Origin of the sequence: Shewanella marina JCM 15074 (genome assembly GCF_000614975.1) — a bacterium.
Taxonomy (GTDB): domain Bacteria; phylum Pseudomonadota; class Gammaproteobacteria; order Enterobacterales; family Shewanellaceae; genus Shewanella; species Shewanella marina.
On sequence record NZ_BALM01000030.1, the window covers coordinates 1 to 52,268 of the forward strand.

The following is a 52,268-nucleotide window of genomic DNA, read 5'->3' on the forward strand; positions in this document are numbered from 1 at the left end:
TTTCTCTGAGTACACTGTACTACCAGAAATTTCTTTAGCTAAAGTTAGCAAAGAAGCACCTTTAGAAGAAGTTTGTCTATTAGGTTGTGGTGTTACCACAGGTATGGGCGCAGTACTTAACACAGCTAAAGTTAAAAAAGGCGACACAGTTGCTGTCTTTGGTCTAGGTGGTATTGGTCTATCAGCGATTATTGGTGCACAAATGGCTGGTGCAAGCCGCATTATCGGTATCGATATCAATGAAAGCAAATACGAACTAGCAACTAAATTAGGTGCAACAGATTGCATCAACCCAACTAAGTTCGACAAGCCAATTCAAGAAGTGATTGTTGAAATGACTGACGGCGGTGTTGACTTCTCATTCGAGTGTATCGGTAACGTTAACGTAATGCGTAGCGCACTTGAGTGCTGCCATAAAGGTTGGGGCGAATCAGTCATTATTGGTGTAGCTGGTGCAGGACAAGAAATTTCAACTCGTCCATTCCAATTAGTAACTGGTCGTGTATGGCGTGGTAGCGCATTCGGTGGCGTTCGTGGTCGCAGTGAATTACCAGGTATCGTTGATCGTTATATGGCTGGTGAGTTTAAGTTAGATGACTTTATTACTCATACAATGAGCCTAGAAAACATTAACGAAGCATTTGATTTAATGCACGAAGGTAAGAGTATCCGTACCGTAATTCATTACGATATGAAGTAATAATTACTTTCAACGCGAATAAAAGGCCCATTTATTGGGCCTTTTATTTAAATGAATATATTTAGGAAACCAAAATGGACTTAAATAATATTAGTGCGAATAAAGTATTCGGTGGTTGGCACAAGCAATATACCCATCGTTCTAGTAGCTTAAATTGCGATATGCGTTTTGCTATTTTTCTACCACCACAAGCAGCTAATGAGCCAGTACCCGTTCTTTACTGGTTATCAGGACTCACTTGTACTGATGAAAACTTTATGCAAAAAGCAGGTGCTATGCGCCTTGCAGCCGAATTAGGCATGGCTATTGTCGCGCCAGATACCAGCCCTCGTGGTGAAGATGTACCTGATGATGCTGAAGGCGCTTATGACTTTGGTTTAGGTGCAGGATTCTATGTTAATGCCACTCAAGCACCATGGAATCGCCATTACCATATGTATGATTATGTGGTTAATGAGCTGCCAGCATTGATTGAAGCAAACTTCCCTGTAACGGATGTTCGCAGTATCAGCGGTCACTCTATGGGTGGGCACGGTGCATTTGTAGTCGCACTTAATAACCCACAACGTTACCGCAGTATTTCAGCTTTCAGCCCAATAGCTAATCCTATCGATTGCCCTTGGGGACAAAAAGCACTATCGAACTATCTTGGTAAAGATGTTAATCACTGGAAACAGTATGATGCTAGTGAATTAATGCGAAATACTAAAGCTAAAATTCCAGCATTAGTTGACCAAGGTACCAATGATAATTTCTTAGTTGAACAACTAAAGCCTGAAGCATTAGTAAAAGCCGCTGAAGCAAGTAATTATCCTTTAGAGTTAAGAATGCAAGATGGCTATGATCATAGTTATTTCTATATTTCTAGCTTTATTGAAGATCACTTAAACTTCCATGCTAAACACATGAAGTAATCATTAGATAAACTAAAAGCCTGATATATTAACTTATATATCAGGCTTTTTTGTTTATAAAACAATAAGATTACTTAATATCTATAACTCTACTGGCTTTTTGATACTGAATCCGCCATCCTTGCCAGCTTGGTAATTCCCAACGCTTAGGATCATTTTTTCGAGCACCTGAATGATAACTTAACATCACTTTTTTATTGCTCAATTGATAACCAACCTGTAAATGTAAATCAGGTAAAATTAATTGATTAGGGTAAAGTTCCATAAAAGGCAGCCATAACCAATCCGCTAATGGTTGAAACAATAAATCTTGTTCATCAATCAATTCAAGATCTTGATAATTCTCAATACCTAATTGCTCAAGCTTAGTAACCAAATAATCTTGGGTATTAACAGGACAAGCAACCCGTTCAATATCATGTAAAAAAAGAGGATCGATCCCCTTAGCATTATTAGGCAATGCCAACCATAATTGGTAGCTTTTAATGGTGTCAGTTATTTTATTTGCACAACCTTTAAATAACTGATTTTGAATAATACTGGTTGCAATCGCGATAATAGTATCAGCACCTTGAGCTGCAGTAATTTCACAAGCGATCACTCGCCCAGCATAATGACGCTCGATCATCATTTGTGGCAAACCATTATCATCCATCACTAATTGTGGCGGTTGTAACTCCCCAATATGACAATCAATTAATAGAGATAACGGAATATCAGCCATACAAGTAGCAAGTGTTATTGCTTGTTTAGTCCCTTTAGCAGCAAGTGCAAAGGTATCGAATACTACGGCAGCTTGTGCATTGGCCAATAAATAACTTTGACGTCCTTGCTGCACCTCAATCATGCCATTAGTAAAAGTTTGAGTACGCTTTAAACGCCTTATAAAAACCAACTCAGGTAAAGTGGCTATGACTTGTTGCAACCAATCTAATCGATATTGTTTAATAAATTCAGCATCAATGAACTCACTCTCAGCTAATACAGGTAACGCCAGAGCTTGTCTAATTTGCTCAGATATTTGCCTTATTTCATCCAATAAAATGGTATCACATACTATTAAATCAGACATTTGAGCACGAACTAACTTAATCATCGTTAGTGCATCACAACGAATAGGTAACCATTGTGATAATTCAGCCAATTGTTCTGGCTCATGCGGTACAGTAAACCAATGCGTGCCAATGGTTAATGCCGCAGCTAAATCAACCATTAATTGTTGTTGCAGAGGTGTTTTCATTGCACTGATTAAATGAGCAAATTGACTATCTATCGGTAATGGGAATAACTGCTTACCATGAGCGGTTATTCGATGATTTTCATCAATAGCAGCCATTTTAATTAATTGATTTTTAGCAATAGTTAATGATTTTTCAGGTAAAGGCTCCATAAAATCTAATCGCGTTAAATCATAACCAGCACTTGCTGCAGCAAGCATCGCTTCAGTTAATTCTTCTCGTTGCATTTCTGGTGGAGTACAAGTTTCCATTACCGCATATTCACCCCATAAGCGAATACAGATCCCTGTTTGCGTGCGTCCTGCACGCCCTAGGCGCTGCGCAGCACTCGCGCGTGATATTCGGCTTAAAGACAGTGCTGTACGGCCATTTCGCTGCGCAGTTCGTCTTTCTAATCCACTATCAATGACAGCAATAACATCAGCAATCGTCACCGAAGTTTCGGCAACATTGGTCGCTAAAATAATACGTATATAGTCAACTGGAGTTAATACCGCTTGCTGCACATCAACACTCGAGCCACCATGTAACTGTAACAGTTCGATCCCTAGAGCAGATAATATTGCTTGGCAGCTATTAAGTTCTGATTTACCCGCTAAAAAAACTAATATTGCGCCCTGATGTATCTGTTGTAATTTTATATATTCAATCACTTGCAGTACGGCCAGTTTTACTTTTTGATCGACTTTAAAATTGTCTGCAAGTTGATGATTACTGTTTGCTAGATAATGTACAGCTACTGAGAATTGTTTACCGATCGCTTTTAATCTACGACTATTAAGACCTAAATAAGTCTGAATAAGATCACTATTAATCGTCGCAGAAGTCACGATCAAACGATGTTGATTATGTTGTTTTAAAATGCCCAATAATAGATCGGTATCCCAGCGGCGCTCATGGAATTCATCAATCATAATCACATCGAAATCTATTAATTGATTTTCAGTAAACCAGCGCAATGCAACACCTGGAGTCACAAATGCAATTTGTGTTTGTGGCTCAATATCGGAATAAAAACGGATAGCATGGCCTATTTTAATCTCTTGATGCTGCTCCTTTAAATACTGAGCTAACGCAATACAAGCCAATCGTCTTGGTTCAATCACTAAAATTCGTTTACCTAATTGCGCCGCCCATATAGGTAAATGAGTCGACTTACCTGAGCCTGTGTCAGATTCAATGATTAGATGATGATCTTCTAAAGACTGCTCAAATTGTGACTGGATTTGAAAAATAGCAAAATGAGGATCGGCCATAAATATAAAGTAGCAGCAATAAGTGAGTAGAACATACTATTTTAAATATCAGATAAACTCATTAATATTAATAATAAATATCTCAGCATGGATGCATAAAGATGAATAAAATCAAAAAAGAAAAAGGTTTCACCCTCATTGAATTAGTCGTGGTAATCATTATTTTAGGCGTACTAGCCATCACCGCGGCCAGTAAATTAATCGATGTAGAACAAGATGCTAAATTGGCTGTAATCAAACAAATTGAAGCCGATCTTCACAGCACGATTGAACAATTACATATGCTGGCTGAAATCCAGAATAAGCTAACTGGGAATGCTGTTGTTCAAACCGATTATGGACCCCATCAATTTTGGAACGGTTATCCCGAAAACTACAGTGAAGCCACCCCACAAATGGGATTTTTAACTCGATTTTATGATTTTGGCCCATTACAAAAACAAGAAGAACGTTATAAGTACTACGCAAATGATATTGTAACTTATGAGAGTAATAATTTATCCGCTATTGGTATCAGTCAAACAGCGTTATTCGAAGACAAATGTTATGTTGAATATCGTCATACCGGCACAGGTCAAAGCATAAAAAGCATTACAGAAGGCTGTTAATTCATATCAATAAACCTCAATATAGTGGCAATTAACGCGAATAAAGTTAGCGTATTTACTCTTATATAAAGGTACAAAAATGGCAAAAATAGACATCATTGTTGGCACCACATTAGGTGGAACCGAATATGTAGCAGATGAATTAGCCGCAAAAATGACCGAATTAGGTCACCAAAATCATATCCATTTAGCCCCGCAATTAGCAGATTTAGATCCTAAATCTATCTGGTTAGTGGTGTCATCTACCATGGCGCAGGCGATCTTCCTGATAATTTACAGCCTCTTTTAACCGAAATTAACCAACAAAAACCCGATCTACAGGATCTAAAGTACATTTTATGTGCGGTTGGTGATTCAAGTTACGATACTTTTTGCCAAGGCCCTGAACACTTGATCCAAGCTTTTGCACAATGTGGAGCTACCCCGCTTGTGAATAAGATCCAAATTGATATTCAATATCAGCATGTGCCTGAAGATGCTGCTGTTCAATGGTTTACAACTTGGCAGGATCAACTTTAATTCGCTTTTATCTTTAATAAAATCCGATTTACTCACATCTAAGATCTATCTTATCCACACTTTAGTACCAAAAGGTATAAATATGTGGATAAGATATTATTTAGATCTGATCAACTACTGTATTATTAACAGACCTCATAGCTCAAATATCACCCTTGTGGATAACTAGCCGATCTACCCACAGCTTTAATGGAGTTTGATCAGCATTAGATCACAGTTTAGATCTGATGTAACTACATATAAACAAACAGTTTTTAGCGTTATCCACCGAAAAACACGATCCTAATAATAAACATAATAAAAGATCTATTTAAAAGATCTTAAGATCTATTAAGCAGATCCCTTTCTGATCTTAAGCTAAAATTGATCATTCACCTTCTGCTTATCAAGTGCTAAAATGATCGGCTCTAATCTAATCCCTTTTTACCAACCAAGGTTAACTCATGCTTTTTCATGAACGGTTTGATGTAATTGTTGTCGGTGGTGGTCATGCCGGAACTGAAGCCGCATTGGCAGCTGCCAGAATGGGTTCTAAAACCCTACTGTTAACTCATAATATTGATACTTTAGGACAGATGTCTTGTAACCCGGCTATTGGTGGCATTGGTAAAGGGCATTTAGTTAAAGAGATCGATGCTCTGGGTGGCGCAATGGCAACAGCCACAGATTTTGCCGGTATTCAATTCCGTACCCTAAATTCAAGTAAAGGCCCAGCTGTACGTGCAACACGCGCTCAAGCAGACCGCGCTTTATATCGTCAAACGATTCAAAATATTTTACAAAACCAACCAAACTTACGTTTATTCCAACAAGCTGTTGAAGACTTAGTTGTTGAAAATAATAAAGTTATTGGTGTTGTTACACAGATGGGTTTAGCTTTTGAAGCACCTGCTGTCGTATTGACTGCTGGCACTTTCTTAGCCGGTAAAATCCATATCGGTCTAGAGAACTACAGTGGTGGACGTGCTGGTGATCCCCCTGCAATCGCATTAGCACAACGTTTACGTGAACTACCAATTCGAGTGGGTCGTTTAAAGACGGGTACACCACCTCGTATCGATGCAAACACGATTGATTTCAACCAAATGACAGAACAAAAAGGCGATACGCCATTACCTGTAATGTCATTCATTGGTGATGTAAGTCAGCATCCTGAGCAGGTTTCTTGTTATATCACTCATACCAACGAGCAAACACATGAAATTATTCGTGGTGGTTTAGATCGTAGTCCAATGTATTCAGGTGTTATTGAAGGAATTGGTCCACGTTATTGCCCGTCAATCGAAGATAAGATCCATCGCTTTGCAGATAAATCATCACATCAGATCTTTATTGAGCCAGAAGGTTTAAATACTCGTGAAATTTATCCAAATGGTATTTCTACAAGTTTGCCATTTGATGTTCAGTTAAACTTAGTTCGCTCGATTAAAGGCATGGAAAATGCTGAAATCATGCGCCCAGGTTATGCGATCGAATATGATTATTTTGATCCAAGAGATCTTAAAAACTCATTAGAAACTAAAAATATTCAAGGCTTATTCTTCGCTGGTCAAATCAACGGTACTACGGGTTACGAAGAAGCTGGTGCACAAGGATTATTAGCGGGTTTAAATGCTTCGCTATTAGTTCAAGGAAAAGAATCTTGGTGCCCTCGTCGTGATCAAGCTTACCTAGGTGTTCTGGTTGACGATCTTTCAACATTAGGTACTAAAGAACCGTACCGTATGTTTACTAGCCGTGCTGAATACCGCTTATTGTTACGTGAAGATAATGCCGATCTTCGTTTAACTGAAAAAGGCCGCGAACTAGGCTTAATTGATGATAACCGTTGGGCTAAATTTAGCCAAAAAATGGAATCAATTGAGCTAGAATTACAGCGTTTACGTAGTCAATGGATCCATCCAAAGTCACCTTTGGTTGAAGTATTAAATCCGCATTTAAATACGCCTATTTCACGTGAAGCATCATTTGAAGATTTACTACGTCGTCCTGAGCTTGATTATGATAAGTTGATGAATATTGAAGGATTTGGTCCTGCAATTGAAGATCCTCGTGCTGCAGAACAAGTTCAAATTCAAGTAAAATATTCAGGTTATATTGAACGTCAACAAGGTGAGATTGATAAAGCAATTCGCCATGAAAGCACGTTATTACCACTAACATTGGATTACCAAGAAGTACCTGGTTTATCTAATGAGGTGATTGCTAAGCTGAATACACATAAACCTGAAACTGTAGGTCAAGCATCGCGTATCTCTGGTGTAACACCCGCTGCAATTTCAATTTTATTAGTACATTTAAAGCGTCGCGGTTTATTAAAGAAAAGCGCATAACTTTAAATTAATCTAGTAAAATCAACATTAAAAAGGAGGCTTTAGAGCTTCCTTTTGTTTATTTAATTAACTTATTTTAGCGATCTCATCACACTCGCATCTTAGATTGACTTGAGTATAATGATCATCGTTGAATTTTATTAAGAGTACTGCTTGTGTTGTTAGCTCAACTAGAAACTTATTTAGCTGAAATTGGTTTATCCGCTACTGATTTGCAAAAGCAACAATTGGTGGATTTTGTTCATTTGCTTAATAAATGGAATAAAGCTTATAACCTAACGTCTGTTCGTGATCCTGAGCAGATGCTGATCCGTCATGTGCTAGATAGTTTAGTGGTAAGCCAATATCTACAAGGTGAGACATTCATTGATGTTGGTACGGGCCCTGGTTTGCCTGGTATTCCATTAGCCATTATGAATCCTGATAAGCAGTTTGTATTACTTGATAGTCTCGGCAAACGTATTCGCTTCCAAAAACAAGTTCAATTTGAACTAGGTATTAAAAATTACACATCTGTTGAAAGCCGTGTTGAAGCATATCAACCTGAACAAGGTTTTGATGGCGTATTAAGCCGTGCATTCGCATCAATTAGTGATATGCTCAATTGGTGTCATCACTTACCAGCTGAAGATGGCCAATTTTATGCACTAAAAGGCCAATTGGCAGATGATGAGATGGCACTAATTCCTGCAGGCTTTACTGTTGATGAAGTTATTGAGTTAACAGTGCCACGTTTAGATGAACAGCGTCATTTATTAAAAATTACTAAGCAAAAATAACGATTTAAATTATTTTAAATTGCAATAGTAGCGTCTATAACGCAATTTAATGCACAATATTGTGGGCTAATTTTACAAAAAAGGTGAATTTTGTGGCTAGAGTTATTGCCGTAGCGAACCAAAAAGGTGGCGTAGGGAAAACAACCACTTGTGTGAATTTGGCCGCGTCTTTGGCGGCAACAAAACGCCGAGTATTAGTGATCGATCTTGATCCTCAAGGCAATGCGACAATGGGAAGTGGCGTTGATAAGTACGAGGTCGAAAATACTGCTTATGAATTATTGGTTGAAGAGAAACCTTTTAATGAAGTGGTCGTGCGTAATACTTCCGGCAAATATGATTTAATTGCTGCCAATGGAGATGTCACCGCTGCTGAAGTTAAACTGATCCAATTTTTTGCTCGTGAAATTCGTCTACGTAATGCATTAGCTCCTATCAAAGATGATTACGATTTTATCTTTATTGATTGTCCACCATCGCTGAATATGTTGACTGTTAATGCGATGTCTGCCGCAGATTCTGTATTGGTACCTATGCAGTGCGAATATTATGCGTTAGAAGGGTTAACTGCATTAATGGATACCATTAGCAAACTAGGTGCGATGGTTAATCCTAATTTAGTGATCGAAGGGATCTTGCGGACAATGTACGATCCGCGTAATCGTTTATCGAATGATGTATCAGATCAGTTAAAACAACATTTTGGTGAAAAAGTTTATCGAACCGTTATTCCTCGTAACGTTCGTTTAGCTGAAGCGCCAAGCTTTGGCGCACCGGCGATGTATTACGATAAATCGAGTGCTGGGGCTAAAGCTTACCTTGCATTAGCCGGTGAAATTATTCGCCGCGCAGAACAACACCTAGCAGTAGAGGCATAAGGAAGTACCATGAATTTAAAAAAACGCGGATTGGGCAAGGGATTAGATGCGCTATTAAGTACCAGTCAAGCCGCTAATAATAAAATTGAACAGCCACAAAATGTTCAACCATCTGCTGTTAATGGTGAGATGTTAACTCACTTAGAGATTGATTTACTGCAGTCTGGTAAATACCAGCCGCGTAAAGATATGTCGAGTGAAGCACTTGAAGAGCTATCTGCTTCAATAAAATCACAAGGGATTATTCAACCTATTGTGGTGCGTAGCATTGCTGAAAATCAATATGAAATTATTGCTGGTGAACGTCGTTGGCGTGCTGCCATCTTAGCTGGCTTAGATAAGGTTCCTTGTATTATCAAGCAAGTGGCTGATGAAGCTGCAGTGGCTATTGCACTGATTGAAAATATTCAGCGTGAAGATCTTAATGCGATGGAAGAAGCTATCGCGCTGCAACGTTTGATAGAAGAATTTAGTCTAACTCATCAACAAGTTGCTACTGCGGTGGGTAAATCTCGTGCAACTGTCTCGAATTTATTACGTTTAAATAGCTTAAATGAACCGGTAAAGCGCCTATTAGAGCATGGTGACATTGATATGGGGCATGCTCGTGCATTATTAGCGGTTACTGGTGATGAACAAACTAATATCGCTCGAATCGTTGCGGCAAAAGAATTAACAGTTCGCGAAACTGAACGTTTAGTGCAAAAATCGCAAAATCCTTCTCAAACCCCCGAAATCCCCGCCAAAGATAATGATATCGCGCGGTTAGAGTCTCAACTAATTGAAAGACTTGGTGCTAAAGTTTCGATAAATCATAGTATAAAAGGTAAAGGAAAGATTATTATTAATTACCAAAATATTACTGAATTAGATGGAATTCTTAGTAAAATTAACTAATTTTAACTTTTTAAATTAGTGTTAATTAAATTAGTTTGTGATGTTAATGGCATTTTTTAGATTATTTCACTGATAAATGCGAGCAAACATCCATTTTTCTTTAACTCAAAGTTGCATTGAATGCTTGAAACGGTATACTTTCGCTAGTTTTTTTACTGTTCAGTTGGATTGGTTTTTTTTAAGCCCGTTCATTGAAATGAAAAAACATTAATGCGGAGAAGAAAAATTGAGTAAGAATTTAGCGCGTCGTGGCCGGTTGGCAGCCTATAAATTAGTGTTACTACAGGCGGCGGTCGCTGGGGGTGCTTCAATTATCTTTTTCGCCGTGTGGGGAGCGCAGTATGCCATTTCAGCTCTAGCCGGAATGACAATCGCTGTACTCCCTAATTTTGTGTTCGCAACCCTCGCTTTCTCTCATTCGGGAGCAAGTTCAGCTGGAAAGGTGTTAACATCTTTTTACTGGGGGGAAGCGGTAAAGATGCTATTAACCATTGTTTTATTTTCGCTGGTGTTTATTTATTTAAAGGTGGTATTTATGCCGCTTTTCGTAACCTACACATTGGCTTTAATAGCGCATTGGACTGCACCTTTATACTTCAAGCAAAGTTAAGTGGGATGAATCATGGCTGCAACTGGTGAAGCGTTAACACCGCAGGGCTATATCCAGCACCACCTTACCAACCTTACGGCTGGTGAAGGTTTCTGGACATGGCACATTGATTCGTTGCTCTTTTCGGTTGGCCTTGGCGTTTTGTTCCTGTGGATTTTCCGCAGCGTTGCTAAAAAAGCGACTACCGGTGTTCCTGGCAAACTTCAGTGTTTTGTCGAGATGATCGTAGAATTCGTTGATAACAGCGTGAAAGAAACCTTCCATGGTAAAAACCCGGTTATTGCGCCGTTGGCATTAACTATTTTCGTATGGATATTCATGATGAACTTCATGGATATGGTTCCAGTTGACTGGATCCCATATACAGCTCAATTAGCTGGCGTGCCTTACTTAAAAGTGGTTCCAACAACAGACTTAAACATCACTCTAAGCTTAGCTTTAGGTGTGTTCATACTGATTATTTATTACAGTATTAAAGTCAAAGGCGTAAGTGGTTTTGTTAAAGAACTCACGTTACAGCCGTTTAACCATTGGGCAATGATACCCGTCAACTTACTATTAGAGTCGGTTACTTTAATTGCAAAACCAATTTCATTGGCATTGCGACTATTTGGTAACTTATACGCAGGTGAGTTGATCTTCATCCTTATTGCGCTTATGTATGGTGCCAATTGGGCAATTGCTGGTCTAGGTGTAACATTACACGTAGGTTGGTTAATTTTCCATATTTTGGTTATCACGCTACAAGCATTTATCTTCATGATGTTGACCATTGTTTATTTAAGCATGGCGCATGAAGATCATTAAGGATTGCTGAAGAAATTTTTTAAACTAAATCATCAACAAACATAAAGATTTAGATACTGGAGATACAGATGGAAACAATTCTGGGCTTTACTGCAATCGCCGTTGCTCTACTGATCGGTCTAGGTGCACTAGGTACTGCTATCGGTTTCGGCCTTTTAGGTGGCAAGTTCCTGGAAGGCGCTGCGCGTCAACCAGAAATGGCACCTATGCTACAAGTTAAAATGTTCATCGTAGCGGGTCTTCTTGACGCCGTAACAATGATCGGTGTTGGTATTGCGCTTTACATGCTATTCACTAACCCATTGGGTGCAATGCTGTAAAAAACGCTTCTGTCTTAACTCTAAATAGGAGGCTGTTGTGAATATCAACGCTACCCTAATCGGTCAGACGGTCGCCTTTATTCTCTTCGTGTGGTTCTGCATGAAGTATGTTTGGCCACCTTTGATGAATGCCATCGAAGAACGCCAAAAAAGGATTGCTGACGGGATTGCTGATGCAGACCGTGCGGCTAAAGACCTAGAGTTGGCACAAGCGAAAGCGACTGACCAACTAAAAGACGCCAAAGCAACGGCTAACGAAATTATTGAGCAAGCTAACAAGCGCAAAGCTCAAATTGTTGACGAAGCTAAAGCTGAAGCAGACGCTGAGCGTGCAAAAATTATCGCTCAGGGTAAAGCAGAAATAGAAGCAGAACGTAATCGCGTGAAAGAAGAACTGCGTAAGCAGCTTGCTACTCTTGCCATCACTGGTGCAGAGAAGATCCTTGAGCGTTCGATTGATGAATCAGCCCATAGTGACATTGTTAATAAACTTGTCGCTGAAATTTAATAAGGGAGTAGAGTTATGGCTGAGTTAACCACCATCGCTCGCCCTTACGCTAAAGCAGCTTTTGATTTTGCTGTCGAACATGAAGCCGTGGAAAAGTGGGCAGAAATGCTACATTTTACTGCACTGGTGACTGAAAATGAAACCATGCAACCACTGTTAACTGGCTCTTTAGCCAGTAGCAAACTCGCCGCACTGTTTATCAGTGTATGCGGGGAGCAACTCGACGAGCACGGTCAAAATTTTGTGAAAGTAATGGCTGAAAACGGTCGCTTAGAGGTACTACCTGCTGTATATCAGCTTTATGCTGAGTATAAACATGAGTGGGCAAAAGAAGTTGAAGCAAGTGTTGTTTCAGCTATTGAGCTTACTGATGAACAAAAACAGCAAATTAGTGTTTCTTTAGAGAAACGTCTCGCACGCAAAGTTAAACTGACTTGCAGCATTGATGCCGCGCTAATCGCCGGTGTAATCATCAAAGCAGGAGATCTAGTCATTGATGGCTCGATCCGCGGTAAATTATCGCGCCTGTCTGATAAGCTGCTGTCATAATTGGGAGTTTGAGCATGCAACTGAATTCCACTGAAATCAGCGATCTGATTAAACAGCGGATCGAGCAGTTCGAAGTCGTTAGCGAATCACGTAACGAAGGTACTATCGTTGCGGTAAGTGACGGCATCATCCGCATTCATGCTTAGCCGATGTAATGCAAGGTGAGATGATTGAACTGCCTGGTAACCGTTATGCAATCGCGTTGAACTTAGAACGTGATTCTGTAGGTGCCGTAGTAATGGGTCCTTATGCTAATTTAGCAGAAGGCGATAAAGTAAAGACAACTGGTCGTATTCTGGAAGTTCCAGTTGGCCGTGGTCTGTTAGGTCGTGTAGTTAACACTCTAGGTGAGCCTATTGATGGTAAAGGACCTGTCGAACATGACGGTTTCTCTCCTGTTGAAGTTATTGCTCCTGGTGTTATCGAACGTAAATCAGTTTCTCAACCAGTTCAAACTGGTTATAAAGCGGTTGACTCTATGATCCTGTGGGACGTGGTCAACGTGAACTGATTATTGGTGACCGTCAGACTGGTAAGTCGGCGATGGCTATTGATGCCATCATCAACCAGAGAGATTCTGGTATTAAGTGTGTATACGTAGCTATTGGTCAGAAAGCTTCTACCATCGCTAACGTTGTTCGTAAGCTAGAAGAGCACGGCGCATTGGCTAATACCATTGTTGTTGTTGCGACTGCTTCTGAAGCTGCTGCACTTCAATACTTAGCACCATATTCTGGTTGTTCAATGGGTGAATACTTCCGCGACCGCGGTGAAGATGCACTAATCGTATATGATGATCTATCTAAGCAAGCAGTTGCTTACCGTCAGATCTCATTGCTATTGAAGCGTCCACCAGGACGTGAAGCATACCCAGGTGACGTATTCTATCTACACTCTCGTTTGCTAGAACGTGCTTCTCGCGTTAACGAAGAGTATGTAGAGCGTTTCACTAATGGTGAAGTGAAGGGAAAGACGGGTTCTTTAACTGCACTACCAATTATTGAAACTCAAGCAGGTGACGTATCTGCATTCGTACCAACTAACGTAATTTCTATTACCGATGGTCAGATCTTCCTTGAGACAGATCTATTTAACTCAGGCTTACGTCCTGCTGTTAACCCAGGTATTTCGGTTTCTCGTGTTGGTGGTGCGGCTCAGACTAAGATCATCAAGAAACTGTCAGGTGGTATTCGTACTGCACTTGCACAGTATCGAGAGCTTGCTGCGTTCTCACAGTTTGCATCTGACTTAGACGATGCAACTCGTGCTCAGCTTGAGCATGGTGAGCGTGTTACCGAACTTATGAAGCAAAAGCAATATGCTCCTATGAGTGTTGCTGCTCAAGCTGTGTCTATTTTCTCTGCAGAAAAAGGCTACTTGAAAAGCGTTGAGCTAAATAAGGTTGGTGATTTCGAAGCTGCTCTGCTCTCTTTCATGAACAATGAACATGCTGATTTAATGAAGCTTATTAATGAGACCGGTGATTACAACGGTGATATTGAAGCTGAATTAACTGCAGGTCTTGAAAAGTTCATGGCAACCCAAACCTGGTAATGACGAATGAGGTGTCTTAAGACACCTCTGGTCCAGATTGGAGAGTAGAGATGGCCGGCGCTAAAGAGATTAAAACCAAGATCGCGAGTGTACAAAACACTCAAAAGATCACATCTGCGATGGAAATGGTTGCAGCCAGCAAAATGCGCAGAGCGCAAGAGCGCATGGCTGCAAGCCGTCCATATGCAGAAAATATGCGTAAGGTGATCGGTCACGTAGCGCAAGGTTCTCTCGAATATAAACACCCCTATTTAGAGGTGAGAGAAGCCAAGCGAGTTGGTTACATTGTGGTGTCAACCGACCGTGGTCTTTGTGGTGGTCTGAACGTTAACTTATTTAAAAAAGTTATCGCAGACGTGAAAAACTGGCGTGAACAAGGTGCAGAAGTTCAATTCTGTCCAATTGGTGCACGCAGCGTACAGTTTTTCAAAAGCTTTGGTGGTGACGTAGCTGCTTCTGCTTCAGGTTTAGGTGATGCTCCTGCATTAACTGATCTGATCGGAACTGTACGTGTCATGTTAGAAGCTTACAACGAAGGCAAGCTAGATCGTCTGTATGTGGTATTCAATAAATTTGTGAATACTATGGCGCAGACTCCTGTGATCGAGCAGCTACTACCTTTACCTAAGTCTGATGATGATGAGATTTCTCATCATTGGGATTATATCTACGAGCCAGATCCAAAAGAACTTTTGGATACGTTATTGGTTCGTTATGTAGAATCTCAAGTGTATCAAGGTGTTGTTGAAAATATCGCTTCAGAACAAGCTGCCCGAATGGTAGCGATGAAAGCGGCAACAGACAATGCTGGTGACCTTATCAGTGATCTGCAATTAGTCTATAACAAGGCTCGTCAGGCTGCTATTACGCAGGAACTGTCGGAAATTGTTTCAGGCGCCGCAGCGGTTTAGGTTAGGTAACGAATACAAGTTTTAGAGGATTAATCATGAGCACAGGTACTGTTGTCCAAGTGATTGGCGCGGTTGTGGACGTTGAGTTTCCACAAAATACCGTACCTCAGATATATGACGCTCTAGAGATTATCGGTGAAGGTCCATGTAAAGGCTTGGTGCTGGAAGTTCAGCAACAGCTAGGTGGTGGCGTTGTTCGCGCTATTGCTATGGGTACTTCTGATGGTCTACGTCGTGGTCTTGAGGTTGCAAACTCTGGTTCACCGATTTCTGTTCCGGTAGGGGCTGCGACCCTTGGCCGTATCATGAACGTATTAGGTGAGCCAATCGATGAAGCGGGTCCAATCGGTGAAGAAGAGCGTTATATTATTCACCGTGCAGCTCCTTCATATGAAGAACAGTCAAGCGCAACAGAGCTTTTAGAGACTGGTATCAAGGTTATTGACCTTGTTTGTCCATTCGCTAAGGGTGGTAAAGTTGGTCTGTTTGGTGGTGCTGGTGTTGGTAAGACAGTTAACATGATGGAACTGATTAACAACATCGCTAAAGCCCACTCAGGTCTATCTGTATTCGCTGGTGTAGGTGAGCGTACCCGTGAAGGTAACGACTTCTACTACGAAATGCAGGATTCTGGTGTTCTAGATAAAGTGGCCATGGTATATGGTCAGATGAACGAGCCTCCAGGAAACCGTCTACGCGTAGCGTTGACTGGTCTGACTATGGCTGAACGTTTCCGTGACGAAGGTAAAGACGTACTATTGTTCGTTGATAATATCTATCGTTACACCCTAGCTGGTACAGAAGTATCTGCACTACTAGGTCGTATGCCATCTGCGGTAGGTTATCAGCCAACATTGGCTGAAGAGATGGGTGTACTGCAAGAGCGTATTACTTCAACTAAGACAGGCTCTATTACGTCTGTTCAAGCTGTATACGTACCTGCGGATGACTTAACTGACCCATCGCCAGCAACTACCTTCGCTCACTTAGATGCGACTGTAGTACTTTCACGTCAAATTGCTTCTTTGGGTATTTACCCTGCGGTTGACCCATTGGATTCTACCTCTCGTCAGTTAGATCCTTTGGTTGTTGGTCAAGAGCACTATGACGTTGCTAACGGTGTACAAACTGTATTGCAACGCTACAAAGAGCTGAAAGACATCATCGCGATCCTAGGTATGGACGAATTATCTGATGAAGATAAGACAACTGTATCTCGTGCTCGTAAGATTGAGCGTTTCTTATCTCAGCCTTTCTTCGTAGCAGAAGTCTTTACTGGTTCTCCAGGTAAGTACGTTTCTCTAAAAGACACTATTCGTGGCTTTAAGGGCTTATTGGAAGGTGAGTTTGACCACATTCCTGAGCAAGCGTTCTACATGGTTGGCTCGATCGAAGAAGCTGTCGAGAAAGCTAACAAGAAATAACTGGGAATTTCCTAGTTTATTAAGGAGAACGGTATGGCAGCCATGACAGTACATCTTGATATCGTCAGTGCAGAAAGCAGCATTCATTCTGGCCTTGTAGCACATCTACAAGTGACAGGTGCTGAAGGTGAATTAGGTATTATGCCTGGTCACGCACCGCTACTGACTAATATCAAACCTGGCATGGCGCGCATCGTCAAGCAAGACGGACAAGAAGAAGTGTTTTATCTTTCAGGTGGTATCTTGGAAGTACAACCAAACTCTGTGTCTGTGTTGGCTGATGTAGTATTGCGTGCCGATGATATTGATGAAGCTGCAGCGCTTGAAGCCAAGCGTCGTGCTGAAGCTGAAATGGCTCACGCCAGTGCAGATTTCAATTATGCTGCTGCTGCAGTTGAGTTAGCGCAAGCTATCGCTCAGCTACGCGTAGTTGAAACCATCAAGAAAAATATTGCCAGATAAGGTGATAGTGTTAAAAAAAGCGTCCAATAGGGCGCTTTTTTATTGTCTAAATTTTACGATGCGCTCGATTTTTATTGGAAGGATCCGTTAAGATCAGTGCAATATTTTAAAAAGGAAATTGTCATGTCTCTTAATGTTGTGATCCTTGCCGCGGGCAAAGGCACGCGTATGCGCTCAGATCTACCAAAAGTGTTGCACCCTATTGCACACAAAAGCATGGTTCAGCATGTGATTGATACTGCGCGTTCACTAGGTAGCGAAGCGATTCAGTTAGTTTATGGTTACGGTGCTGACAAGCTACAAGCGAGTTTAGGTGAGCAAACATTAAATTGGGTATTACAAGCTGAGCAGTTGGGTACAGGCCATGCGGTGGCTCAAGCGAATAGTCATATTAGTGATGATGACACGGTTTTAATTTTATATGGTGATGTGCCATTAATTCAGCAACAAACATTACAAGCATTATTAGATGCGCGCCCACAAGATGGTTTAGCTATTTTAACGGTTAATTTAGTTAATCCTACAGGTTATGGCCGTATTATTCGTCAACATGGTCAAGTGGTGGGTATTGTTGAGCAAAAAGATGCTGATGATGAGCAATTGCTGATTAATGAAGTGAATACCGGCATTATGGCGGTACCGGGTAAGCAACTAAAAGCATGGTTAGCTCGACTTTCAAATAATAATGCTCAAGGCGAATACTATTTAACGGATATTATTGCCATGGCACATGCGGATGGCGTAGCAATTAGCACTGCACAGCCACAATCAGCTATTGAAGTTGAAGGGGCCAATAACCGTGTTCAATTAGCGCAATTAGAGCGTGCATACCAAGCACGTGAAGCTGAAAAGTTAATGCTTAATGGCGCTAACTTACGTGATCCTAGCCGTATTGATATCCGCGGTGAAGTTAGCGTAGGCATGGATGTGATGATCGATGTTAACGTGATTTTTGAAGGTCAAGTTAGCATTGGTAATAACGTTAAAATCGGTGCTGGTGCCATTTTAAAGAATTGTCAGATTGCTGATAACGCTGAAATTAAACCATATACCATTGTTGAAGATGCCATTGTTGGTATCGATGCGAGTGCGGGGCCATTTGCCCGTTTACGCCCAGGTGCAGAATTAAAACAAGATGCCCATGTGGGTAACTTTGTTGAGATGAAAAAAGCGGTATTAGGTGTGGGTTCTAAAGCGGGTCATTTAACTTATCTTGGCGACGCGCAGATTGGCGCTGGGGTGAATATTGGTGCCGGTACCATTACCTGTAACTATGATGGCGCTAATAAGCATCTTACCGTGATTGAAGATGATGTGTTTGTTGGTAGTGATAGTCAGCTAGTAGCACCTGTTGTTATTGGCAAGGGCGCAACGGTAGGGGCTGGTGCGACTGTGACTCGTAATGTGGGTGAGCATGAGCTAGTGATTACTCGCGTTAAGCAAAAGCACATTGCAAACTGGGCTCGACCAGTAAAAATCAAAAAATAACAATTATTGAACTGTTATTCATTAACGCTCCGTTATCGGGGCGTTTTTTTTGCTTTATTTTTGAGCTAGTTGTAACTAAGTGTAACGAAAAAGTGACATTGATCACCAAATTGGAATGTAAAGGTAAAAACGAGTTTGAATGAGAGGGATTCTCATTTATATTTGCGTCAATTCAGATTTAATATCTCTTGGGGTTGGCAATGTCTTTCAAATTATCATGTGTTGGTTTCGCAGTTTGTTCTGCATTAGCATCTGTTCCTGCTGTCGCAGTGGCAGAAGATGCAGGAGTTGAAACTGCAAATATTGAACGTATCAGTGTGATGGGTAGTCGTTTTAACGATTATAAAGTCGGCTCTGCTGCGGGCGCGATGCGTGGTGATATTGATTTAATGGACACGCCACAGTCGGTAACCGTTATTCCTGATTTTGTGACCGATGAGCAGCTAGCACGTAACCTTGCTGAAGTACTAAGCAATGACTCTTCTGTTACCGCAGGTAGCGAGAAGTGGAATAGACAACAATTCTCTATTCGTGGTTTTGCACTGGACTCAGGTAATGGTTTCCTTGTGAATGGTCACCAGCACTGGTCACACTATGTGCAACCAGTTGAAACGCTACAGCAAGTTGAAGTATTGAAAGGTCCATCTTCAATGCTATACGGTCAATCAGGCCCTGGTGGTTTGGTTAACATGGTGACTAAAAAGCCAACTTATGATCGTATCTTTGATTTAGGTTTTGATACTGACGAATACGGTTCAACCCGTTTCCAAATGGATGCTGCGGGTTCTGCAAACGAAGAAGGTAGCGTGCGTTACCGTACCATGCTTGTGAAGCAAGATACGACTTATTGGACTGAGTACCAAAATGGTGAGAACAAAGAACGTGATCGTTTACTGACTTTCTTAACTCTAGATTTTGATTTGACTGATGATGTGACTTTATCTGTTAAGTACGATAACACTTCTGATAAAGCTGGTTTAGATTCTGGTGCTTGGTTGTATAGCTCTGGCGATAAGATCGGTCAAGTGATTGGTGAAGAAGGTAAGATTTGGGAATTACCTTGGGCATTTATTGATATCAATGTGGTTAATATGGGCGCTGATTTACAGTGGCATATTAATGATGATTGGCAGATGAAGTTAGGTTATAACCATCAGCAATATGAGCGCCAGCGTTTTGGTTCATCACCAACTTACACTGAAACACCTGAGAACGGTTATAAAGTGAAGCCATTTGATCGTCATGATGACTGGCAGTATAAGACTGCTTACGTTGATTTCATTGGTAATTTCACGACTGGTAGTTTTGAGCATCAGTTCTTAATTGGTGCCAATATGTTGGATTATTACTACCAGCAGCAAGCGCAATATACCAAAGATGCGGTCGTTGTTATGCCTGGTCAATCAATTAATCCTAATGTGAACTATCAGAATGCGACACCAAAGAATCCATCTGAGTACCATCATTATGGTTTCTATATCCAAGATTTAATCACCTTGACTGATAGTTGGAAAGCATTAGCAGGTGTGCGTTATGACGAGCAAAAGAAAGATGGTGCTGGTAATAATGCTTATGCGGTTTCACCTAAGTTTGGTTTAATTTATGAGCCAACAGATTTTGGTAGTATTTACGTTAACTACTCTAAGAGTTTTACGCCAAAGAGTTCAGTTGTTGAGTCAAAAGATAAGCCTGATGTAAATGATGGCTTAAACTTAAAACCTGAATACGGTACTCAATACGAAATTGGTACTAAGTGGGAACTGTTTGATGGTGGTTTATTAATGACCGCCGCAGCGTTTGATATTAACGTTGAAAACCGTGTTATTACTCGTGAATTTGATCAGCCTGATGAAAATGGCCATGTTCAAATTACTAGCCAAGAAGGTGAGCAAAACCATAAAGGTTTCGAGATGGGCGCCCAAGGTCAGTTAGGCGATTCATGGTTTGTAACTAGCTCAATGATGTATTTAAATGCTAAATACAAGAACGATCCTACGTTAGATGGTAAGACGCCAATTGATGCGCCTAAGTGGTCAGCTAACGTTTGGACTCGTTATGAGATGACTGAAGAGTTAGCATTAAACTTTGGTGCGGTATATGTCGGTGAGCGTTTTGCTGATACTGGTAACACAATCGTAAAAGACGCGTTTGTTCGTTTCGATTTAGGTGCAACCTATAATTGGACATACAGTGATACCGAAATGAGTGTGCGTATGAATGTGAAGAACCTATTCGATACTGATTACTTAGATGGCGGTAGCTATAAAGAAGTGACTATCGGTGAAGGCCGTAACATTGGTCTAGCATTTGAAGCTAAGTTCTAAACAGTCGAGTCAATAAAAGAATCATCCCCCAAAGAGCAGCCCCATAAAGGCTGCTCTTTTTTATTGTCTGTATTTTTAAATGACTCATTTTGTGAGCATCGATCTTGGTAAATAAGTTTCGTTTGGTTATAATATTCTTTCGAAACGAAACTTAGCTAAGATTAATGACTAAAAGAAATACTCAACAACGTCGACATACTATTCTTAACCTTTTGAATGAAAAGGGAGAAGTTAGTGTTGATGAACTTGCCATACAACTTGAAACTTCAGAAGTTACGATTCGTAAGGATCTAACTGCATTAGAAAAGAATGGCTTATTGTTCCGTCGTTATGGTGGCGCTATTCCAGTACCGCAAGATATTAGCCAAGCTCCGTATCAAACTATTTCAGCCAATAAACAGGCTATTGCCAAAGCGGCTGCACAGCTTATTGCTGATCATAATCGAGTGATTATCGATAGTGGCAGTACTACTTCAGGCATTATTCAATATTTAAATGATAAACGTGGTTTATTAGTGATGACTAATTCACTACAGCTCGCTAATGCCATTAATGAATTGGAAAATGAACCGACATTATTGATGACCGGTGGAACTTGGGATCCTCATTCTGAGTCATTTCAGGGCCGCGTGGCAGAGCAAGTACTGCGTTCATATAATTTTGACCAGCTGTTTATTGGTGCCGATGGCTTAGATTTAGCACGCGGCACAACAACTTTTAATGAATTAACAGGCTTAAGCCAGGTGATGGCTGAAGTATCGCGTCAGGTGATTGTGATGCTAGAAGCTGACAAATTAGGACGCCGTATCCCCAACCTCGAGTTGCCATGGAGTACGGTTAATATTTTAGTGACGGATGATCGTTTATCGGCAACGGCTGCAAATGAAATTCGTCAACATGGTGTCGAGGTGATCCTTGCACCTTATACCCAAACAGCCTGATGTTGTTTGGCTATACATAAAATTTTTAAATTAGACAGGTATTGTTATGTGCGGAATTGTTGGTGCAGTAGCGCAACGTGATGTTGCAGAAATTTTAGTGGAAGGATTACGTCGTCTTGAATATCGTGGTTATGATTCAGCTGGCGTTGCTGTTATTAATCAGGGTGAATTAAGCCGTACTCGCCGAGTGGGTAAAGTGCAAGAGTTAGCTCAAGCATTAGCAGAGATGCCACTTGCTGGCGGAACGGGTATTGCACATACCCGTTGGGCTACGCATGGTGAGCCAAGTGAGCGTAATGCTCATCCTCATGTATCACATGAAGATATTGCAGTCGTGCATAACGGTATTATTGAAAACCACGTTAAGCTACGCAATATGTTGCAGCAACAAGGTTATGTTTTTAGCTCTGATACAGATACTGAAGTTATTTGTCATCTTGTTCATTTAGAGTTAACTCGTCATGATTCATTACTTGCTGCAGTACAAGCAACAGTTAAGCAACTTGAAGGCGCTTACGGTACGGTTGTGATCGATCGTCGTGATAGCGAACGTATGATTGTTGCTCGTAGCGGCAGCCCATTAGTTATTGGTTATGGTCTTGGTGAAAACTTTGTTGCATCTGACCAATTAGCATTATTACCTGTAACCCGTTCATTTTCATTTTTAGAAGAAGGTGATGTGGCTGAGATTACTCGCCGCAGCGTCACTATTTATGATGTTAATGGTGCGCAAGTTGAGCGTGAAATTAAAGAGTCTGAAGTGACTCACGATGCGGGCGATAAAGGCGAATATCGTCACTATATGCTGAAAGAGATCTATGAGCAGCCATTAGCATTAAGCCGTACTTTAGCTGACCGTACTGCCAATATGCAGGTATTAGATAGTGCCTTTGGTGATAATGCTAGCGAGTTTTTAAAAGACATTAAACATGTACAAATTATTGCTTGTGGTACCAGTTATCATGCCGGTATGGCGGCACGTTATTGGTTAGAGCAGTGGGCTGGCGTATCTTGTAATGTTGAGATTGCTTCAGAGTTTCGCTATCGCAAATCTTACATGTACCCAAATAGCCTATTAGTCACTATTTCTCAGTCTGGTGAAACAGCTGATACTTTGGCAGCACTACGTCTTGCTAAAGAGATGGGTTACAAGGCAACCATGACCATTTGTAATGCGCCTGGTTCTTCATTAGTACGTGAGTCAGATATGGCTTATATGATGAAAGCCGGTGCAGAGATTGGTGTGGCTTCAACTAAAGCTTTCACAGTGCAGCTTGCAGGCTTAATGATGCTAACAGCAGTATTAGGTCGTTATAACGGTATGTCTGATGAGATGCAAACCGCGATGACGCAAAGCTTGTTATCTTTGCCGGCTAAAGTTGAGCAAGCACTAAGTCTAGATGATGCTATTGCTGAACTTGCGGAAGACTTTGCTGATAAGAGTAATGCACTATTCCTTGGTCGTGGTGATCAATATCCGATTGCGATGGAAGGGGCATTAAAGCTAAAAGAGATCTCTTATATTCATGCTGAAGCTTATGCTTCTGGTGAGTTAAAACATGGCCCATTAGCATTAATTGATGCTGATATGCCTGTGATTGTGGTTGCACCTAATAACGAGTTACTAGAGAAGCTTAAGTCTAACGTAGAAGAAGTACGTGCTCGTGGTGGCTTAATGTATGTGTTTGCTGATATCGATGCTGAATTTGAATCAGACGACACCATGAAAGTGATCCCTGTGCCACATTGTGATGAGTTTATGGCGCCATTGATTTACACCATCCCATTACAATTATTGTCATATCATGTGGCATTAATTAAAGGTACCGATGTGGATCAACCGCGTAACTTAGCAAAATCTGTGACTGTTGAATAACGATTAAAGTAAACGATTAAAGCCTGAGTAATTTACTCGGGCTTTTTTGTATCTGCAATATTTTAAAATTAGTACTTTAGTTGTAATAATTCAACATTGAAAGTAAGTGTTACTTAAATTGTTTAATAGCTTGTTCGTTATTTAGAACGATTTTTTATAATATTTAGTGTTGCTTTTAAATATAGAGCGTTGGTTTTTAGTTATTAAGTTTTATTTTTATCATCACTTTTTTTAATAGAGTAATACTGTCACTAAGTATGATTGGTATTAGTCTTTTAATGAATTTTATTGGTTCCCAATATTAGTAGCATGGTAGTTAATTTATAAATGATCATTGTGTTATTACGAATTAAATAGGCCGATGTTTATTCTATTTATAACCGTAGCTTGTCAATAGATCTATTAACAATACGTGTTAAATTGGAGAAGCATGATGAAAAGTCTATATGTTAAAGCGAGTACCATTTCATTGGCAGTTTCGGCCTTATTTTGTAGTAATGCCATGGCTGCAGTGACTTTGTATGAAGATGATACTAAATCAGTATCATCAGATCTGTTAGTTAATGTTTTTTATGTCAATTCTTCAATTGATACCCCTGCTGGAAATCGCGATCAATCACGCGTTAAAGTAGGTTTTTTGCCAAATTATGTTGGTTTTAATTATAAACAAGAGATTGCAGGGTTAAAGCTTGGTGGGCGAGCATCTTTTTGGGTGACATTAAATGATACCGATGTTAATCGTGGTGCTGAAGGCTTAGGTACTCGTTCAGGGATTGATGTTCGACAATTTTATGCCACCGTAGATGGCAATTGGGGGCAATTACTATTAGGTAAAGATTTTGGTTTATTTGGCCGCAGCAATATATTGAATGACGAGTTACTACTGGGTTACGGTAACTCAAGTGACTCTTTTGGTTTAGTCGATGGTGGTAATGTTTCATTCGGCAATATTGGTAGTGGTTATACCTATCCATTTCCAAAGGCACAGATAACTTACCGCTCGCCAGAAGCCTCTGGTTTTCAAGCGGCTATTGGTATTATGGATCCTAATAAAGCAGATGTAACTAGCTCTGAAGAACGTCCAAGACTTGAAGCTGAATTCACTTATAAAATGAAGTTTAGTGGCGAAAAAGGTAATTTTAATGCTTTTATTAGCGGTGTAACGCAAGAGTCTGAAGTGGGGACTACCACTATTGATTCAACTGGGGTATCAGGTGGGATAAGAGTTGGATTTGCTGGTTTATCGATTAATGCATCTGCGTATAAAACTGAAGGATTAGGCACTGTTGCAGGTTTAGATACGATAGTGGTGACTGAAGATAATGAATCTAAGGGCTATCTTTTACAAGGTGCTTATAAATTCTCTGATGAACGTCTGGTTGTCTCTTATGGTCACACCAAAAATGATGGCGCAGTTAATTTAGGCAAAGAATATGATAATCTCGGTTTTGCTTGGTTTCATAGTTTTAATGCTAATTTCACATCGGTGCTCGAATATAATAAAACTGAAGTAAATAATGGTGATCTTGAAGAAAATAATACAATCTCATTAGGTGCTGTTATTACTTTTTAAAAATATATTGATAAAAGAGTGGTTATAGATGCCATTCTTTTATCAATAATCATTAAAATACCAGCGTTGACATTTATTGTGACTCTGTTAATACTGATGTTGTAAGTATTATGAAAATATTCAAATTATAAAGTCGCGAGGCAATTATGGTTAATATTCTTGTTGCGGATGATCATCCGCTATTCAGAGAAGCTGTTTCTGAAGTATTAGTCAAAAGTTTGCAAGGATGCCATATATTTGAGACAGAAAATGTAGATAGCACTTTACTGTTTGCAAAAGAGAATGATGAAATTGATTTGGTTTTATTAGATTTAAATATGCCTGGTAGTGGTGGTTTAAATACTTTACTTGAACTTAGAAATATTATTCCCACTATTCCTATTGTTATTATATCGGCTGAAAATAATCGTCAAATTATTTTACAAACAATTACTTACGGTGCAGTTGGTTTTATTTCTAAATCGTCCTCGCGTCATGAAATAGGTGAAGCATTACTGCAAGTGCTTGATGGAAACGTTTATTTACCCGCAGATATTATTCGGACAACGCAAAACGCAACTGTGCCAGCAAGACGCAGTAAAGAGGCGCAGATCTCTGCTGAGATGTTGTATACCTTAACTAGAAGGCAATTATTGGTATTAAAAGCGATGGCTCAAGGTGCGTCAAATAAGCAAATTGCCTATGATTTAAATATCTCTGAAACCACAGTGAAGTCGCATGTGTCTGCTATTTTGAAAAAACTCGGCGTGCATAATCGTACCCAAGCGGTTGTTGGCCTGACTAATATCGATTTTGATGTTTACCTAAAACGTTAATCTGTTAACTATTTTTGTTCGTTTTCAAGTAATTGAATCATCGCCATTTTTAATCGAATGGGGATGACTGGTTTATGTAATATTGCGTAATCTAATGCTCTTGCTTCGCGTTTTAGTTTATCGCTTCTGTTAGCCGTTAATAGCAAAGTTGGAATATTACGCACTCGGGTTTGATTAATTTTTTGAGCTAAATCAGTGCCTGTTTGGTCATCGTCTAAATGGTAATCCATAATGAGCATTTCTACTTTAGCTTGACTGATATCCCGTTGCATCTGTAAACCTTGTAGATTGGTTGCCGATACCACTTCACAGCCCCATTTCTCTAATAAAATAGTCATGGCATTACAAATATTGAGATCGTTATCAACCACCCAAACTCTTGCGCCATTGAGTTGCTCGCTTTGAATTGGATTAAATTCAGTCGTTTGATTGACTATTCGCAAGTCTCCTTTTGGCACTCTAACGGAAAATTTTGAACCTTTATTGAGCGTTGATTTTACATTGACTTGATGACCCAATACGGTACTTATTTTATCGACAATGGCTAAGCCAAGCCCGAGTCCGGTTCTATGACTTGTTTTTGATTCTATACGTTTAAACTCTTGGAAAATCTCTTGTTGTTTTTCTTCCGCAATGCCAATTCCTGTATCAAGTACTTCAATTAAAATAGCATGTTCAGATTGTCGGCAACCCAATAACACCTTACCTTGGTTGGTATAGCGCAGTGCATTAGACATCAAATTTCTAATAATGCGTGCCAGTAACTGTGAGTCTGAATAGATAATGCTTGAGCAAGGAACATACCTAATTTCAATATTTTTATCATCAGCTGCTAATTGGAACTCTTTGGCAATATTATCCAGTAACTCACTGACTCTAAATGATTGTTTATCGGCTTTAACTATGCCCGCATCTAATTTTGATATATCCACCAGCATCCCAATTAATGACTCTACATCGGCCAATGAATTTGCGACTGAGTGAACTAATTGCCTCGTTGCGGGGGGCATACGTTGCTCTTGTAGTGAGCCAGTATATAGCTGTGCTGCATTAAGTGGTTGCAGTAAATCATGACTAATTGCGGCTAAGAATTTGGTTTTAGAAAGGTTAGCTTGTTCAGCTTCCTCTTTCGCTTCTAATAGCCGAGATTCTATTTGGCGTCGCTCGTTAATCTCTTCACGTAATTGATTATTCACTTGTTGTAATTGTGAAGTTCGTTCTGTCACGCGTTGCTCAAGGGTTTGATAGGCCTGTTCTAATTTGGCTTTGCTCAGTTTAGATTCAGTAATATCCCAATTAAGTACGAATAACCCCTCTACATGATTGTCACTATTAATATTAGGCACGTAGCTTTTCATCATATGGCAAGCTTGCTGAGCTGCATTGGTTTCTGCAAATTCAAACGTAATTGCTTGGCCATTTAAAGCTTGTTGTAAATAGGGCATTAACCCTTGTAACTCTTGCTCTGGCCGCGAATCAATAATGGATGTATTAAGCAGCTGGCCTCGTTGCCAACCATACCATTGGTCATAAGCCTTATTGGTGAATTGATATTTAAGATCGGCACCAACATAAGCAATGAGTGCCGGCACATTATCAGTAATTAAGCGTAGCCATTGCTCATTTTCAGTGACGGTTTTGGCATATAAATAACTTTCAGTGATATCGGTATAGGTATTTACAAAACCGCCGTCAGCTAAACGGTGGCTGCGTATTTCAATGACTTTATTATCTCTTAGTGTTTGTTCTCTAATGGTGGTTGTCATACTTATTTCAGGTGGATGACAACGGAGATCTAAGGCTAATAATGGGTCGAGTTGAGTAATATTCTTACCGATGATCTCAATCGACGATTGGCACTGGTTGAGTTCGATAAAACGATTATTTGCTATCTGAATTTTACCAGTGCAATCCACCATGATGATCCCTTGTGACAGGTTATCAACCATGGTTTGTAATAATTGAGATTTTTCCGCCATTGCGGCTTCAAATTTGGCTTGTTCTGCTCGTTTTACTAGGGTGATATCTTTATAAAGTACCACTAAGCCACCATCGGCTGTTTCCTTTTCAAGTACTTGTAACCAACGTTTATTGGCATCTTGAAATACCCAACTGTTGGCATTGATATCGAGCTGGTTTTCATTAATTATTACGCCATGCTCGGCTGCCATCTGTTTAATATCATATAGCGTATGATTGGCTGAAATCGTTAGATTATATTGCTGCCAATAATTATCAAAATGTTGATTAGCATAGATAAGCTTATGATTGTGATCGAATAATGCAAAGCCATCTGAAATGGATTCAATGGCATCAATAAAACGTTGATGGGCATATTTGGCGTTATTAGTTGCTTCTAGTAACTGCTGGTTTTTTTGTTCTAATGTATTGAGTGCGGTATTGAGTTCATCGGTTTTATCGCGGACTTGGTCAGCTAAAATAACTGAGTGTTGAAAGGAATGGTAAGGATCATGGTTAAATGACCCTTTAAGTTCGATACGGCTGATCAGTGAATCAATAATCTTTTTCTGTTTTTGATTTTCGAGCTTTAGATTATTTAGTTCGCATTGTAATTGCTCTAATTTAGCCAAAAAACACCCCTTATTTAGGTTTGCCTATCATTACCCCTGTCAGCGTTTGGTTCATATGAACCCCATTTAACTGTTCACCATAAGTATTAAACCCGAGTAAACGATACTTTGAAAATAGTTGGTTTATCTTATTTTCTTGCGCAAGTTGCGATATCTCTAAGTGTCTTAAAAAACAATCACAACCAATCACGACTTCAATTTCGCCAATATTGCGTTGGCGAACTTCAAGTTCACGCTCAATGCTGGCAAAGATGTCACCAGGTTTCATTGCTGTGAGCACGATACCTGTGTCGACGGCGCAATAAAAATCGATACTGTAGTCATCATTTACTTTTTGAATTGAGCGTATATAGAACTCTTTACCTATTTGTACCGCGAGAGGGTTAAGTGCATATATTTCTGGACGTAAGTCCTGTAAATCAATGCCAACCTCTCTGGCATAAACTAATGCTGCAGGTTCAGCATTAAGTTCATAAACGCGTCGTTTTTCGCTATCGGCATGGGTGACCACCAGCTTACGATTTAAGCTTTCAATGTGATGACTGGTAAAAACATCAAATGGACAAGTGGTATTAAAGAGGACGATAACTGCGGCTTCACTATGAAATACGCCATCACTATAAACATGAGTGAAGGCCAAGTTAGTATCATCACCAGCACTGCCTCCAAAATGTGGAATACGACCTAAAGCAATATTCAAGGTTGCAAGAAATGATTCTTCTTGTGGCGATAGACCGTCAATTAAGGTGAGCGCAAAGCTGTTTTGAGTAATTGATGCTTTAGGGTGCTTATTACATTGCTTGATGAGCTCGGCAACGCACAGCTGCGCTTCACTAAAACTAAAGTTATTAAGCGAGGTAATACTGGTAGCAATGGAGAAAACCTGATTATTAAAGCCCAAGGCGCTAATACTGTTGCTGGAATAACCTCGGTCAGTTATCTCCCCTGAAGTAGTGCAGCCCACTACTTTGCGATTGGGAAAAGCCTGTTGGATAGCAGGTCCCAAGGTGGCTAAATCGTAAGACGCGGAACAGAAGAAGATAATCACATCAAGTTCAGGCGCTTTAAGCTGCGCGGCTAACTCTTGTGCGGCGCAATAAGCATTAAGTTGATAGGTTGCCGCAGACGCAACATAAGGCGTTGAGGTTTGCAGGGGAGCGATTATTGTTGAATCAAGTTCACTGGCTTTATTCATATATTGTTCCTGCAAATAAATATCATTATAGGACTTATCTATTTTTAGGCTATTCCGACTTAAGTAGGAATAACCCCACCTTTTGGATTAGGTTTAAGTTGTGATTCTTGATACTCAAGCCAATCGTTAAATTCATCGATAGAGATTGATGGCATAATTAATTGCAGTTGTGAGTGGTGTTTTTGTTTATCGCTAAATAGCTTAATTAAACATTGTTTTAAAGCCTCTAAAGTCAACTTAGGGGCTTGGTCTATCATGCTGTACCATGCGAGCTGTTGCTGTAATGGATCATATTGGTAATCCAGTGCATAAACTTGTCCGGTTAAACGTAGTTGTTGTATCGGTGTTTGTAGCATTAATAATTTAGCTAATACTGTCGCAAATATGGTTTGTTGATTGAAGTTATCGGTATCAACGAGTTGCATGCCTAAACAGCTACTATTTGGCTGTTGATTACTCAATATTCGAGAGTGAGGTTGAGCGATAGACGAAATGTTATCAGCAATTAATTTTTGATTTAGCTCGATTTTAATAGACTCTTGTTGCTGTATTAATGCCATTAAATTGATGCTGTGTGTAAATGAATATTGGCAATGTTTATGAGTGAAGGTTTGTTGGATTAATTGCTGTATGGGATGACAAGATGGCATGACGTCTGATGTTAGAGGGAGTGTTTGTGAGAGTTGTTGCAGCCAATAACCATTGAGCGCCTTACTATGCTGATGATGACAGATAAGTATTAAGCTGGTACTGCCACCTTGTTGGGTTAGATGACTACTGCAGGCCAGTTGCTGTTGCTGACAATATAATTGAGTTAGTTGTTGTAGCTGGACGAGGTATAGCCTCATAGCTTGAATCAATTGCGGTTTATTTGAGGTTATAGTTAATTGGATTTGCTGAGGCTCAATCTGCAACCACTGCCATTTTTTCCCAGATACCAATTGCGTCACGGCTGTTTTGGGGCGCAGTTGCGACAAACCATTAGCCGTTAATTGTTGTATCAGTGCTGCTATTGGTTGTTTTTCATTTATCTTAATATCAGGAGACTGAACTAATTGCCACTGGTTGAGTGATTGCTCAAATTGCTGATAAAGATGGGCGAGATCCTTGCCGGATTTTTGATATTGTTGGCGCCAATATTCAGTGCCTAATAACGCTAAATAATAATGATATTGTGCTGTTGATTGCGTAGCTAATGAGTTGACTAGTAGTTTTAGTAACTTTTGTTTTAGTAACTCTGGTTGCCGTAAGCTCGAATCAATAGTTTGCTTTTGATGTGAGTGAATTCGAATAGGAGTAATCCAAGCTAGATCTAATGGTTGATTCACCAGTGTTAGTTGGTGCTGCGCTAACCAGTCTTGTGCATCCTTGTCATGTTGTAAGAAGCTGTATAAAAACCATTTCATTTGCTGTGATAGGGTGTCACCTAACTCAATGGTAGTTTGCGATGATGGCTTTGTTGCTTGGTACAATAATTTGGGATCTGTGTTTGGTTGCAATGGTTTTAAATGAGTCAGGCTTTGTGCAACTATTTGCCATAGTGATGACAGTGACCATGCACCACTGCTAATTAATGTCATATATTGCGGCCGATAGCAGCGGTTATGATAATGGCGTAGTTGATTGATATTGAGCTGGCTAATGGTACTGGGTAAACCGCCATAAAATGGATATCGCTGGCTAAATTGTTCGTCTAACTCAATCTGTTGCGCAAACTCTTTATTCGCCATATGGCTTGCATTTCGTTGTATAACACTCCGCGCCATTGATTACTGGGATGATAAATCTCATGATTAAAATCTTTCAGTTTTAAATTGGGGTTACAGATACTGTGACTGATAAAATCGAGCAGCTTTAATGCGGTTGGCGCTTGTGTGGTGGCAAAGTGAAAACGCGTATCGGTTAATTGGGTACTGGCATTAAAGTGTTGATAGTCGGCTATTGCACGATGCTGTAAAAAACTATTCGGCTGCGGGTATTTTATATTGCCGCGCAAAATCATATGTTCGAGCGCATGACTCATACCGCTATCATCATTAACTGGGGTATTGATGATAAAACTAGCGCAAAAAGGCTGTTTATTGCTGGTGGTCTTATGCCAATGGCGCAAGCCACTTTGATGACGAAAACACTGCCACAGTGCACCATCAGCATCAGTTTGTTGAGTTAATAAGATAAAGCCATGGGGCATTAATACCTCTTATATTTGTTTGCTCGACATAATTATTAAACTGTTTTTTAAGGTTCGGCTCATTATTTCAGAGTGATGCATTAATGAAGCATGTTCAACCGCTTTAGTGATTTGATGATGTTGTGGCGATTTACTGCAAACCGGATCGGTATTATCGGCATTACCCGTTAACAATAATGCCTGACAGCGGCAACCACCAAAGTCTTGCTCCTTTTCATCACAACTCTTACAAGGTTCGACCATCCAATCAAAACCGCGATAATGGTTAAAGCTATCTGACTCATACCAAATATGTTCGAGACTATGTTGCTTAACATTCAAAAATGGCAAGTCGAGCAGTGCCGCACTATGGCAAGGTAATGCCATACCATTAGGGGCAATGTTGATAAAAATACTGCCCCAGCCACTCATGCAGGCTTTGGGTCTGGTTTCATAATAATCTGGGGTAACAAAGATAAACTTAGGTGCGGTATTGGATTGCTGCAGCCTAAATTGATTCACTTGCTGCTCAGCTAGGCGAACCTGTTGCAGCGTTGGTAGTAAATGATCTCTATTTTGTAATGCCCAACCATAATATTGGGCAGTGGCGAGTTCGACAAAGTCAGCTTCTAATTGGCAGCTTAATGCCATTATTTGCGGTATTTGCTCAATATTCTGTTTGCTAATCACAAAGTTAAGCACCATAGGGAAACCATATTGTTTAACTAATTTGGCCATCTTTTGTTTTTGTTCAAAGGCCGCTTTTTTACCAGCAATAGCATCGTTGCTGGTTTGATCGGCTGATTGAAAACTAATTTGAATATGATCTAAGCCTGCTTGTTTGAGTGACTTTATTCGTTTTTCGGTTAAGCCGATACCAGATGTGATGAGGTTGATATAAAAACCAAGTTCTCTGGCTTTTTTGATAATGATCTCTAAGTCTTTACGCAGTAATGGTTCGCCGCCAGATAACCCTAATTGCACAGCCCCAAGCGCCCTTGCTTCGATTAGTACCTTTAACCAAGTTTCAGTATCTAATTCTTCTTGTTTATTACCTAAATCAATAGGATTGGCGCAATAACTACAATGCAATGGACAGCTATAGGTCAATTCTAATAATAACCACAGTGGAGGATTAACAGATCCAGCGTTTGTCATAGGCGACCTTTATAAATTGATAGACATCTTCATTGAGACTAGGAGCATCAGGGTAACGTTGGCTAAGCTGATTAATGACCTGTTGAACAGAAGCTTTACCATCTAAAAGTTCGAGGATCTCCGCTGCCGTAGGGCTGAGTTTGACCATGCCTTCTGGAAACAACAATACATGTGATTTTTGTGCAGGCTCATATTGCATACGGTAACTTGGGTTGAGTGTCAGGACTGAGTCTGGATCGGTCATAACTGTAATCCTTTATGATATTCCAAATGTTTAGATACGGTATGAAATGGCGGCCGCTCTAGTTCATAAGCCATAGTCATGGCATCTAGCATGCTCCAAAGAATATCGAGCTTAAATTGTAAAATCTCTAATGCTTGTTGTTGTTTTTCTGCCGTATCGAAATAATCTAAGGTGATCTGTAAGCCATGATTAACATCACGCCGAGCTTGGCTTAATCGTTGTTGAAAGTAGGTCAGTCCATCTTTGGCTATCCACGGGTAATGTTGTGGCCAAGTATCTAATCTTGATTGATGAATTTCAGGCGCAAAGAGTTCCGTTAATGAAGAGCATGCAGCTTGTTGCCAATTGGCACGTCGCGCAAAGTTAACATAAGCATCGACGGCAAAGCGGACTCCAGGGAGGACATATTTTTGATCCAATACTTCTTGTCTGTCTAAGCCTACTGCTTCTGCTAATTTGAGCCATGCTTCAATGCCACCGTAATCCTCTTGCAGGCTAGCGTGGCCATCATGATCGAGAATACGTTGTACCCACTCTCGACGTACATTTATATCCTGACAGTTAGCTAAAATCGCGGCATCTTTTAAGGGAATATTGATTTGATAATAAAAGCGATTAGCCACCCAACCTCGGATCTGTTCTGGGCTGCATTGCCCTTGATACATAGCTTGATGGTAGGGTGATGAATATGATAAAGTCGACCTTTGTTTTTTAAGGCTAATTCAAATTGTTCTCGGCTCATGATAGCTTGCATTGCATACTCCTATAGCTGAATTAACATGCCATCAAATGACACCTCGACTCCTGCTGCTAATGTTTGCGCATACTCGACTGAATCCTCATCTAAAATAGGATTGGTGTTATTGATATGAATAAGGATTTTTCTTAAGTGGGGAAATTGCGATAACAGTGCAATCATACCTTTATCGCCAGCAACAGACATATGACCCATTTGTGAGCCTAATTGGCTACCGAGGCCTCGTGTAATCATTTCATCATCTTGCCACAGCGTACCATCCACCATGGCGCAATCTGCTTGATCTAATGCCTGTAATACTTCGTCATTGGTAATCCCTAAACCGGGCGCATAAAACAGGCTTTTACCATGACGTTTATCGGTAATGCGTAGGCCTATACTGTCACCAATATGGTAATTATTGCGGTGTGGTGAATAAGGCGGAGCATTTGATTGTAAAGGTACAGGGGTAAATTCAAGTTGAGGGCAGCAATCAATCATAAATGGGTCACAAGGGCTGACATTAATGGCATGCCTTTGATAGCCACCATGCCAATGCTGCATCATAGTCAGAATAGGGTAATGCTGACATAAATCATCATTTACCATATCGGTACAATATAAATTGAGTGGTAAGCCTTCACGTAAAATAATTAAGCCGGTGGTATGGTCTATTTGGCTATCGGTGACAATCACTGCGCCAATACCTGAACCTCTAACACCATCAGCTTGTGCCAGTGGTTTATTGTCATTTATCTGCTGACGAATATCTGGTGAAGCGTTGATTAAGATCCAGTTTTTACCATCATCACTGACGGCTATTGAGGATTGGCTTCTAGGTTTAGTATTAATGGTGCCATTTCGTGCCCCCTTACACATCTCGCAATGACAGTTCCATTGGGGAAAACCTCCTCCCGCAGCTGAACCTAATACCAATATCTGCATATAAGCCTACCTGTTTGTTGTGTCATAAGGGGATTGCCTCCAATACGGCTAGAGGCATAGATAACTAACGATTACTGATATAAAGCGTAACTTCAAAACCAAGTCGAAGTTCTTGATAGCTAGGTTTTACCCACATAATGGCCTCCTAGAAGTGCGGTAGTGAAGAGGTAACTCATCCTCATGTTTAAGAATATGGATCTGCTGTAATAATTAATATGCTACTTTGGGATGAAAAAACTAATGCCTATGATGAGATATAGTTTCTTTTTAAAACAAATGGTTAACTAGCTTGAGTCGCTATTCGGTTTGATTTTCGGCGGGCGTATTTGTCAACCACACAGATATTTTTGTCTTCAATAATGGTTAAGCAGTCAAAACATTGAATACATTCATCATAATCAATTTTACCGCTTGGTTTGATAGCATTAATCTGACATTTCTTGTGGCATAACTGGCATGGATTACCACACTCTTGACGCCGTTTAAGCCAACTAAATAATCTAAATTTACCTAATATTGCCAGTCCGGCTCCTAAGGGACAGAGATAACGGCAATAGAACTTATGGATAAAAAGGCTTAATCCTAATATTAAAATGGCATACAGGGTAAAAGGCCAATAGCGGTTAAAATTCATGGTAATAGCGGTTTTAAAGGGCTCTATTTCGGCTAAGGTTTCTGCCCATGTGAGCGAGTAGAATGAGGTTGCAACCAAGCCCATTAGCAGCGGATATTTTAACCATTGCAGTTGCTGGTGGCGTTGATTGGAAATACGCCATTGTTTGATGTTAACTTGCCGTGCGAACTTACCAATGAGTTCTTGTATCGCCCCAAATGGGCAAAGCCAACCACAAAATAATCCTCGTCCCCATAGAAATAGGCTAACAAACACAAAGCTCCATAGGATAAATATAACGGGGTCGAGTAAAAAGACATTGATATCGAATCCCTGCCACAGCGATAGCAGTAAGGTGTAGATATTCACTACAGATAACTGCCCTTGGGCATAGTAGCCAATAAAACCTATGCTAAAGAGCAAACTTGCCCATCTTATCGGCACTAAAAATTGGCCATAATGTTGCGCTAGTTTATGTTGAAAAATAAACAATAAACTTAATAAAACTAAGTAGGTAGAGATAACAATGATGGTTATTTTTCTCTCTAACCAGAGTCGTTGCCAAAGCGGTAATGGTGCGGCAGCGGGTTTGATGGTTTGGTACAAACTTGCGGGTAATTGATAGTTAGTATTGAGAGGCTGATGCTTAACCTGCATAAAACTGGTTTGAATTGGAATATTAAGCTGCATTTGCAATGGCTGTGCAGGATTAAAACCACTGCTGGATTTAAGTCTAAAGACTCGTATTTCATTAAATTTAGGCGTATCACTGCTTAACTGGGGATCAAAAAACTATAAAAATCGATATCCCTAATATCGACGGCGAATCCTGATTGGGACAGGTTAAATCGAGTCGGTGATGTGCCTGTAATAAAGTCATCTGCAATAAAATGGTATTGCCCAGCAGAGAACAACATTAATGCTATTTCGCCCTCTGCCAGCGTGTCGAGCAAACGTTGATATTCTGCTTGGCCTAATAGATTTTGACCGACCATGGCTGGATTCAGTACCGCTGCATAGATATCAATAAAATCAGCCGAGGGAGCTATTTGAGTTTGTGTTGCCAACAAATTTGTTGGGATATCTAATAATAGAGCCGCTTGTTGGCTTGATAATTGCCAACGATAGATAAGTTGTTGCTGGAGTAATTGTGTAAACGTTAAAGGGGTGAAGTTATTCAGGATTAATTGGCTGTTTGCTTGATCTTGAAAGCCACTGAGTTTAGCGCGAGCTACTTGAGTTGCAGCATTAATGATGGTGTCATTAATGATCATTACTGATACGGTTGCCTTACTTATACCGTCTAAGTAAACCGTGGTGCCATCATTTATTTTAGTTTGAGTCGAGCCCACTAAAAAACGCTGTTTAATCTGCTGATTAAAGTATTGCGCAATAAACTCCAACATCACCTTTTCGCCTAACCCATGTAGAAAAATAGGTTCGTTATGGCTGATGATTTCAATCCCTTTAATCACACCTATGGTATTTAGCCCAACCCGTAAATTGATAGGTTGACCTGAGAACCCTGGGAAGTTAACTAAATCATTTGTTTCAAATAGATAACCGATCAACTGATTGAGTTGATAAACCTCTGTGACAGGTAAAGTGGTTGGTGCGAGCATCCGTGTTGCATTAGGGAAAATACGTTCAACTTCAGGACTGATATCTTGCCATTGTTGCGCCAACAGGATGGGGCAATAACTGAGATAAAACGTTAACAAAAATCTGAAACAGATTTTGTTAACGTAAGTGAGGTCATCTGCTTAAGTGTCATTGTTAGATAAATTAAGCCAACTCAACAGCTGCTGAATTGGCTCTATTGTGGTTTAGAAGAAACCTAAAGGAGACGCACTATAACTGACCAATAAATTTTTCGTTTGTTGATAATGATTAAGCATCATATGGTGGTTTTCACGACCAATACCTGATTTTTTGTAACCGCCAAAGGCTGCGTGAGCAGGGTATAGGTGATAACAGTTAGTCCATACGCGTCCAGCTTGGATGCCACGTCCCATGCGGTAAGCTTTATTCATATCACGGGTCCATAAACCTGCGCCTAACCCATAAATACTGTCATTAGCGATAGCCAGTGCTTCTTCTTCTGTTTTAAAGGTAGTGATACCGACAACAGGACCAAAAATCTCCTCTTGGAACACGCGCATATGATTGGCGCCTTTGAGCAATGTCGGTTGGATATAGAAACCATCATTTAAGCCATCGCCCGCATTGGCTTTGTTACCACCAATGAGGACTTCTGCACCTTCATCACGACCAATATCAATATATGACAGGATTTTTTCATATTGCACTAGGCTTACTTGTGCACCTACTTGGCTATTGGTATCAAGTGGATTGCCTTGTTTAATGGTTTCGATACGGGCAATAAGTTTTTCAACAAAGGCATCGTAAATTGATTCTTGTACCAAAATACGTGATGGACAGGTACATACTTCGCCTTGGTTTAAGAATGCCAGTGCAGCACCCTCTAAACATTTATCAAAGTATTCATCTTCATAGTTGAGCACATCTTCAAAGAAGATATTAGGCGACTTACCACCTAACTCCACCGTGGCTGGGATCATATTGTCTGATGCAAGATTAAGCACATGGCCACCGACTAAACTTGAACCGGTAAAGGCGAGTTTGGCAATACGCGTAGAGCTTGCTAGGGCTTCACCAGCCTCTTTACCATAACCGTGTACCACATTGAGTACTCCAGGTGGCAGTAAGTCTGCAACTAACTCGAGGAATAAGCAGATTGAAAGCGGCGTTTGTTCAGCAGGTTTAAGTACAATACAGTTACCGGCAGCAAGTGCTGGTGGAATTTTCCAAGCTGACATCAGTAGTGGGAAGTTCCATGGAATAATCTGACCAACAACACCAAGAGGCTCATGAAAATGATATGCCACAGTGGTGCTATCAATTTCGCTATGGCCACCTTCTTGAGCGCGAATACAACCTGCAAAGTAACGGTAATGATCAACTGCCAGAGGTAAATCAGCAGCCAAAGTTTCACGAATACATTTACCGTTATCCCATGTTTCAGCTAACGCCATTTTTTCTAGATTTGCTTCCAGCACGTCGGCAATTTTCAATAGAATATTTGAGCGTTCGGTAACTGATGTTGCGCCCCAACTGGCTTTCGCCGCATGAGCCGCATCAAGTGCTTTTTCAATATCTGCTGCAGTTGAACGTGGCACTTCACAGATTTTATCGCCATTAACAGGTGAATGATTATCAAAGTATTGCCCTTCAACTGGCGCAGTCCATTGACCATTAATATAGTTTTCATAGCGGGGTTTGATATCAATAATTGATTCAGGTGTGCCTGGTTGTGCGTAAATCATATGTTCACCTCGTCAGTGTCTCGTATTGTTCACCTTAATTTGTGGCACTGTTGTTATATAAATATGTGCCATATCATTTCATTTTAGAGAGGGGGTATGGGGTTAACTATCGCCACATGGTTGGCAAAATTTCATACTTTGGGAGGGGATTAGGTAAATAAGGTTTATTAAAATAAAAAGCCTACATTTTGTAGGCTTTATTCGATGTTAATTATGATTTCGGTAGTTTAAAGGTCCACACCATGCCACCTTGGTTAAAGTGTTTGACTCGTTTAGCGACATCGCCGCCCCATAACGGTACTGCGCCACCCCAGCCAGATAACACGCTAACATATTGCTCGCCATCCATAGTCCATGTGACAGGGCTGCCAACAATGCCTGAGCCGGTATTGAATTTATAAAGCACTTCACCTGTCTTATCATCAAAGGCCATTAGATAACCCTCGGGGTTTCCGGCAAACACTAGCCCACCCGCGGTTGTCAGTACACCGCCCCACAGTGGTGCGTAGTTTTTATAATCCCATACGACTTTACCAGTCTTGGGATCAATGGCTCTTAATACCCCAATATAATCTTCATTAATGGCTTTAATGGTAAATCCTGCACCTAAGTAAGCCGCGCCTTTTTTATAAGCAGTTGGCTCGTTCCAAATATCCATTTGCCACTCATTTGATGGCACATAAAATAGACCTGTTTTTTGACTATAAGCCATTGGCATCCAGTTTTTGCCGCCTAAAAATGAAGGTGCTGCTACAACGGTTTTCCCCTGCTTGGCATTACTTGGGTCGCCGGGGCGGTTACTAGGATCAAATTGTGGTCGACCTTGTTTATCTAAGCCCTTGGCCCAACTGATCTTATCTACAAAAGGAAAGCCGCGAATAAACTCGCCATTAGTACGGTTTAATACATAGAAAAAGCCGTTACGATCTGCGGTTGCAGCTGCTTTAACGGTTTTGCCATTTTCTTGGTAGTTAAATGAAATTAATTCATTTACACCATCATAATCCCAACCATCATGTGGTGTTGTTTGAAAGTGCCAAACAATTTTGCCATCGTCAGGATCAATCCCCAGTCGTGATGATGAAAACAGGTTATCACCCGGGCGCATGTAGGAATTCCAAGGCGCAGGGTTACCCGTACCGAAGTAAAGCAGATCGGTATCAGGATCATAGGTGCCCCCTAACCAAGGTGCTGCGCCGCCATGTTTCCATAACTCCGCAGGCCAAGTGCGTCCCGGTGCGCCACCTGATATCCCCGTTTCAACTTTTTTGCCATCTTGCCATGCATAGCCCATATGGCCTTCAACGGTGGGGCGTTCCCATGCCTTTGCTCCTGTTTTGGCGTCATAAGCTATAACACGACCGACAATACCAAACTCACCACCTGATAAACCGGTAATGACTTTGCCTTTAACTACAATGGGCGCGGCTGTGATGGAGTAACCGGCTTTGTAATCAGCGACTTTTTTCTTCCAACGTACCTTACCTGTTTTAGCATCCAGTGCCACCAGCTTGGCATCTAAAGTGCCGAAGATGACGAGATCGCCATAAAGGGCGACACCACGGTTAACGACATCACAACAAGGCATAATGCCATCGGGTAAACGAGCGTCATATTGCCAAATTTCATCACCGGTTTTGGCATCGATAGCAAATACTCTCGAATATGAGCCTGTCACATACATGACACCATCATTGATCATGGGTTGGGACTCTTGGCCTCGTTGTTTTTCTCCTCCGAGAGAAAAGGCCCATACAGGTCTTAACTGTTTGACATTTTTGGCGGTCAGTTTATCAATATTACTGTAGCGTTGAGCTTCAAGCCCTAAGCCGTTAGTGAGCACGTTTTCTGGGGTTTTTTGATCATTAAGTAGATCTTTATCTGTCACATCTGCAGCGATTGTCATACTTGAATACAATGCTGTTATTGCCAGAGTGAGACAGCTAATCTTCTTGATTGACTCCATAATTTAACCTCTAGTTTTAGTTAATCTTAGAATCACAGATGTCTATTCCTACTCAGCTACAGACATGGTGGTGGTTGATACTGTTATAAATTCTATGCCAATGGCTATTTTGATAAATGAGTCAGTGGTTAGTTTTTCGCCCTCCATTAGCAGGAGTTCAGGCTTACTACTTAAGTAGTGATTTATTGGTATAACTCAGGCTGCTGATAACTGACACCAAATTGCGTTGCCCATTGGTGTAGATGTTGCTGTTTAAGTTGATTGAGCAATATGTCTTCGATGGCGTAGCGAGTTGTCGATAATCATTACCGACAGCCATGCCAATATCCCATTTATAAGTATCAAACAGCGGATAGGTTTGTTGTGAGATATGAGTTTGCTGTGGGTGTTGCTGATGTAACCATTCAATTTGTGATTTTATGCCCATGACGGCATCAACCGCATTGGTTTGGGTCATTGCCGCAAAGGCATCTCTAATATCGAGATAGGTTTTAGTATTATTACGTAAGCGACCATTGAAGGCGGTGGTGAGATAGAACTGTGGCGCTGAATCAATCTCTACGCCGATTTTATGGTATTGAAATACTGCCATGGTGGCGATTTGCTCAAGCTTATTGGGGTTATAAGCTATTTGCCAACGTTCTTGTTGATAGGGGGCAAACATATGTACTTGCTCATGGACTAGCAAGCCTTGGTCATCTCGCATTTGCGCATAGTTTTTATCGTAGGGGATACGCAACATTAAGTCTGCTTTGACACGCGTACCATCATTGGTATGCAAGTTATTACCTTTCCATAGGTACATACGCAGATCATCTGCGGTTGTTTCCCCTGGCGTCGCCCATAGCAGTGTCAATTTGACCCCCAAACCATGAGCAATAGCATTGGCTAAGTGAATATCAATTCCTTTTGCTTGGCCATTTTGCTCAAATGAATAGGGCGGAAAATCACGATAGACGGCGATGGTAATTTCATTCGCTGCAATGATGTCATCATAAGATCTCGCCTGTGCGAATTGACTCAAACTGACGAGAATCATAATGATGATGAGACAGGTTTTATTGCTCATTTTGTGGGGCCACAGATTCTAACCAGCTACGAATTGCCCATAGTGCTTCTTGATTCAGATGTTCAGTCATTTTAGGCATATATACGGCACCATTACGTACAGCCCCATTCTGAACGCGATAGACATACCATTCATCACCATCATAATCCGTCGGTAGAATACGTAAATCAGGTGCTATGCCACCTGAAATACCTTCTAAACCATGGCAACGTGCACAGTTTTGATTATATGCAGATGCCCCAATTCGTAAGATCTCCGCTTTAGCTTCGCCTGTTTGGTCGCGATAAGGATTGGTTTCTTGCCACTCATCGCCTAAGGCTGGAATGGTGCTCGTGTCAATTGATTGTGGCGTGACATCACCGTGTGCCAGCGCGAGGTTACTGGTTAATACAAGTAATAACCCCAGAAATGGCAGAGGCAATTTTTTGAGTAAATGAGTGAGTTGTTGCAGTGAGTATGCATGATTCATTGCTGCCACCTTTTTATATGTGATTAGCTTTATGCTTAGCTTCATACTAGAAAAAATGTAGCGAATACAGAATCGTACCAAAGCTTGTTAGCGTCTCATCCTTTAGGAGGAAAGCGGCGATATTTCATGTTTAAAAATTGTATTAGAGTGAACACTTATCATACAGTGAGTCGTACAGTTTTTTAATTGTCCTCAAGCTGGAGATGTTTCTTTTATGAATCGTATCCAAATGATATTAAATATTTTTTTATTATTTTGGTGGGTGTTATTACCACAGTTAGTGATGGCTAAACCGCTCACACTCAAACTTGCTATTTTAGTGGAAACGCCCACTTTTGCCTCTGCTGTCCCCGATTATTTAAGACCAGCTGCGGATCAGGGGATTGCAGGGGCAAAGCAAGCGATTGCTGACAGTAACCGTACCGGTAAATTCTTAAAACATCATTATCAATTGCAATCATTTAGCGCTGAATCAACAACGGAGCTAGTTGCTCAAGCTTTGTTATGGCAACAACAAGCCATCGATATCATGTTGGTTGATGTGAGTAGTGATTCTTTAGTGCAATTGCGACAGCAGTTAGCTGCGGATGTGTTGTTAGTCAATATTGGTAATCGTGACAATCAATTTAGGACTAAAAACTGTTTACCGAATACTTTACATATTAGTGCCAGTTATTCGATGCAGACTGATGCTTTAGCACAATGGCTCAAACAGCGCCGCTTTAATAAAGTATTGCTTATAAGCGGCAATACGATTGAGGACAAGCTTTATACGGCAGCAGTAAAACAGAGTTTGACTAAGTTTGCATTGCAATTGGTGGCACAAAAAAAATGGAGTTTTAACACCGATTTACGCCGGGTTGCAGGTAAGGAGTTACAGGCTTTTACTCAGGTTGATGATTACGACGTGGTGTGGGTGGCAGATAAAGCCCAATTATTTGGTCAAAACCTAGCTTATAACACATGGTTATCTCGTTTAGTGGTTGGCACTAACGGCTTACGTGCCAATGAGTGGAGTTATGTCATTGAGGCGTGGGGCGCAGCGCAATTACAAAATCGTTTCTATCAACAGTTTGAGCGTCATATGAGTGCCAAGGATTATAACGCTTGGTTAGCTGTGCGAGCATTAACAGAAGCGATGACTCAAGTTCAAACCAATCAAACACAATTACTGAGCCAATATATGTTAAGTGACCAATTTTCATTGGCGGCATATAAAGGCCGTAAGTTGAGTTTTCGTGCTTGGAATGGGCAATTGCGACAACCTATGCCGTTAACTCAAGCGCAGGCTTTGGTAACGACAGCACCGATAGCAGGTTTTTATCATCCTCGTAGTGAACTGGATACGCTTGGTATTGATAAGCCATTGAGCCGCTGTAATTTAATGCAGACGTTCCAATAAATAAGGAGTGCTAATCATGATTAATAAAGGCTGTTGGCTTGGATTTATCAGCTTGTTTCCCCCCTATTTGTTGGCTGCTGATATGGCGTATGTTTCCAATGAAAAAGATGATTCATTATCTGTGATTGATATGAACACTATGGCTGTGGTTAATACAATAGAAGTGGGCGAACGACCTCGAGGTATTTTACTTAGCAAAGATAAGCAGCAGCTTTATATTTGTGCCAGTGAGTCTGACACTATTCAAATATTTGATTTAAAAACTCATCAGGTCATCGGTGAATTGCCATCGGGTGAAGATCCAGAGCAATTTAGTCTACATCCTAATGGTAAGTGGCTGTATGCCGCGAATGAAGATGATGCCTTGTTAACCGTGATTGATGTGCCTAATCGTAGTGTGATTAGCCAAATTGATGTGGGCATTGAACCTGAAGGCGTCGCGGTGAGCCCAGATGGAAAGACGGTGATTGTGACCTCTGAAACCTCGAATATGGTGCATTGGATTGATAGCAAAACTAATAAGGTTGTACACAATACTGTGATTGATGCACGGCCTAGATATGCTCAATTTAATCGTAGCGGTGAGTTGTTATGGGTGAGTTCAGAAATTGGTGGCACAGTGTCAATTTTAGATACAAACACTCGTGAGATTATTCATAAGATTAGCTTTGCACCGCAAGGTATCCATCAAGATAAAGTACAACCCGTTGGCGTTAAGTTAACAGATGATGGTCGTTATGCTTTTGTCGCCCTTGGTCCTGCTAATCATATTGCTGTGGTCGATCAACAAACTTATCAAGTCATAAACTACTTACTTGTAGGGCGCCGTGTATGGCAACTTGCGCTTAATCCACAGCAAAATAAGCTACTAACGACCAATGGTGTCAGTGGTGATGTTTCTATCATTGATATCGATGCCATGAAGGTGATTAAGTCGATACGAGTCGGGCGTTATCCATGGGGGGCTGTAATTACTGATGAACAATAATCAGCTATTAGCAGTTCAACAACTGAGTTTTAATTATGGTCATAAACCAGCACTCATTGATGTGAGTTTTGAGTTGCCGCAGGGAATGACGATTTTGCTTGGTCCCAATGGTGCGGGTAAATCCACGCTATTTTCATTGCTCACTCAAATTTATGGCATTCAGCAAGGTGATATCTATTTTAATCAAATCAGTGTGACGAAGCTGGGTTACCAAGCGATGCAATGGTTAGGTGTTGTGTTTCAACAAAGTACATTAGATTTGGATTTAACCATTGCTCAGAATTTATATTATTTTGGTCATTTGCATGGTTATAGTCGGCAGCAAAGTTTAACCAAAGCACAGCCGTTATTAATGCAGTTTGAACTGCAACATCGTTTGCATGAAAAAGTAAGACGACTTAATTCTGGTCACCGTCGCCGATTAGAAATTGTGAGAGCTCTAATGCATCAACCTAAGGTGTTATTGCTCGATGAGCCTAGTGTTGGACTTGATCCCGCAAGTAGGCAAGCATTGGCTGATGTCGTTAGAGATTTGTGTCGAGAGCAAAAAATCAGTGTACTTTGGGCAACTCATCTTATTGAAGAGGCGAGCGATGCAGACCATGTTTTGATCCTCAATCAGGGACAATTATTAGCGACGGGCCGCTCTCATGAATTACAAAACCGTTATCAGCAAGCGTCATTAGCTGAAGTGTTTATGGTACTAACATCGGAGGTTTAATGCGGTATTGGTATGGTTTTTATGGAATATGTCAGCGGGAGTTATTGCGTTTTTTAACGCAAAAAGCACGGTTTGCGAGTGCCTTAGTACGACCACTGTTATGGTTAATCGTATTTGCGGCTGGATTTCGGGCTGCACTTGGTATTGCTATTATTGAACCCTATGCCACTTACATTAATTATGAAGAATATATTTTACCCGGTTTATGCGCCATGATTTTACTGTTCAATGGTATGCAAAGCTCATTGTCTATGGTGTATGACCGCGAGATGGGCAGTATGAAAATATTGCTCACATGCCCATTACCGCGCTGGTTCTTACTTTTGAGTAAAATGATTGCCGTTGCATTTATTTCATTATTACAAGTCAGTGTGTTTTTGCTGTTTGCCTATTTTTATGGACTTGAACTTGCCCCTATGGGGTATTTTTATGGCCTATTGGCTATGTTACTGGCGGCAATAATGCTCAATGGGTTAGGGATGATTATTGGCGCATGGGTAAAGCAATTAGAGAATTTTGCTGGCGTGATGAATTTTGTTATTTTTCCGATGTTTTTTATTTCATCTGCACTTTATCCATTATGGAAAATGCAAGAAGCCAGTAACTGGCTCTATCAATTATGCCGTTTTAATCCATTTACCTCAGCAGTAGAACTTATCCGTTTTGCTTGCTATCAACATTTTAATGCGACCGCTTTTTATGTGGTGCTGGGATGCGGCATTATTTTTATGTTGCTGGCGATTATCAGTTTTAGTACTGAGCGTTTTAATCAAAACTAATTTTAACGCCGACAATATAGCTGCGTGGCTGAGCAGGGCCGACAAATCTAGCATCATCAAAGTCTGGATATATCTCGCCTAATACTTCATCAGATTCGCCATAAGTACCGAAGGTTTGATAATCACGATCAAATAGATTATTAATTTTGGCATATAGTGCGACATTATCTGTGAGTTGATAGCGACCGCTGAGATTGATGACGGTATAACCTGCTAGAGGTTCTGCATCATTAGCCTCATCACCACGATAATACTGATCTGACTGATAATGAAGATTAGCCCCAATAGTCCATTGCTGCGATTGCCACTCGATATGCGCTTTGGCACTATGTTTGGCAAGTCCTGGAATACGATCGCCTGGGGTGACTTGGCGATTAGCGCCTAACGGATGATTGGGACTAAATGAAATGAAACTAGAATCAAAAGTCGCATCAAGATAGCTATAACTCACGCCCCAGTACCATTGTTGCCATTCTTGTTTTAAAGACAGCTCTAAGCCTTTCCTTAAGGTATCTCCAATATTGGCAAAGTAGCCTTCAGATGGGAGTCCGCCAGCTTGCTGGAAAATAATGTCATCTCGATTACGTGCATAGAATAAGCTTGCGGCTAACAATGTTTGATTTTGCTGATATTGCAGGCCTGTTTCTAGGGTGTGAGTGGTGACTTGTTCTAATGGCGGATCTGAAACAAAACCATTAGGTAATTTACACGGAGCATCTTCATCAGCACAACTGAGCTCAACTGGGGTTGGCGTTCTTGAGGCTCGGCCATAACTAAGATAACTATTAAACTGAGAATTGATTTGCCAATCTAGGCTGACAGTCGGATTAATATTATTAAAGCTATGATCACCATCTAACGTGGTGCCATCATCACCCGGTGCTAAATCGGTCATCATAATATTATCGTATTGGTAACGTATTGCGCTATTGAGTCTTAAGGCTTGGTTGAGCTGTAAGCTGTTAGCGACAAAACCATAGTAATGACGGGTTTTGGTGTCTAATCTTACAATTGAATCTTGGTCAAATAATCCCACTGCACTGGTATCTCTAATTGCACTCATTGTGCCATTATTAAGTTGCGCAAATTCACTGTCTGAAGAGAAATCAATACTTGCTCTTTGAGCCCCAGCGCCTATAACCGTATCGCTAGCAAGATTCGCTATCTTATGTTTTATACTGATTTCTGCTGATACGCCTGTGGAGTGTTGTTTAGTGTGGCTGAGATTATTTAAACCGTCTAATTCATCAGCATCAAGGCCTAAATCATCCAAATCGTCGCTGACTAATTGTCCTTGATGATCAATAAAGGTGACAGCCTGTTCATCTTCATCACACAAGGTTTCAATACCCGCTATGGCACATTCTTCAAAGTCACTGTCATCACCATTAAGACTATTGTTTTTGCTGTAACGATAGAAAATATTACTATTTAAATTAATTTGCTGATTTAATTGATGTTGGCCATTTAAACTAAAAAATTGATAACGGTTATGGTTACTATCTGGATGGGTATATACCGCATCACGTCCTTCAAGTGCCATCAAATCATAGGGAACTGCGCCATTACCAATTAATTCGCTATGACTTGTCGCTGCAGTTAAGGCCAGTAAATTATCGGTATTTAGCTGCCAACTTAACTGGGTTAAAAATTGATTAACTGTTGATGGTGAAAAGCGTCGCCAGCCCTGCTCTTGATAGCGATTGATGAGCGTATAAGCCGCAAACTCACCATTATTTCCACCCGCTTCAATGGTGCCTTGGTACATATCGTGACTGCCGGCTCTAAGATCAAGATTAACGCCTTCAAAACTAAAGCCATCTTTAGTGGTGAGTACTAAAGAACCGCCTAAGGTATTTTGTCCAAATAATGGATTGGAGCCAGAGTAGAGACTCACTTGCGACAATGCCGCAAGTGGAATTAAGTCCCAATTAATAGTGTCACCAAAAGGCTCATTAAAGCGGACTCCATTCATATAAACCGACATTCCCTGCGGCATACCTAATAATGGTGATAAGGTAAAACCACGATATTGGAGATCCATTTGAAACGGATTATTTTGCGCATCATTAATGGTAATACTGGTGAATTGATCTGCTAATAATCGGCCTAAGTTACTATCTAAACTACGTGCTATTTGTTGTTCATCTAAATGTTGCTCGGCTGCGGTATATATTTGTTGGTTAGGTAATGCTTGACCCAGTACCGTGATGATCTCGGGCTGTTCAGTGGTTGCACTGACGGTGAGAGGAATAATATTGATGAGGGTAATGAGGGACGCATAATATTTCATAATTAGCCTTATTAAATAGACATTTAATAAGGATAAAAAATCAACTTATACTTTTGAATCAATGTAATGCAGGATTGTTATGCTACTTTGTGATGAAAATAAACCGCCAGCTGGCGGTTTATTCGAATTATTGCATGATGATTAATAGTGCCAAGGGAATTGTGAGAAGTCTTGGTCACGTTTTTCTAAGAATGCATCGCGGCCTTCTTGTGCTTCAGCAGTTCCATAAGCTAAGCGAGTGGCTTCACCAGCAAAGAGTTGCTGTCCCACTAAACCATCGTCTGGTAAGTTAAAGCCATACTTAAGCATACGCATTGCAGTTGGTGACTTAGAGTTAATTTCTTTAGCCCAACGTAATGCTTCAATTTCTAATTCAGCATGAGGGATGGAGCGGTTAACCATACCCATATCAAATGCTTCATCAGCGCTGTAATTAAAACCACAGAAGAAAATTTCACGAGCACGCTTTTGACCAATCATCTTAGCAAGATAAGCGCTGCCGTAACCAGAGTCGAAGCTAGCAACATCAGGATCGGTTTGTTTAAAAATGGCGTGCTCTTTAGAGGCTAATGTTAAGTCACACACGACATGTAAGCTATGACCACCACCAACAGCCCAACCTGGTACAACCGCAATGACTACTTTTGGCATAAAGCGGATTAGACGTTGCACTTCAAGAATGTGTAAACGTCCCATACGAGCGACATCGGCAGTACCGGCTTCTTCACCTTCATACTTATAACCGTCTTTACCGCGAATACGCTGATCGCCGCCCGCACTAAATGACCACTGGCCTTTAGCTGAAGGGCCATTGCCTGTTAATAAAACACAACCAACATCAGACCATTGGCGGGCATGATCAAGTGCTGTGTAGAGCTCGTCTACTGTTTTTGGTCGGAAAGAGTTAAGACAGTCTGGGCGACTAATAGCAATACGAACTGTGCCTTGGTCTTTAGCTCGGTGATAAGTGATATCTTCAAAGTTAAAACCGGGAACCACATCCCATAAAGTTGGATCGAAAATATCTGATACCTGTTGAGTCATAATGAAAACCTTGGTTAATAGAATCAGGCAAAGGCTAGGCTTTATAGCGCCTTGGGTCAATACTGAAACTAGTGAGTGAGTGAAATGTCAGTAATCGCATCACAAATATAGTGCAAATTATCTTGGCTAATAATCAATTGAGACGATTGTGAGCAATGCTGTTGTTTAAATGCTTTTATATCAGCAATTGATTGTAATTTAGGAATAATACCATTTGCTTCATCAACCGAAAGACGCTGATAAAGTTGTTGCTGTAATTGCTTGATCTGTTGCTGACTTTTTTTTGCGGCTATCAGTACTTTGAGTGAAGTTCTGTTTTAGATCAGTTAAAGAATCATTCAGATCATAGTGAAAACTCTCTGAGGATATCGAGTCAACCCAAGGACGTAACCAAATAACAGCTGCTATCAGGGCAATAAGTAATAAGATTAACTTTTTCATTTTTTATAATTTTGTAAGTAAGAAGTTGACTATATGTGTATATAATAACTGTTATATGGAAATAGTGTGAGCAAATAAGGGCAATAACGATGAGTAATGGTTCTGAAAAAAAGGATTTTTCCGCACCTCAGCGAATTAAGATTCATCAACCAGATGTCAGCAAAACTGATCGATATAATCCACGTAATCGTATTTATGTCAGGGCGGTTACCGGCCTTTGGACGCGAGTGAGAAGGCGCATGGGTGGGTGACTATACTTTTCTTCTTGTTATTGCCTTGGATACCATGGGGAAATCGTCAAGCAGTATGGTTTAACCTATCAGAACAAAAGTTTCATGTTTTTGGATTAGTTATCTGGCCACAAGATTTAACCTTGCTTGCAGGTTTATTTGTGATTGCTGCGGTGGGGTTGTTTTTTATCACCACCTATTTAGGTCGTGTATGGTGTGGATACACATGTCCTCAAACGGTATGGACTTTTATTTTTATCTGGTTAGAAGAGAAAATAGAAGGAGCCCGTAATAAGCGCATTAAGCTAGATCAAATGCCATGGACACGAGATAAAGTCGTCCGTAAAACATTAAAGCATAGCGCATGGGTATTAGTCTCCCTCGTTACAGCTTTAACTTTTGTTTCCTATTTTGTTCCAGCCACTACCTTATATAAGCAGTTCTTTTTATTTGAGTCATCAGCCGGTGTTTACTTCTGGGTCGTGTTTTTTACTATTGCGACCTACGGTAACGCAGGTTGGATGCGCGAAATTATGTGTATACACATGTGTCCATATGCACGCTTTCAAGCATCCATGTTTGATAAGAATACCTATATAGTAGGTTACGATAGTAAGCGTGGAGAAAAACGCGGTCCAAGATCGCGTAAGACAGATCCTAAAGCACTTGAATTAGGTGATTGCATCGATTGTGATTTGTGTGTGCAAGTATGTCCAACAGGAATCGACATTCGCAATGGTTTGCAATATGAATGTATTAATTGCGGTGCCTGTATTGATGCCTGTGATAATACAATGGAGCGAATGGGATATGACAAAGGCCTAATTAGTTATACCACTGAAAATAAACTCGAAGGTAATGCTGCCAAAATATTAAGACCTAAACTGGTGGGTTATGGTGTTGGTCTTATCGTGATGCTATTACTGTTTATATATGGTGCCGCTAATATTGCTCCTGTTCGATTGGATGTTATTCGTGATCGTAATCAGTTATTTAGAGAAACAGATCAAGGTTTAGTTGAGAATACCTATACATTGAAAATTCTAAATAAGACTGAACAACCACATCATTATACGCTTAGCGTGACAGGATTGCCGAAGGATGTGCAATGGCTTGGGCGGCAACAAATCGAGGTCGCAGCAGGAGAGGTATTAAGTTTGCCGATGAGCTTAGCTGTTGATCCCTATCAGTTGGGTCGTAGTATGACAAAAATCGATTTTATCGTAAGTACGACGATAAATGGCAATATTGAAACAGCTAAACAAGAGTCGCGTTTTTTCAGTGAATAGTAAAATCACTAATAGAAAGGGCATGTTAGCCCTTTTTTTATACGTATTGATTGATAACTGTGCGAGTGATCACGACAAGGTTTATTTTTGTTAAAAAGCGCTTGCGCAAAATCAATATCTCCCTATAATGCGACCTCACTGACACGGCAAGCGGCGCTAAGCGTTAAGTTTGCAGAGTGTAAGCGGTCACTATCTTAAAGTGATTTGAGTGGTAAATAACCACTTGAAAATAAACTTTTAAAAAGTAGTTGACGGCGACTAAGGAATGCGTAGAATACGCAGCCTAGCCCGAAG

Annotated in this window: 44 protein-coding genes and 3 pseudogenes; 28 read left to right on the top strand and 19 right to left on the bottom strand. The window is 40.6% G+C overall.

Annotated features, from left to right (window positions below):
- Both JCM15074_RS17075 and fghA read left to right on the top strand, forming a co-directional pair.
- A partial coding sequence (locus tag JCM15074_RS17075; RefSeq protein ID WP_025822746.1) for a zinc-binding dehydrogenase occupies positions 1 to 700 on the top strand: 700 nt, incomplete at its 5' end.
- A gap of 74 nt (positions 701 to 774) precedes the next feature.
- A complete protein-coding gene (gene fghA / locus JCM15074_RS17080; protein ID WP_025822748.1) occupies positions 775 to 1,614 on the top strand; it encodes an S-formylglutathione hydrolase in 840 nt (279 codons plus the stop codon).
- Between the two features lie 70 nt (positions 1,615 to 1,684).
- Here fghA and JCM15074_RS17085 read toward each other — a convergent pair whose 3' ends face one another.
- Positions 1,685 to 4,108 (bottom strand): helicase-related protein, encoded by a 2,424-nt coding sequence (locus JCM15074_RS17085; RefSeq protein ID WP_025822750.1) that lies wholly within the window; start codon positions 4,106 to 4,108, stop codon positions 1,685 to 1,687.
- A 101-nt stretch (positions 4,109 to 4,209) separates the two neighbouring features.
- Here JCM15074_RS17085 and JCM15074_RS25320 point away from each other — a divergent pair, with 101 nt between their 5' ends.
- From JCM15074_RS25320 to JCM15074_RS17190, 21 genes and pseudogenes are all read left to right on the top strand, one after another.
- Positions 4,210 to 4,716, top strand: a complete 507-nt coding sequence (locus JCM15074_RS25320; RefSeq protein ID WP_051536949.1) for a type II secretion system protein — start codon at positions 4,210 to 4,212, stop codon at positions 4,714 to 4,716.
- Positions 4,717 to 4,795: 79 nt separating this feature from the next.
- A pseudogene (mioC, locus tag JCM15074_RS22810) lies at positions 4,796 to 5,235 on the top strand (FMN-binding protein MioC).
- Between the two features lie 443 nt (positions 5,236 to 5,678).
- Positions 5,679 to 7,568 carry a tRNA uridine-5-carboxymethylaminomethyl(34) synthesis enzyme MnmG gene (mnmG, locus tag JCM15074_RS17100; RefSeq protein ID WP_025822754.1) on the top strand — a complete coding sequence of 630 codons (1,890 nt, stop codon included), beginning with the start codon at positions 5,679 to 5,681 and terminating at the stop codon, positions 7,566 to 7,568.
- A 155-nt stretch (positions 7,569 to 7,723) separates the two neighbouring features.
- On the top strand, positions 7,724 to 8,347 hold the full coding sequence (gene rsmG, locus JCM15074_RS17105; RefSeq protein WP_025822756.1) for a 16S rRNA (guanine(527)-N(7))-methyltransferase RsmG: 624 nt from the start codon (positions 7,724 to 7,726) through the stop codon (positions 8,345 to 8,347).
- Between the two features lie 92 nt (positions 8,348 to 8,439).
- Complete coding sequence (locus tag JCM15074_RS17110) at positions 8,440 to 9,225, top strand: ParA family protein (protein WP_025822758.1); 786 nt, start codon at positions 8,440 to 8,442, stop codon at positions 9,223 to 9,225.
- Positions 9,226 to 9,234: 9 nt separating this feature from the next.
- Positions 9,235 to 10,122 carry a ParB/RepB/Spo0J family partition protein gene (locus tag JCM15074_RS17115; RefSeq protein ID WP_025822761.1) on the top strand — a complete coding sequence of 296 codons (888 nt, stop codon included), beginning with the start codon at positions 9,235 to 9,237 and terminating at the stop codon, positions 10,120 to 10,122.
- 226 nt (positions 10,123 to 10,348) lie between these two features.
- Positions 10,349 to 10,732: an ATP synthase subunit I gene (locus JCM15074_RS17120; protein ID WP_025822763.1), complete on the top strand. Its 384-nt coding sequence runs from the start codon at positions 10,349 to 10,351 to the stop codon at positions 10,730 to 10,732.
- A gap of 12 nt (positions 10,733 to 10,744) precedes the next feature.
- Positions 10,745 to 11,539, top strand: coding sequence for a F0F1 ATP synthase subunit A (gene atpB, locus JCM15074_RS17125; protein WP_025822764.1), 795 nt, complete (start codon positions 10,745 to 10,747; stop codon positions 11,537 to 11,539).
- A gap of 68 nt (positions 11,540 to 11,607) precedes the next feature.
- Complete coding sequence (gene atpE, locus JCM15074_RS17130; protein ID WP_025011729.1) at positions 11,608 to 11,859, top strand: F0F1 ATP synthase subunit C; 252 nt, start codon at positions 11,608 to 11,610, stop codon at positions 11,857 to 11,859.
- Between the two features lie 37 nt (positions 11,860 to 11,896).
- A complete protein-coding gene (gene atpF, locus JCM15074_RS17135) occupies positions 11,897 to 12,367 on the top strand; it encodes a F0F1 ATP synthase subunit B (RefSeq protein ID WP_025822770.1) in 471 nt (156 codons plus the stop codon).
- Positions 12,368 to 12,382: 15 nt separating this feature from the next.
- On the top strand, positions 12,383 to 12,916 hold the full coding sequence (atpH, locus tag JCM15074_RS17140) for a F0F1 ATP synthase subunit delta (RefSeq protein ID WP_025822772.1): 534 nt from the start codon (positions 12,383 to 12,385) through the stop codon (positions 12,914 to 12,916).
- Positions 12,917 to 12,930: 14 nt separating this feature from the next.
- Positions 12,931 to 14,470, top strand: a pseudogene (gene atpA, locus JCM15074_RS22815) (F0F1 ATP synthase subunit alpha).
- Between the two features lie 50 nt (positions 14,471 to 14,520).
- Positions 14,521 to 15,381, top strand: a complete 861-nt coding sequence (atpG, locus tag JCM15074_RS17150; RefSeq protein WP_025822774.1) for a F0F1 ATP synthase subunit gamma — start codon at positions 14,521 to 14,523, stop codon at positions 15,379 to 15,381.
- Between the two features lie 35 nt (positions 15,382 to 15,416).
- On the top strand, positions 15,417 to 16,805 hold the full coding sequence (gene atpD, locus JCM15074_RS17155) for a F0F1 ATP synthase subunit beta (RefSeq protein ID WP_025822776.1): 1,389 nt from the start codon (positions 15,417 to 15,419) through the stop codon (positions 16,803 to 16,805).
- A 33-nt stretch (positions 16,806 to 16,838) separates the two neighbouring features.
- Positions 16,839 to 17,267 carry a F0F1 ATP synthase subunit epsilon gene (locus tag JCM15074_RS17160; RefSeq protein ID WP_025822778.1) on the top strand — a complete coding sequence of 143 codons (429 nt, stop codon included), beginning with the start codon at positions 16,839 to 16,841 and terminating at the stop codon, positions 17,265 to 17,267.
- Positions 17,268 to 17,390: 123 nt separating this feature from the next.
- Positions 17,391 to 18,755 (top strand): bifunctional UDP-N-acetylglucosamine diphosphorylase/glucosamine-1-phosphate N-acetyltransferase GlmU, encoded by a 1,365-nt coding sequence (gene glmU, locus JCM15074_RS17165; RefSeq protein WP_025822780.1) that lies wholly within the window; start codon positions 17,391 to 17,393, stop codon positions 18,753 to 18,755.
- Between the two features lie 200 nt (positions 18,756 to 18,955).
- Complete coding sequence (locus JCM15074_RS17170) at positions 18,956 to 21,079, top strand: TonB-dependent siderophore receptor (RefSeq protein ID WP_025822782.1); 2,124 nt, start codon at positions 18,956 to 18,958, stop codon at positions 21,077 to 21,079.
- 164 nt (positions 21,080 to 21,243) lie between these two features.
- Positions 21,244 to 22,020, top strand: coding sequence for a DeoR/GlpR family DNA-binding transcription regulator (locus JCM15074_RS17175; protein WP_025822784.1), 777 nt, complete (start codon positions 21,244 to 21,246; stop codon positions 22,018 to 22,020).
- A gap of 46 nt (positions 22,021 to 22,066) precedes the next feature.
- Positions 22,067 to 23,896, top strand: coding sequence for a glutamine--fructose-6-phosphate transaminase (isomerizing) (glmS, locus tag JCM15074_RS17180; RefSeq protein ID WP_025822786.1), 1,830 nt, complete (start codon positions 22,067 to 22,069; stop codon positions 23,894 to 23,896).
- A gap of 430 nt (positions 23,897 to 24,326) precedes the next feature.
- Positions 24,327 to 25,469 carry a porin gene (locus JCM15074_RS17185; RefSeq protein ID WP_306302237.1) on the top strand — a complete coding sequence of 381 codons (1,143 nt, stop codon included), beginning with the start codon at positions 24,327 to 24,329 and terminating at the stop codon, positions 25,467 to 25,469.
- Positions 25,470 to 25,615: 146 nt separating this feature from the next.
- Entirely contained in the window at positions 25,616 to 26,284 is a 669-nt protein-coding gene (locus JCM15074_RS17190) for a LuxR C-terminal-related transcriptional regulator (RefSeq protein WP_025822790.1), read from the top strand.
- An 8-nt stretch (positions 26,285 to 26,292) separates the two neighbouring features.
- Here JCM15074_RS17190 and JCM15074_RS17195 read toward each other — a convergent pair whose 3' ends face one another.
- The 15 genes from JCM15074_RS17195 to pedF all read right to left on the bottom strand — a co-directional run bounded on the left by JCM15074_RS17195 (position 26,293) and on the right by pedF (position 42,787).
- Entirely contained in the window at positions 26,293 to 28,875 is a 2,583-nt protein-coding gene (locus JCM15074_RS17195; RefSeq protein WP_025822792.1) for a PAS domain-containing hybrid sensor histidine kinase/response regulator, read from the bottom strand.
- Positions 28,876 to 28,885: 10 nt separating this feature from the next.
- A complete protein-coding gene (gene nosP, locus JCM15074_RS17200; protein ID WP_084267055.1) occupies positions 28,886 to 30,070 on the bottom strand; it encodes a nitric oxide-sensing protein NosP in 1,185 nt (394 codons plus the stop codon).
- A 59-nt stretch (positions 30,071 to 30,129) separates the two neighbouring features.
- Complete coding sequence (locus JCM15074_RS17205; RefSeq protein ID WP_025822796.1) at positions 30,130 to 31,800, bottom strand: insulinase family protein; 1,671 nt, start codon at positions 31,798 to 31,800, stop codon at positions 30,130 to 30,132.
- Positions 31,764 to 32,261: an insulinase family protein gene (locus tag JCM15074_RS17210; protein ID WP_025822798.1), complete on the bottom strand. Its 498-nt coding sequence runs from the start codon at positions 32,259 to 32,261 to the stop codon at positions 31,764 to 31,766. Before JCM15074_RS17210 ends, JCM15074_RS17205 begins: the two co-directional genes overlap by 37 nt.
- A gap of 9 nt (positions 32,262 to 32,270) precedes the next feature.
- Positions 32,271 to 33,398 (bottom strand): pyrroloquinoline quinone biosynthesis protein PqqE, encoded by a 1,128-nt coding sequence (gene pqqE, locus JCM15074_RS17215; protein ID WP_025822800.1) that lies wholly within the window; start codon positions 33,396 to 33,398, stop codon positions 32,271 to 32,273.
- Complete coding sequence (gene pqqD / locus JCM15074_RS17220) at positions 33,376 to 33,642, bottom strand: pyrroloquinoline quinone biosynthesis peptide chaperone PqqD (RefSeq protein WP_025822802.1); 267 nt, start codon at positions 33,640 to 33,642, stop codon at positions 33,376 to 33,378. Before pqqD ends, pqqE begins: the two co-directional genes overlap by 23 nt.
- On the bottom strand, positions 33,639 to 34,307 hold the full coding sequence (gene pqqC, locus JCM15074_RS22820; protein WP_373278919.1) for a pyrroloquinoline-quinone synthase PqqC: 669 nt from the start codon (positions 34,305 to 34,307) through the stop codon (positions 33,639 to 33,641). The genes pqqD and pqqC overlap by 4 nt, the downstream gene beginning before the upstream one ends.
- Before the next feature lie 98 nt (positions 34,308 to 34,405).
- Complete coding sequence (gene pqqB, locus JCM15074_RS17230) at positions 34,406 to 35,323, bottom strand: pyrroloquinoline quinone biosynthesis protein PqqB (protein WP_025822804.1); 918 nt, start codon at positions 35,321 to 35,323, stop codon at positions 34,406 to 34,408.
- Positions 35,324 to 35,387: 64 nt separating this feature from the next.
- A complete protein-coding gene (gene pqqA, locus JCM15074_RS25690) occupies positions 35,388 to 35,459 on the bottom strand; it encodes a pyrroloquinoline quinone precursor peptide PqqA (RefSeq protein ID WP_084267056.1) in 72 nt (23 codons plus the stop codon).
- Positions 35,460 to 35,603: 144 nt separating this feature from the next.
- On the bottom strand, positions 35,604 to 36,626 hold the full coding sequence (locus tag JCM15074_RS25060; protein WP_234400263.1) for a 4Fe-4S binding protein: 1,023 nt from the start codon (positions 36,624 to 36,626) through the stop codon (positions 35,604 to 35,606).
- A gap of 83 nt (positions 36,627 to 36,709) precedes the next feature.
- Positions 36,710 to 37,657, bottom strand: coding sequence for an FMN-binding protein (locus JCM15074_RS25065; RefSeq protein ID WP_234400264.1), 948 nt, complete (start codon positions 37,655 to 37,657; stop codon positions 36,710 to 36,712).
- Between the two features lie 105 nt (positions 37,658 to 37,762).
- Positions 37,763 to 39,283: an acetaldehyde dehydrogenase ExaC gene (exaC, locus tag JCM15074_RS17240; protein WP_025822806.1), complete on the bottom strand. Its 1,521-nt coding sequence runs from the start codon at positions 39,281 to 39,283 to the stop codon at positions 37,763 to 37,765.
- A gap of 211 nt (positions 39,284 to 39,494) precedes the next feature.
- Complete coding sequence (locus JCM15074_RS17245) at positions 39,495 to 41,189, bottom strand: methanol/ethanol family PQQ-dependent dehydrogenase (protein ID WP_373278920.1); 1,695 nt, start codon at positions 41,187 to 41,189, stop codon at positions 39,495 to 39,497.
- 226 nt (positions 41,190 to 41,415) lie between these two features.
- Positions 41,416 to 42,318: a substrate-binding periplasmic protein gene (locus JCM15074_RS22830; protein WP_051536950.1), complete on the bottom strand. Its 903-nt coding sequence runs from the start codon at positions 42,316 to 42,318 to the stop codon at positions 41,416 to 41,418.
- On the bottom strand, positions 42,308 to 42,787 hold the full coding sequence (gene pedF / locus JCM15074_RS17255; protein WP_025822810.1) for a cytochrome c-550 PedF: 480 nt from the start codon (positions 42,785 to 42,787) through the stop codon (positions 42,308 to 42,310). The genes JCM15074_RS22830 and pedF overlap by 11 nt, the downstream gene beginning before the upstream one ends.
- A gap of 214 nt (positions 42,788 to 43,001) precedes the next feature.
- Between pedF and JCM15074_RS17260 the strand changes: the two genes are divergently transcribed.
- Genes JCM15074_RS17260 through pedC form a run of 4 tightly spaced genes read left to right on the top strand, consistent with a single transcriptional unit; the run spans position 43,002 to position 46,677 of the window.
- The gene (locus tag JCM15074_RS17260) at positions 43,002 to 44,189 is read left to right on the top strand and encodes an ABC transporter substrate-binding protein (RefSeq protein WP_025822812.1); all 1,188 of its coding nucleotides are present in this window, start codon (positions 43,002 to 43,004) and stop codon (positions 44,187 to 44,189) included.
- A 16-nt stretch (positions 44,190 to 44,205) separates the two neighbouring features.
- Positions 44,206 to 45,177: a YVTN family beta-propeller repeat protein gene (locus JCM15074_RS17265; RefSeq protein WP_025822813.1), complete on the top strand. Its 972-nt coding sequence runs from the start codon at positions 44,206 to 44,208 to the stop codon at positions 45,175 to 45,177.
- Positions 45,167 to 45,898 (top strand): ATP-binding cassette domain-containing protein, encoded by a 732-nt coding sequence (locus tag JCM15074_RS17270; RefSeq protein ID WP_025822814.1) that lies wholly within the window; start codon positions 45,167 to 45,169, stop codon positions 45,896 to 45,898. The genes JCM15074_RS17265 and JCM15074_RS17270 overlap by 11 nt, the downstream gene beginning before the upstream one ends.
- Positions 45,898 to 46,677, top strand: a complete 780-nt coding sequence (gene pedC, locus JCM15074_RS17275; RefSeq protein WP_025822815.1) for a lanthanide ABC transporter permease protein PedC — start codon at positions 45,898 to 45,900, stop codon at positions 46,675 to 46,677. The genes JCM15074_RS17270 and pedC overlap by 1 nt, the downstream gene beginning before the upstream one ends.
- Here pedC and JCM15074_RS17280 read toward each other — a convergent pair.
- The 3 genes from JCM15074_RS17280 to JCM15074_RS24420 form a co-directional block, all read right to left on the bottom strand.
- Positions 46,664 to 48,970 carry a TonB-dependent receptor gene (locus JCM15074_RS17280; RefSeq protein ID WP_025822816.1) on the bottom strand — a complete coding sequence of 769 codons (2,307 nt, stop codon included), beginning with the start codon at positions 48,968 to 48,970 and terminating at the stop codon, positions 46,664 to 46,666. The genes pedC and JCM15074_RS17280 overlap by 14 nt on opposite strands.
- A gap of 141 nt (positions 48,971 to 49,111) precedes the next feature.
- Positions 49,112 to 50,014, bottom strand: coding sequence for a 1,4-dihydroxy-2-naphthoyl-CoA synthase (locus JCM15074_RS17285; RefSeq protein WP_025822817.1), 903 nt, complete (start codon positions 50,012 to 50,014; stop codon positions 49,112 to 49,114).
- Positions 50,015 to 50,236: 222 nt separating this feature from the next.
- The gene (locus JCM15074_RS24420; protein ID WP_025822818.1) at positions 50,237 to 50,455 is read right to left on the bottom strand and encodes a hypothetical protein; all 219 of its coding nucleotides are present in this window, start codon (positions 50,453 to 50,455) and stop codon (positions 50,237 to 50,239) included.
- 89 nt (positions 50,456 to 50,544) lie between these two features.
- On the opposite strand from JCM15074_RS24420, the pseudogene ccoG reads away from it, so the two are divergent.
- Positions 50,545 to 51,974, top strand: a pseudogene (ccoG, locus tag JCM15074_RS22835) (cytochrome c oxidase accessory protein CcoG).
- Positions 51,975 to 52,268 lie beyond the last annotated feature (294 nt).

Bases quoted from the DNA above. Each gene is read 5' to 3' on its own strand.
- JCM15074_RS22830 (WP_051536950.1), bottom strand. From the start codon at position 42,318: ATGAGCAATAAAACCTGTCTCATCATCATTATGATTCTCGTCAGTTTG.
- pedC (WP_025822815.1), top strand. From the start codon at position 45,898: ATGCGGTATTGGTATGGTTTTTATGGAATATGTCAGCGGGAGTTATTG.
- JCM15074_RS25320 (WP_051536949.1), top strand. From the start codon at position 4,210: ATGAATAAAATCAAAAAAGAAAAAGGTTTCACCCTCATTGAATTAGTC.
- JCM15074_RS17175 (WP_025822784.1), top strand. From the start codon at position 21,244: ATGACTAAAAGAAATACTCAACAACGTCGACATACTATTCTTAACCTT.
- JCM15074_RS17285 (WP_025822817.1), bottom strand. From the start codon at position 50,014: ATGACTCAACAGGTATCAGATATTTTCGATCCAACTTTATGGGATGTG.
- atpG (WP_025822774.1), top strand. From the start codon at position 14,521: ATGGCCGGCGCTAAAGAGATTAAAACCAAGATCGCGAGTGTACAAAAC.
- glmS (WP_025822786.1), top strand. From the start codon at position 22,067: ATGTGCGGAATTGTTGGTGCAGTAGCGCAACGTGATGTTGCAGAAATT.
- atpE (WP_025011729.1), top strand. From the start codon at position 11,608: ATGGAAACAATTCTGGGCTTTACTGCAATCGCCGTTGCTCTACTGATC.
- JCM15074_RS17190 (WP_025822790.1), top strand. From the start codon at position 25,616: ATGGTTAATATTCTTGTTGCGGATGATCATCCGCTATTCAGAGAAGCT.
- pedF (WP_025822810.1), bottom strand. From the start codon at position 42,787: ATGAATCATGCATACTCACTGCAACAACTCACTCATTTACTCAAAAAA.
- glmU (WP_025822780.1), top strand. From the start codon at position 17,391: ATGTCTCTTAATGTTGTGATCCTTGCCGCGGGCAAAGGCACGCGTATG.
- fghA (WP_025822748.1), top strand. From the start codon at position 775: ATGGACTTAAATAATATTAGTGCGAATAAAGTATTCGGTGGTTGGCAC.
- exaC (WP_025822806.1), bottom strand. From the start codon at position 39,283: ATGATTTACGCACAACCAGGCACACCTGAATCAATTATTGATATCAAA.
- pqqB (WP_025822804.1), bottom strand. From the start codon at position 35,323: ATGCAGATATTGGTATTAGGTTCAGCTGCGGGAGGAGGTTTTCCCCAA.
- JCM15074_RS17170 (WP_025822782.1), top strand. From the start codon at position 18,956: ATGTCTTTCAAATTATCATGTGTTGGTTTCGCAGTTTGTTCTGCATTA.
- JCM15074_RS17280 (WP_025822816.1), bottom strand. From the start codon at position 48,970: ATGAAATATTATGCGTCCCTCATTACCCTCATCAATATTATTCCTCTC.
- JCM15074_RS17185 (WP_306302237.1), top strand. From the start codon at position 24,327: ATGATGAAAAGTCTATATGTTAAAGCGAGTACCATTTCATTGGCAGTT.
- JCM15074_RS17205 (WP_025822796.1), bottom strand. From the start codon at position 31,800: ATGGCGAATAAAGAGTTTGCGCAACAGATTGAGTTAGACGAACAATTT.
- JCM15074_RS24420 (WP_025822818.1), bottom strand. From the start codon at position 50,455: ATGAAAAAGTTAATCTTATTACTTATTGCCCTGATAGCAGCTGTTATT.
- JCM15074_RS17270 (WP_025822814.1), top strand. From the start codon at position 45,167: ATGAACAATAATCAGCTATTAGCAGTTCAACAACTGAGTTTTAATTAT.
- pqqD (WP_025822802.1), bottom strand. From the start codon at position 33,642: ATGACCGATCCAGACTCAGTCCTGACACTCAACCCAAGTTACCGTATG.
- JCM15074_RS17210 (WP_025822798.1), bottom strand. From the start codon at position 32,261: ATGCCCCATGGCTTTATCTTATTAACTCAACAAACTGATGCTGATGGT.
- JCM15074_RS17160 (WP_025822778.1), top strand. From the start codon at position 16,839: ATGGCAGCCATGACAGTACATCTTGATATCGTCAGTGCAGAAAGCAGC.
- JCM15074_RS17085 (WP_025822750.1), bottom strand. From the start codon at position 4,108: ATGGCCGATCCTCATTTTGCTATTTTTCAAATCCAGTCACAATTTGAG.
- JCM15074_RS17260 (WP_025822812.1), top strand. From the start codon at position 43,002: ATGAATCGTATCCAAATGATATTAAATATTTTTTTATTATTTTGGTGG.
- atpH (WP_025822772.1), top strand. From the start codon at position 12,383: ATGGCTGAGTTAACCACCATCGCTCGCCCTTACGCTAAAGCAGCTTTT.
- JCM15074_RS17115 (WP_025822761.1), top strand. From the start codon at position 9,235: ATGAATTTAAAAAAACGCGGATTGGGCAAGGGATTAGATGCGCTATTA.
- pqqC (WP_373278919.1), bottom strand. From the start codon at position 34,307: ATGTATCAAGGGCAATGCAGCCCAGAACAGATCCGAGGTTGGGTGGCT.
- JCM15074_RS17245 (WP_373278920.1), bottom strand. From the start codon at position 41,189: ATGACAATCGCTGCAGATGTGACAGATAAAGATCTACTTAATGATCAA.
- pqqE (WP_025822800.1), bottom strand. From the start codon at position 33,398: ATGACAAACGCTGGATCTGTTAATCCTCCACTGTGGTTATTATTAGAA.
- atpD (WP_025822776.1), top strand. From the start codon at position 15,417: ATGAGCACAGGTACTGTTGTCCAAGTGATTGGCGCGGTTGTGGACGTT.
- nosP (WP_084267055.1), bottom strand. From the start codon at position 30,070: ATGAATAAAGCCAGTGAACTTGATTCAACAATAATCGCTCCCCTGCAA.
- JCM15074_RS25060 (WP_234400263.1), bottom strand. From the start codon at position 36,626: ATGCAGCTTAATATTCCAATTCAAACCAGTTTTATGCAGGTTAAGCAT.
- atpB (WP_025822764.1), top strand. From the start codon at position 10,745: ATGGCTGCAACTGGTGAAGCGTTAACACCGCAGGGCTATATCCAGCAC.
- JCM15074_RS17265 (WP_025822813.1), top strand. From the start codon at position 44,206: ATGATTAATAAAGGCTGTTGGCTTGGATTTATCAGCTTGTTTCCCCCC.
- mnmG (WP_025822754.1), top strand. From the start codon at position 5,679: ATGCTTTTTCATGAACGGTTTGATGTAATTGTTGTCGGTGGTGGTCAT.